Origin of the sequence: Actinokineospora diospyrosa, from assembly GCF_024171925.1 — a bacterium.
GTDB lineage: Bacteria > Actinomycetota > Actinomycetes > Mycobacteriales > Pseudonocardiaceae > Actinokineospora > Actinokineospora diospyrosa.
In genome coordinates this window covers 504,355-562,025 of sequence record NZ_JAMTCO010000002.1, presented here as the reverse complement: position 1 = coordinate 562,025, position 57,671 = coordinate 504,355, and the positions used below count along the sequence as shown (strand labels likewise).

The 57,671-nt window shown below is 71.3% G+C and carries 49 protein-coding genes and 2 riboswitches (1 of these 51 running past the window's edge); of the genes, 24 read left to right on the top strand and 25 right to left on the bottom strand.

Going from position 1 to position 57,671, the window contains the following annotated elements; all coding sequences use genetic code 11:
• Both LV75_RS04990 and LV75_RS04985 read left to right on the top strand, forming a co-directional pair.
• Window positions 1-320 carry the 3' portion of a hypothetical protein gene (locus LV75_RS04990; protein WP_253885412.1) on the top strand. It extends 262 nt beyond the left edge of the window, so the window shows 320 of its 582 coding nt (coding positions 263-582); its start codon lies off the left edge, out of view; the stop codon is at window positions 318-320.
• Complete coding sequence (locus LV75_RS04985; RefSeq protein ID WP_253885411.1) at window positions 317-703, top strand: hypothetical protein; 387 nt, start codon at window positions 317-319, stop codon at window positions 701-703. The genes LV75_RS04990 and LV75_RS04985 overlap by 4 nt, the downstream gene beginning before the upstream one ends.
• Before the next feature lie 841 nt (window positions 704-1,544).
• Here the strand turns inward: LV75_RS04985 and LV75_RS04980 are convergent.
• From LV75_RS04980 to LV75_RS04945, 8 genes are all read right to left on the bottom strand, one after another.
• Window positions 1,545-1,988 carry a response regulator gene (locus LV75_RS04980; RefSeq protein ID WP_253885410.1) on the bottom strand — a complete coding sequence of 148 codons (444 nt, stop codon included), beginning with the start codon at window positions 1,986-1,988 and terminating at the stop codon, window positions 1,545-1,547.
• Complete coding sequence (locus LV75_RS04975) at window positions 1,985-3,595, bottom strand: sensor histidine kinase (RefSeq protein WP_253885409.1); 1,611 nt, start codon at window positions 3,593-3,595, stop codon at window positions 1,985-1,987. The genes LV75_RS04980 and LV75_RS04975 overlap by 4 nt, the downstream gene beginning before the upstream one ends.
• Window positions 3,588-4,760, bottom strand: coding sequence for a PP2C family protein-serine/threonine phosphatase (locus tag LV75_RS04970; protein ID WP_253885408.1), 1,173 nt, complete (start codon window positions 4,758-4,760; stop codon window positions 3,588-3,590). Before LV75_RS04970 ends, LV75_RS04975 begins: the two co-directional genes overlap by 8 nt.
• Window positions 4,761-4,876: 116 nt before the next feature.
• Window positions 4,877-5,872 carry a 1-aminocyclopropane-1-carboxylate deaminase gene (locus LV75_RS04965; protein WP_253885407.1) on the bottom strand — a complete coding sequence of 332 codons (996 nt, stop codon included), beginning with the start codon at window positions 5,870-5,872 and terminating at the stop codon, window positions 4,877-4,879.
• A gap of 808 nt (window positions 5,873-6,680) precedes the next feature.
• The gene (locus LV75_RS04960) at window positions 6,681-6,983 is read right to left on the bottom strand and encodes a hypothetical protein (protein WP_253885406.1); all 303 of its coding nucleotides are present in this window, start codon (window positions 6,981-6,983) and stop codon (window positions 6,681-6,683) included.
• Between the two features lie 215 nt (window positions 6,984-7,198).
• Window positions 7,199-7,672, bottom strand: coding sequence for a hypothetical protein (locus LV75_RS04955; protein ID WP_372504135.1), 474 nt, complete (start codon window positions 7,670-7,672; stop codon window positions 7,199-7,201).
• A gap of 45 nt (window positions 7,673-7,717) precedes the next feature.
• Window positions 7,718-8,023 carry a hypothetical protein gene (locus LV75_RS04950; protein ID WP_253885405.1) on the bottom strand — a complete coding sequence of 102 codons (306 nt, stop codon included), beginning with the start codon at window positions 8,021-8,023 and terminating at the stop codon, window positions 7,718-7,720.
• Between the two features lie 112 nt (window positions 8,024-8,135).
• Entirely contained in the window at window positions 8,136-8,525 is a 390-nt protein-coding gene (locus LV75_RS04945) for a hypothetical protein (RefSeq protein WP_253885404.1), read from the bottom strand.
• Window positions 8,526-8,696: 171 nt separating this feature from the next.
• Between LV75_RS04945 and LV75_RS04940 the strand changes: the two genes are divergently transcribed.
• Both LV75_RS04940 and LV75_RS04935 read left to right on the top strand, forming a co-directional pair.
• Complete coding sequence (locus tag LV75_RS04940) at window positions 8,697-9,296, top strand: alpha-ketoglutarate-dependent dioxygenase AlkB (protein WP_253885403.1); 600 nt, start codon at window positions 8,697-8,699, stop codon at window positions 9,294-9,296.
• Window positions 9,297-9,763: 467 nt separating this feature from the next.
• The gene (locus LV75_RS04935; RefSeq protein WP_253885402.1) at window positions 9,764-10,051 is read left to right on the top strand and encodes a hypothetical protein; all 288 of its coding nucleotides are present in this window, start codon (window positions 9,764-9,766) and stop codon (window positions 10,049-10,051) included.
• A gap of 22 nt (window positions 10,052-10,073) precedes the next feature.
• Here the strand turns inward: LV75_RS04935 and LV75_RS04930 are convergent, their stop codons facing one another.
• On the bottom strand, window positions 10,074-10,685 hold the full coding sequence (locus tag LV75_RS04930) for a hypothetical protein (protein WP_253885401.1): 612 nt from the start codon (window positions 10,683-10,685) through the stop codon (window positions 10,074-10,076).
• Window positions 10,686-10,877: 192 nt separating this feature from the next.
• On the opposite strand from LV75_RS04930, the gene LV75_RS04925 reads away from it, so the two are divergent.
• From LV75_RS04925 to LV75_RS04895, 7 genes are all read left to right on the top strand, one after another.
• Window positions 10,878-11,612: a response regulator transcription factor gene (locus LV75_RS04925; RefSeq protein WP_301318609.1), complete on the top strand. Its 735-nt coding sequence runs from the start codon at window positions 10,878-10,880 to the stop codon at window positions 11,610-11,612.
• A 13-nt stretch (window positions 11,613-11,625) separates the two neighbouring features.
• A complete protein-coding gene (locus LV75_RS04920; RefSeq protein ID WP_301318608.1) occupies window positions 11,626-13,110 on the top strand; it encodes a sensor histidine kinase in 1,485 nt (494 codons plus the stop codon).
• An 86-nt stretch (window positions 13,111-13,196) separates the two neighbouring features.
• Complete coding sequence (locus LV75_RS04915; RefSeq protein ID WP_253885399.1) at window positions 13,197-13,565, top strand: hypothetical protein; 369 nt, start codon at window positions 13,197-13,199, stop codon at window positions 13,563-13,565.
• 251 nt (window positions 13,566-13,816) lie between these two features.
• Window positions 13,817-15,664, top strand: coding sequence for an ArnT family glycosyltransferase (locus tag LV75_RS04910; RefSeq protein WP_253885398.1), 1,848 nt, complete (start codon window positions 13,817-13,819; stop codon window positions 15,662-15,664).
• A gap of 100 nt (window positions 15,665-15,764) precedes the next feature.
• Window positions 15,765-17,039 (top strand): bifunctional glycosyltransferase family 2/GtrA family protein, encoded by a 1,275-nt coding sequence (locus LV75_RS04905; RefSeq protein WP_253885488.1) that lies wholly within the window; start codon window positions 15,765-15,767, stop codon window positions 17,037-17,039.
• Window positions 17,040-17,068: 29 nt separating this feature from the next.
• The gene (locus tag LV75_RS04900; RefSeq protein WP_372504140.1) at window positions 17,069-18,919 is read left to right on the top strand and encodes an ArnT family glycosyltransferase; all 1,851 of its coding nucleotides are present in this window, start codon (window positions 17,069-17,071) and stop codon (window positions 18,917-18,919) included.
• A 133-nt stretch (window positions 18,920-19,052) separates the two neighbouring features.
• Entirely contained in the window at window positions 19,053-19,439 is a 387-nt protein-coding gene (locus tag LV75_RS04895; protein ID WP_253885397.1) for an STAS domain-containing protein, read from the top strand.
• An 18-nt stretch (window positions 19,440-19,457) separates the two neighbouring features.
• Here the strand turns inward: LV75_RS04895 and LV75_RS04890 are convergent, their stop codons facing one another.
• Complete coding sequence (locus tag LV75_RS04890; RefSeq protein ID WP_253885396.1) at window positions 19,458-20,102, bottom strand: phosphoribosyltransferase; 645 nt, start codon at window positions 20,100-20,102, stop codon at window positions 19,458-19,460.
• Between the two features lie 123 nt (window positions 20,103-20,225).
• Between LV75_RS04890 and LV75_RS04885 the strand changes: the two genes are divergently transcribed.
• The gene (locus tag LV75_RS04885) at window positions 20,226-20,501 is read left to right on the top strand and encodes a GlsB/YeaQ/YmgE family stress response membrane protein (protein WP_253885395.1); all 276 of its coding nucleotides are present in this window, start codon (window positions 20,226-20,228) and stop codon (window positions 20,499-20,501) included.
• A 411-nt stretch (window positions 20,502-20,912) separates the two neighbouring features.
• Here LV75_RS04885 and LV75_RS04880 read toward each other — a convergent pair whose 3' ends face one another.
• Together LV75_RS04880 and nudC are read right to left on the bottom strand one after the other, a co-directional pair.
• Window positions 20,913-23,129 (bottom strand): MMPL family transporter, encoded by a 2,217-nt coding sequence (locus LV75_RS04880; protein WP_253885394.1) that lies wholly within the window; start codon window positions 23,127-23,129, stop codon window positions 20,913-20,915.
• Window positions 23,130-23,283: 154 nt separating this feature from the next.
• Window positions 23,284-24,135: an NAD(+) diphosphatase gene (gene nudC / locus LV75_RS04875; RefSeq protein WP_253885393.1), complete on the bottom strand. Its 852-nt coding sequence runs from the start codon at window positions 24,133-24,135 to the stop codon at window positions 23,284-23,286.
• Window positions 24,136-24,354: 219 nt separating this feature from the next.
• On the opposite strand from nudC, the gene LV75_RS04870 reads away from it, so the two are divergent.
• The 4 genes from LV75_RS04870 to LV75_RS04855 are packed head-to-tail and all read left to right on the top strand — an operon-like array spanning window position 24,355 to window position 27,486.
• On the top strand, window positions 24,355-25,101 hold the full coding sequence (locus LV75_RS04870; RefSeq protein WP_253885392.1) for an SDR family oxidoreductase: 747 nt from the start codon (window positions 24,355-24,357) through the stop codon (window positions 25,099-25,101).
• A 2-nt stretch (window positions 25,102-25,103) separates the two neighbouring features.
• Entirely contained in the window at window positions 25,104-26,273 is a 1,170-nt protein-coding gene (locus LV75_RS04865) for an acyl-CoA dehydrogenase family protein (protein ID WP_253885391.1), read from the top strand.
• On the top strand, window positions 26,270-27,319 hold the full coding sequence (locus tag LV75_RS04860) for an acyl-CoA dehydrogenase family protein (RefSeq protein ID WP_253885486.1): 1,050 nt from the start codon (window positions 26,270-26,272) through the stop codon (window positions 27,317-27,319). Before LV75_RS04865 ends, LV75_RS04860 begins: the two co-directional genes overlap by 4 nt.
• Complete coding sequence (locus LV75_RS04855) at window positions 27,316-27,486, top strand: hypothetical protein (RefSeq protein WP_253885390.1); 171 nt, start codon at window positions 27,316-27,318, stop codon at window positions 27,484-27,486. The genes LV75_RS04860 and LV75_RS04855 overlap by 4 nt, the downstream gene beginning before the upstream one ends.
• 1,227 nt (window positions 27,487-28,713) lie before the next feature.
• Here the strand turns inward: LV75_RS04855 and LV75_RS04850 are convergent.
• The 3 genes from LV75_RS04850 to wrbA are packed head-to-tail and all read right to left on the bottom strand — an operon-like array spanning window position 28,714 to window position 30,605.
• Window positions 28,714-29,466, bottom strand: a complete 753-nt coding sequence (locus LV75_RS04850) for a pirin family protein (RefSeq protein ID WP_253885389.1) — start codon at window positions 29,464-29,466, stop codon at window positions 28,714-28,716.
• The gene (locus LV75_RS04845) at window positions 29,463-29,966 is read right to left on the bottom strand and encodes a VOC family protein (protein ID WP_253885388.1); all 504 of its coding nucleotides are present in this window, start codon (window positions 29,964-29,966) and stop codon (window positions 29,463-29,465) included. Before LV75_RS04845 ends, LV75_RS04850 begins: the two co-directional genes overlap by 4 nt.
• Window positions 29,967-29,993: 27 nt before the next feature.
• Window positions 29,994-30,605: an NAD(P)H:quinone oxidoreductase gene (wrbA, locus tag LV75_RS04840; RefSeq protein WP_253885387.1), complete on the bottom strand. Its 612-nt coding sequence runs from the start codon at window positions 30,603-30,605 to the stop codon at window positions 29,994-29,996.
• Window positions 30,606-30,700: 95 nt separating this feature from the next.
• Between wrbA and LV75_RS04835 the strand changes: the two genes are divergently transcribed.
• Window positions 30,701-31,141 carry a MarR family winged helix-turn-helix transcriptional regulator gene (locus LV75_RS04835; protein WP_253885386.1) on the top strand — a complete coding sequence of 147 codons (441 nt, stop codon included), beginning with the start codon at window positions 30,701-30,703 and terminating at the stop codon, window positions 31,139-31,141.
• Between the two features lie 128 nt (window positions 31,142-31,269).
• Here the strand turns inward: LV75_RS04835 and LV75_RS04830 are convergent, their stop codons facing one another.
• Window positions 31,270-32,052, bottom strand: coding sequence for a DeoR/GlpR family DNA-binding transcription regulator (locus LV75_RS04830; RefSeq protein ID WP_253885385.1), 783 nt, complete (start codon window positions 32,050-32,052; stop codon window positions 31,270-31,272).
• A 181-nt stretch (window positions 32,053-32,233) separates the two neighbouring features.
• Here LV75_RS04830 and LV75_RS04825 point away from each other — a divergent pair, with 181 nt between their 5' ends.
• Complete coding sequence (locus LV75_RS04825; protein WP_253885384.1) at window positions 32,234-33,133, top strand: ROK family protein; 900 nt, start codon at window positions 32,234-32,236, stop codon at window positions 33,131-33,133.
• 34 nt (window positions 33,134-33,167) lie between these two features.
• Here the strand turns inward: LV75_RS04825 and LV75_RS04820 are convergent, their stop codons facing one another.
• From LV75_RS04820 to cobN, 5 genes are all read right to left on the bottom strand, one after another.
• Window positions 33,168-36,074, bottom strand: a complete 2,907-nt coding sequence (locus LV75_RS04820) for an NACHT domain-containing protein (RefSeq protein ID WP_253885383.1) — start codon at window positions 36,072-36,074, stop codon at window positions 33,168-33,170.
• A 74-nt stretch (window positions 36,075-36,148) separates the two neighbouring features.
• Complete coding sequence (locus LV75_RS04815) at window positions 36,149-38,722, bottom strand: bifunctional FO biosynthesis protein CofGH (RefSeq protein WP_372504134.1); 2,574 nt, start codon at window positions 38,720-38,722, stop codon at window positions 36,149-36,151.
• Window positions 38,723-38,797: 75 nt separating this feature from the next.
• Window positions 38,798-39,331, bottom strand: coding sequence for a DoxX family protein (locus LV75_RS04810; RefSeq protein WP_253885382.1), 534 nt, complete (start codon window positions 39,329-39,331; stop codon window positions 38,798-38,800).
• Window positions 39,332-39,343: 12 nt separating this feature from the next.
• Window positions 39,344-39,844 carry a hemerythrin domain-containing protein gene (locus tag LV75_RS04805; protein WP_308210857.1) on the bottom strand — a complete coding sequence of 167 codons (501 nt, stop codon included), beginning with the start codon at window positions 39,842-39,844 and terminating at the stop codon, window positions 39,344-39,346.
• Window positions 39,845-40,014: 170 nt separating this feature from the next.
• Window positions 40,015-43,602: a cobaltochelatase subunit CobN gene (cobN, locus tag LV75_RS04800; RefSeq protein ID WP_253885381.1), complete on the bottom strand. Its 3,588-nt coding sequence runs from the start codon at window positions 43,600-43,602 to the stop codon at window positions 40,015-40,017.
• A gap of 36 nt (window positions 43,603-43,638) precedes the next feature.
• Window positions 43,639-43,804: riboswitch (cobalamin riboswitch) on the bottom strand.
• Window positions 43,805-43,809: 5 nt separating this feature from the next.
• On the opposite strand from cobN, the gene LV75_RS04795 reads away from it, so the two are divergent.
• The 3 genes from LV75_RS04795 to cobJ are packed head-to-tail and all read left to right on the top strand — an operon-like array spanning window position 43,810 to window position 47,053.
• Window positions 43,810-44,910 carry a ferredoxin-like domain-containing protein gene (locus tag LV75_RS04795; RefSeq protein ID WP_253885380.1) on the top strand — a complete coding sequence of 367 codons (1,101 nt, stop codon included), beginning with the start codon at window positions 43,810-43,812 and terminating at the stop codon, window positions 44,908-44,910.
• A gap of 2 nt (window positions 44,911-44,912) precedes the next feature.
• A complete protein-coding gene (locus tag LV75_RS04790) occupies window positions 44,913-45,539 on the top strand; it encodes a precorrin-8X methylmutase (protein WP_253885379.1) in 627 nt (208 codons plus the stop codon).
• A complete protein-coding gene (cobJ, locus tag LV75_RS04785) occupies window positions 45,536-47,053 on the top strand; it encodes a precorrin-3B C(17)-methyltransferase (protein ID WP_253885378.1) in 1,518 nt (505 codons plus the stop codon). Before LV75_RS04790 ends, cobJ begins: the two co-directional genes overlap by 4 nt.
• Here cobJ and LV75_RS04780 read toward each other — a convergent pair.
• The 4 genes from LV75_RS04780 to cbiE all read right to left on the bottom strand — a co-directional run bounded on the left by LV75_RS04780 (window position 47,042) and on the right by cbiE (window position 52,194).
• Window positions 47,042-49,477, bottom strand: coding sequence for a DEAD/DEAH box helicase (locus tag LV75_RS04780; protein ID WP_253885377.1), 2,436 nt, complete (start codon window positions 49,475-49,477; stop codon window positions 47,042-47,044). The genes cobJ and LV75_RS04780 overlap by 12 nt on opposite strands.
• A 61-nt stretch (window positions 49,478-49,538) precedes the next feature.
• Window positions 49,539-50,258 carry a cobalt-precorrin-6A reductase gene (locus LV75_RS04775; RefSeq protein ID WP_253885376.1) on the bottom strand — a complete coding sequence of 240 codons (720 nt, stop codon included), beginning with the start codon at window positions 50,256-50,258 and terminating at the stop codon, window positions 49,539-49,541.
• Window positions 50,255-50,998, bottom strand: a complete 744-nt coding sequence (cobM, locus tag LV75_RS04770; RefSeq protein ID WP_253885375.1) for a precorrin-4 C(11)-methyltransferase — start codon at window positions 50,996-50,998, stop codon at window positions 50,255-50,257. Before cobM ends, LV75_RS04775 begins: the two co-directional genes overlap by 4 nt.
• Window positions 50,995-52,194, bottom strand: a complete 1,200-nt coding sequence (gene cbiE / locus LV75_RS04765; RefSeq protein WP_253885374.1) for a precorrin-6y C5,15-methyltransferase (decarboxylating) subunit CbiE — start codon at window positions 52,192-52,194, stop codon at window positions 50,995-50,997. The genes cobM and cbiE overlap by 4 nt, the downstream gene beginning before the upstream one ends.
• A 147-nt stretch (window positions 52,195-52,341) precedes the next feature.
• Window positions 52,342-52,462: riboswitch (cobalamin riboswitch) on the top strand.
• Between the two features lie 50 nt (window positions 52,463-52,512).
• On the opposite strand from cbiE, the gene LV75_RS04760 reads away from it, so the two are divergent.
• From LV75_RS04760 to LV75_RS04750, 3 genes are read left to right on the top strand one after another with little or no spacing between them, the layout of a single operon-like run.
• Complete coding sequence (locus LV75_RS04760) at window positions 52,513-54,537, top strand: putative cobaltochelatase (RefSeq protein ID WP_253885373.1); 2,025 nt, start codon at window positions 52,513-52,515, stop codon at window positions 54,535-54,537.
• A gap of 10 nt (window positions 54,538-54,547) precedes the next feature.
• Window positions 54,548-55,162 carry a cob(I)yrinic acid a,c-diamide adenosyltransferase gene (gene cobO / locus LV75_RS04755; RefSeq protein WP_253885372.1) on the top strand — a complete coding sequence of 205 codons (615 nt, stop codon included), beginning with the start codon at window positions 54,548-54,550 and terminating at the stop codon, window positions 55,160-55,162.
• Window positions 55,156-56,526, top strand: a complete 1,371-nt coding sequence (locus LV75_RS04750) for a cobyrinic acid a,c-diamide synthase CobB (RefSeq protein WP_253885371.1) — start codon at window positions 55,156-55,158, stop codon at window positions 56,524-56,526. The genes cobO and LV75_RS04750 overlap by 7 nt, the downstream gene beginning before the upstream one ends.
• The last annotated feature ends 1,145 nt before the right edge of the window (window positions 56,527-57,671 follow it).

The following is a 57,671-nucleotide window of genomic DNA, read 5'->3' as shown; positions in this document are numbered from 1 at the left end:
CCGCCAAGATCGTCAGCTTCACGGTGGTCAGCAAGCCCGCGTGCCCGGTGCTGGCCAAGCCGGGCGCCCCGTTCTCCTCGCCGGGCGCGCCCGTGGTCATCGCCTGGAAGATCACCGGTGCCGAGGGCGCGGCGATCTCGGTGGACAGCCCCGGCATGTACGGCTCCTACGGCAGCGACTACGCCGCCTCGGGCCAACTGGAGCTGTCGTTCCCGTGCGAGACGACCCCCGGCAAGACCACGCACACCTACACCGTTTGGCCCAAGGGGTTGAAGACGGTCTCCCAGTCGTTGACGGTCAGCGCCACCAACAACACATGAGCACCGTCCAGAGTGGACCGAAAGCCGCACGGGTGAACCGCGGTGGAACGGGTACTTCCCGGGTAAGAGCTACCGAGAGGCCCGTGGTCACCGTGCGCAAGTACTTCCTGGAAGCCTTCCTCGCCGCCGCGGGTGCCACCGCCTGCGCCGCGCTGGCCATCCACTCCGAGTCCACCACCTGGTCGATCATCGCGATGCTCCTCGGCGGCGTGGCCGTCGCCGCTTTCGCCGCGAGCTTGCGCTCACGGCAGGCGGTCACCCCGGCGGCGCCTCGCAAACGGCGGAGGGGACCGCGGAAGCTGGGGGCGCGGCGGCCGTTTGGGAGTAGCCCTACGACGACGGTGGCGCCGGTTCGGCCGCGGATGGGGCATAGGTCGCGTTAGGGGCGTGCTGGGCTGGGGGTCGGCCTCGTCGCCTGGCGGCGAGCTCGGCGAACCGGGATCGGACGCCTCGTTGCCTGGCGGCAACATCGGGCCCGATCCGCGACAATGCGGAAAGCTCGATGGGGCGAACTTGTTTTGCGTGGGGCCCCTACAACACCCGACGCAGAACCGCAAAGCAGGGGCCCAAAAGCAGGCCCTGCCGCTGACGACGCTACGGGTGTTGTCCCCCCACGCAAAACAAGTCCGCCCCATCGAGCCGGCCTGGCACCAGCGACTCCGACTGTCCACGCGCTGGGCTGGCAGGGCAGCCGAGAGCGGGCTGAGATGGCACCGCCAAGTTCCGAGTATCCAGTGGCTGATCAAGTGGGTTGAGGCGGACCTGACGGGGGCTGGGCTGGCACCGCTGGGTCCAAGTAGCCAGTGGCTGGGTGGGCGGAGTAAGGATGCCGGGCCCCGGCTTCCCACCGCCTCGTCCTGCGACACCCACCGCGCATACCGCGTCTCACCTGCGGTTTTCCATTCCGGGGACCCTCCCCTGCGCACCCCAGCCCCCACCACACCACGGGGGGCGTCCCCGGTGCCAGTCTACCCGGTGTGTGCCGCGCGGAAGGGGGTGGCGGAAAGCTGTGGACGGGCGGAGGGGTTGTGGACAACTCCGACCTGGGCGGATTGCGGCGTGGCGGAGAAGTTCACTCTGGAGAGGCGGACCGGAACGCGGGAGGCGTGGGGGCTTGAAGGCGGCGCGCGCGTCGATCAGTACTGGGGGCCGAGCGGAACAGGAGCCCGAGCGGATGAGGGGCGGCCCGGGTGGTCAATGTGCTGACCAGGGCAAACGCCGGGGTTAGCGGGGGAGTTTCACCACGGTCACGAAGAACTCATCGATCTTGCGAATGATCTCGATGAAGCGGTCGAAGTCGACCGGTTTGGTGACGTAGGCGTTGGCGTGGAGTTGGTAGCTGCGCAGGATGTCCTCCTCCGCCTCCGAGGTGGTCAGCACGACCACCGGGATCATGCGGAGTTCGGCGTCGGCCTTGATCTCGGCGAGGACCTGCCTGCCGTCGAAGCGGGGGAGGTTGAGGTCGAGCAGGATCAGGTCCGGGCGGGGGGCGTCGGCGAACTGGCCCTCGCGGCGCAGGAAGCTGACGGCCTGTTCGCCGTCGCGCACGACGTGCAGCTGGTTGCGGATCTTGTAGTGCTCGAACGCCTCCCGGGTCATCAGCACGTCGCCGTCGTCGTCCTCGACCAGCAGGACGTCGATGACCTTGATGTCGGTGGAGTCGTTCATGGGTGCGCCTTCTCCGAGGGGGTTTCGTCGAGGGTACCGACCGCGCCCGCGGCGGTGTCGGCGACCGGGAGGGTGAACCGGAACCGGGTGCCCGGCTCGGTGGACCGCTCGATCCAGATGCGGCCGCCGTGGTATTCGATGATCTTGCGGCACAGCGCGAGGCCGATGCCGGTGCCGGGGTAGGCGTCCTTGCCGTGCAGCCGCTGGAAGATCACGAAGACCCGCTCGGCGAACTCCGGTTCGATGCCGATCCCGTTGTCGCGCACCGAGAACAGCCACTGCTCGCCGTCGCGCTCGGCCTCGACGCGCACCACGGGGGCCGCCTCGCCGCGGAACTTGACGGCGTTGCCGATCAGGTTCTGGAACACCGCGGTGAGCAGCGGCGCCTCGCCCAGGACCGTGGGCAGCTCGCCGACCTCGACGACCGCATCGGCGTCGGCGATGGCCTCGGCGAGGTTCGCGGTGGCCTGGCCGACCAGCTCACCGCAGGCCACCGGGACCCGGTCGCGGGCGTGCCGACCGACCCGGCTGAACGCGAGCAGGTCGTTGATCAGCACCTGCATCCGCTTCGCGCCGTCGACGGCGAACCCGATGTACTGGTCGGCGCGCTCGTCGAGCTGACCCTTGTACCGGCGTTCGAGCAGCTGGCAGAAGCTGGCGACCTTGCGCAGCGGCTCCTGCAGGTCGTGCGAGGCGACGTAGGCGAACTGCTCGAGCTCGGCGTTGGACCGCTTGAGGTCCTCGGTGCGCGAGTCGAGCTCGGCGTTGACCTGCCGCTGCACCGCGACCTCGTCGAGGATCCGCTTGCGCATCGAGTCGACGTCACCGGCCAGTTCGGTGACCTCCTGCGGCCCGCTGACCCGCAGCTCGTGCTGGAAGTCGCCGTCGGCGACCCGGCGCACCCCGCCCGCCAGTTGCGCGAGGGGCCCGGCGACCGCGGCTCGCAGCGCAACGGTGACGAGCAGGAACACCAGCAACAGCACGAATGCGATCGCGACGCACACGGTGACCAACAGGTTGGCCGCGTCGGCAAGTGCGATCCGGCCGCGCTCGCGTGCGGCGTCGAGTTCGCGTTGCAACCCGGTCACCGCGGTGCGCACCGAGTCGAAGCGTTGCTTGCCCTCCTCGGTTTGCGCGTCACCGCCCACCCCGGAGGTCTCGATGCGACCGATGGTGGGCCGGGCGTAGTCGCTGCGCCAGCGCTCCATGTCGCCCTCGATGCCGCGGATGCGGTCGAGCAGGTCGGTGCGCACCACGATGATCTCGCGCAGCCTGCTGATCGCCCTGCGCTGCCGCTCGATCCCGCTGTCGTAGGGCTGCAGGAACTCCGGCTTGGCGGTCAGCGCGTAGCCGCGCAGGCCGGTCTCCTGGTCCACCACGGCGGCGTCGAGCCGCAACGCCTCCTGCACGGCGGGGTCGATGCGGTCGACGATCGTGGTGCGCGCCTCGGTCAGGTTCGCGATCGCCAGCCCGCCCGCGATCACCGCGCCGACGAACACCAGCACCAGCACGCCGATCGCGACGCTGAGCCAGCGCCGCAACGGCCACTTGGCCCGGCCCCGGCGGTCGCGCGACCAGCGCGGGGCAAGCTGCGCGGACTCAGGCACCGGCGTCACCGGCGACCCGGGTCAGCAGCATCGCGGCCACGTCGTCGACCAGGTCGCCCTCGTTGAGCACGCACACCTCGTGGATCAGGTCGTCGAGCACGCCCACCCGCCACCCGGGGCCGCGGCTGGCGAGCGCGCCGACGAGGTCGGCCAGCCTGCTGACGCCGAGCCGCTCGGCCGTGTCGCCGGTGCGCCCCTCCACCAGGCCGTCGGTGTACATCAGGACCGACCACCGCTCGCCCAACTCGACGGCCGCCGACGGCCACGCCGCCTTCTCCAGCACACCGAGCGGAACGCCGACCGGCGCCCGCAACAGGCTCACCGCGCCGTCGGCGACCAGCACCGGCGGCGGGTGACCGGCCAGCCGCAGCCGCGCGCCGCGCCGGTCCGGGTCGACCGAGAGCATGCACACGGTCGCGAACAGGCCGTCGAGGTGGCGCTCGTGCACCAGGACCCGCTGCATGGTGCCGAGGACCTCGTCCACCGGTCTGCCCGCCAGGACCAGCGCGCGCCAGGCGACCCGCAGGTACACCCCGAGCGCGGCCTCGTCCGGGCCGTGGCCGCAGACGTCGCCGATCACCGCGTGCACGGTGCCGTCGTCGGTCTGGACCAGGTCGTAGAAGTCGCCGCCGAGCAGCATCCGCTGGCGGCCGGGCTGGTAGGTGAAGTCGCGGTCGAGCCGCGGGTCCGAGAGCACCGGGGTGGGCAGCAGGCCGCGCTCGAGGCGGGCCTTCTCCTTGGCGTAGAGGCGTTCCTCGCGCAGTTGGCGCTGGATCTCCTCGCTGCGCACGCGTTCCACCGCGTAGCGGATGACCCGGCTCAGCAGGTCGCCGTCGACCTGCCCCTTCACCAGGTAGTCCTGGGCGCCCGCGGCCACCGCCGCGACCCCCTGCTGCTCGTCGGCCAGGCCGGTGAGCACGACGACGGCCACGCCGCCGCCCGCTTCCTCGAGCTTGCGCAGGGCCTGCAGCCCGGAGGCGTCGGGCAGGCCGAGGTCGAGCAGGACGCAGTCCTGGCCAGCCAGCAGCGGCTGGGCCTCGGCCAGGGAGTGCGCCCTGGTCAGCCGGATGGGGGCGTTGACGTCGGCGAGCAACTCCTCGACCAGCAGCGCGTCACCCGCGTCGTCCTCCACGAGCAGGACGCGGACCACATCCCGCGACGCCACCACAGCATCCATACACACCGGCTCCAGGCACTGGGCGTCAGATCAGTCGCCAGATCGTAGCCGTGGATCGGTCCAGTGACCGCCAGGCGCGTTCTAAACGTGAAACTCGCGACTGCCTAGATCACCGCGCTGTAGCCGTTGATCGCGGGTTGGCCGCCGAGGTGGGCGAACAGCACGGTGTCGGCGCGGGCGATCTCACCGGTGGCGACGAGGTCGATCAGGGCGGCCATCGACTTGCCCTCGTACACCGGGTCGGTGATCATCGCCTCGGTGCGGGCGGCGAGCCGCATCGCCGAGAGGGTCTCCTCGTCCGGGATGCCGTAGGTGCCGCCGTGGTAGCGCTCGTCGAGGATGACCTCGTCGGTGAACTCGGTGTCCAGCAACACCGCCGTGCGCCGCGCGATGCGCTCGACGGCCGCCCGGGTCTCGGCGGGCTTGGCGGTGATGTCGACGCCGATCACCCGCCGCCGCTCCCCCAGCGCGGCGAACCCGGCGAGCATGCCCGCCTGGGTGCTGCCCGTCCCGGACGCGACGACGATCGTGTCGAACCGGACGCCCGCCGCGCGCTCCTGCTCGAGCAGTTCCACCGCCCAGCGCGCGAACCCGAGCCCGCCGAGCGGGTGGTCGGAGGCCCCGGCCGGGATCGCGTACGGCTTGCCGCCGCGCAGGTCGACCTCGGTGAGCACCTGCTGGTAGCTCTCCTTGATCCCGATCCCGAACCCGGCCCCGACGAACCGCGACGTGGCCCCGAGCAACCGGCTGAGCTGGACGTTGCCGACCTTGTCGTAGACCGAGTCCGGCCAGTCCACCCAGGACTCCTGCACCAGCTGGCAGTTGAGCCCGAGGTAGGCGGCGACGGCGGCGACCGCGCGGGTGTGGTTGGACTGCACCCCGCCGATCGAGACCAGCGTGTCGCACCCGCTGGCCACCGCGTCGGCCGCGAGGTACTCGAGCTTGCGGACCTTGTTGCCCCCGAAGGCGAGGCCGCTGTTGCAGTCCTCCCGCTTGGCCCAGATCCGCGCCCCACCGAGGTGGTCGGTCAGCCGCGTCAACGGGTGCAGCGGGGACGGACCGAAGGTGAGCGGGATGCGATCGTGATCTGCCAGCGCCATACCCGCGACCGTACCCCCGCCCCGGCCTTATTTCCCGGCCAAGACGCCCCCTTCGCCGACTCCTCCACGACCTCCTTGCCGCTCCGCGCACCCGACTTGTCCACAACCTCCCCCACCATCCACAGCCAACCCAACTCCCCCTTGACAAGCCCCCCAACCCGATATCCTCGAACGTGGGACCCCGAACCCCGGGTGGGCGGGCCCCCGGCGTCGAGTTGATCATGAACGGCGGCGGGTGGAGGTGGGGTGGGGACGGCGGGAACGGGGCGGGTTCGCGAAGGGCGAACAAGGGGCGAAGAGGAGGAAGCGGGTGCGGGCTGGGGATGTGGGGGGCAGGCGGGGACGAGGGCTACTGGGAGCAGCTCGTGCAGGGAGACGCCGCAGTCGTCGATGGCGTGAGCGGGCTGAGCGGCGTCAAACCGCAGGATCCCGAACGTAGTTGGGAGTCGGGCGCAGATGCGGCGAACCTGGGGCGAGATCGGGGGACCCGGGGAGCGCGCGATCCGGGCGGGGGCAAGGTGTGTGAACCCGCCCCGGCGATGGCTAACAGGTCGGGTGTGAGCGAGGCCCAGGCATCAGCGCGACGGTGTAGTGAGTGGCGCGCCCAAGGTGCGGCGGATTAAGCGTGAGCACAACAGGCTGAATGCGTGCCGGGCAGTGGCGAAGGAGTCCGGCGCATGCCAGACGGCGGCACGTTAAAAGCGGCAACCAAAGACATTGCGAGTGGTCGCGATCAGAATCGGGAATGCGGTTCCCCACGAATCGGAACGACGCCCAGCGGTATCCGAAACCGATACCGAAAAGAGGGCTAGTCGTTATTGCCCGCGCGGCGGTAGATGTCGGTGATGAGTTCGGCCAGGCCCGCGGGGAGCTGGTTCACGGCGTCGGTGACGCCCGGGAGGCGGATGCTCTCCCCGGCGTTGACGACCCGGTCGCGTTCGGCGGCGGGGTAGCGCCAGGACTCCGCGTGGCCCGCGGGGCAGGGCAGCTCCATGACCGCCAGCTCGGTCCCGCCCTGGCCGTCGGGGCGGGGCTGCTGCCAGCGGATCATGCCGTCCGGTTCGCAGTGGTGCGGGCAGGTCCGCTCGTCGTCCGGGGGGTCAGGCGGCACGTGGGACCTGGCCTATTCCCCCGCAGCGCGGGCAGAAGTCCTTGCGGTTGGGGGCCAGGCCGGAGCCGAGGCACTCGGGGCACTCACCCGTGCGCACCTGCGGGTGGGGGTGACCGTGCATCGTCGTGTGTTGCCGCGCGTGAGTCCGCATGGTCACCAGGATCCCGTACTCCGTCCGGTCATGCCAGCACCCCCCGCCGCCCGAATGGCCGGGCTCACGGGCGGGCCTCGTGGCCCTCGGCGCCCCGGGTGCGCCTGGCCTCCTTCAGCTCCGACTCGTACACGTGCCGCCTGCCCCGCAGCAGCTCGTCGCGCACGGACTTCTCGGCGGCGCGGAAGTGGGCGACGTAGTCGTCGTCGTACTCCTCGACGATCTGGAAGGTCCAGCGGCCCGGGAGGACGTTGCGGCCGACCAGGTCGGTGCGCAACCGCTCGGCGATCTCGGCGTGGCCCGCCTTCTCGAGCAGGTCGGCCGCGGTGCCGAGTTCCAGGTCGGCGGAGCCGGTGAGCTGGTGGAACGAGTACAGGTGACCGCGGGCCCGCTCGACGGTCTCCAGCGCCTCGGTGAGCTTGCCGACCGCTTCGACGGTGGCGTCATCGACACCATCGGGGCGGCGGGCGGGATCGAGATCGGAGCAGCGGCGGGCGGGATCGGGGCGGTCGTCGGGGGGAGGTTTTTGCTGGTGCACGGTGTGGTCAGTACCCGTTCCGCCGCGCGGGTATGCGCGCGCCGGTCACGGGGCGCGGCGGTCGAGCAGGCCACGGGCGCGCACCAGGGCGGCGCGGGCCTCGATCTCGCGGCCTGCCATCAGGTGCCCCCGCGCCAGGCCGACGGCCTCGGCCGCGGCGAGCACCAGGCAGGTGTCGCCGGTGGCTGCGGTCCGCGCGAGCGCGCCGAGCAGGTCGTCGGCGAGCGCCCTGGCCGCGGCGGCCGTCGGCGGGGTGATCATCGCGGCGAGGGCGGTGTCGACCGCGCGGCGCAGGTCGAGACCGGGGGATGGGGTACCGGGGAAGGGCAGCGCGTCCAGTTGCCGTGTCATCGAGTTCTCCCAGGGGTCCGGCGCTTCGTTGAGCCAGTCAGCTGAGATTGCCCGCTGGAGCGCCACGGGCTGAACTCGGAGCGGCAGGGTCCACTCGTCCGGGTTAAGGACGTTAGATCGAACGGCGCTCGAAACCGGGTGCCGGGCGCGGCACCGGGAGCACCGGCGCGTCCTGCAGACCGGCGAGGGCGTGCTCGAGCGCGACCCGGGCGGCGGCCGGGTCGGCGGCGGCGATGGCGGTCCGGACATCTTCCACCGGACGGGTGATGAGGCAGGTCTCCCCCGCCGCGGCGGTCCAGGCGAGCCCGGCCATCAGCTCGGCGCTCGCGGCCGGGCCGGTGGGGTCGGTCAGCACCCGCTCGATGGCGGCGCGCAGGTGGGTGCCGAGTCTGGTCGGGGCCACCGGTGCGGCGACCGGGCGGGCGGCGCGCTCGCGCAGCGGGCCGCGGCCGGTGGCGACGCGCGCGGCGGGTGAGTGCGGTGCGGTGACGGGTGTGGCCATGGAGGTACCTCGATCTGGTGGGCGAACGCGGATGGGCGACGAGGTATACCCCGATCGCGGCGGTGCGAAACCCGCGCGCGCGGCGAAACGCACGACGTCGCCGCGTGCCAGTCTGCCAGACCAGCACAAATCCGGCGGGAAATGAACACGTGTTCGATTAGGGTGGTGGGCATGTTCCAGACCTCGCTGCTGGAGCCCACTCCCGGCGTGGGCCCATTGACCCTGGCGCACCGCACACAACTCGGCGATGGTGCTTGGGTCGACGTGCTGCCGGGGTGGTTGCACGGCGCGGACGGGCTGTTCACCGCGTTGGCCGACGGGGTGCCGTGGGTGGCGGAGCGCCGCGAGATGTACGACTCGGTCGTCGACGTGCCGCGCCTGCTCGCCTTCTACCGGGAGGGGATGGCGCTGCCGGACCCGTTGCTGGACGAGGCAAGGGGAGCGCTGTCCGTCCACTATGAAACCCGGTTCACAACCGCGGGCCTGTGCCTCTACCGCGACGGCCGCGACAGCGTCGCGTGGCACGGCGACCGCGTCGGCCGGGGGTCCCATGAGGACACTCACGTCGCGGTAGTCTCGCTCGGCGCCACCCGCCCGCTGCTGCTGCGCCCGCGCTCCGGCGGCCCGTCCCGGCGATTCCCACTGGCGCACGGCGATTTGCTGGTGATGGGTGGTTCGTGCCAGCGGACCTGGGACCACGCCATCCCGAAAACCACCCGACCGACGGGACCGCGGATCAGCATTCAATTCCGACCACGCGGCGTTCGCTGACGCTATTTCGGGACTGGTTCGATCCACGTGGCGTTCGTTGCCCCAATTCGGGGCTGGTTCAATGGCGATACCTGCCATTCACGGGACAATTTCTGCGTCGATCCCGATCTGAGCAGCCCTCAAAACACAGCTTACCGGCGGGCACCGACAGAACGGGTGGATCGACTGCCAGGCCTGTGGACAACTCGTGCGCAGCCTGCCGAGGTGGTGCGCATCGACGGTTCACGCGATGGCCCGATGGCACCACCTTGAGGATCGCCGCCGCGAACACCGCCAACGGCAACGCCTGCCCCGCGGCAACTTCCAGCCCGCAGCGAAAGCGGGCACTGCCGCACAGAACCGCGCCGAGCACCGCGGCCCCGCACGGCCCACCCGAACACCGCCCGCGACGACCTCGACACCGGGTGCTCACGGCCGGTATCTTGATAGCGGATACTGGCTACGACTGACCTAGGAGCGCGCGGGGCATGGACGCTGGTGACGTCGGGCGGTTGTTGTTCGGGCGGCCGAGCAGGTTGCGGTTGGCGCTGTGGATCCACACGCACGCCGGGCCCCGGTTCTTCCAGTCGGAGCCGCCGAAGACGGTGATCGCGCAGAGCGCGTGCGGGGTCGAGCTGACCCGGTTGGTGGACCTGGGGATGTTGACCGAGCACCGGGAGCCGGCGAACCGGCGGGTGTACTACGAGCGCACCCGCAGTCCACTGTGGGCGATCATCACCGCGGCGGCGAAAGTGGTGGACCCGGTGGACAAGTAGCGCGGGTCCACCACGGCGGCCGTCACTCGGTGGGCGGGACACCGCCGTCGGGCGGGGTGCCGTCGGTGCCGTCCTCACGGCGGGGCGGGACGCCCTGTTGGCCGTCGGTCCCGCCTTGGCCCATGCCGGGGCCGCCCGCGCCGCGTTCGGTGATCGTGGTCGCGGTGGCCGTGTCGCCGGACTCGGTGGCGATGATGGTGACCGTGTCGCCCTGCTCGATGGCCTGGCGGACGGTGTTGGCGTCGATCGTGTAAGTCTTGGTGTAGCCGTCGACGCTCTTGGCGGTGACCGAGGTGTCGTTGATGGCCGTGACCTCCCCGGTCTGCAGCAGCCGGGTGCCGTACTTGCCGTCGCTCTCGGACACGGTGAACTCGCCGTGCAGGGCACCGGCCACGCCACCGGCGCCGCCGCGGCCACCGCCGCCGCCCATGCCCATGCCGCCCGCGCCCCGACCGCCACCGGTGGCGTTGTCCGCGGTGGCCCCGCTGGCGGCGTACACGGCGAACCCGCCAGCGGTGGCGATACCGACGGCGACGACACCCGCGGCGGCGGTCTTCTTCCACGACCAACGCGGTTGTGCGCGCTCCGCGACCGGGGCGCCCCAGGTCTGCTCCGGGGTCGGCTGCTCCGTCATGCTTCCTCCTGGATCCCTCCGCGGCCTGCTGACCGGCGGTAGCACCAACGATCGCGATCGACCCTGTGCGCGCGCTGTGCGGCAGGTGGGCATGGCCTATGACCCGCCCCGCCCACCGAGAGGGAATCGGACACAGCTGGTACACAGGTTGGGCACAGCGACCGCCCAACCCCAGCACGCACGATCGGGGGCATGACCGTGAACACCTCGTCCCGCCCGGAACTGCGCAGGCCAGACGGACAGCCCGTGCGGGTGCTCGTCGTGGACGACGAGCCGACGCTGGCCGAGCTGGTGACGCTCGCGCTGCGCTACGAGGGCTGGGACGTGCGCAGCGCGCTCGACGGCTCCAGCGCGGTGCGGGTGGCCCGGGAGTTCAAGCCGGACGCGGTGGTGCTCGACGTGATGCTGCCCGACTTCGACGGCCTCGAGGTGCTGCGCCGGATGCGCGCCGAGGTCGACTCGCTGCCGGTGCTGTTCCTCACCGCCAAGGACTCGGTGGAGGACCGCATCGCCGGGCTCACCGCGGGCGGCGACGACTACGTGACCAAGCCGTTCAGCGTCGAGGAGGTCGTGCTGCGGTTGCGCGCGCTGATGCGCCGCACCGGGGTGACCGAGGGCGGCGGCGGCTCGGCGCTGGTGGTGGGCGACCTGACCCTGGACGAGGACACCCGCGAGGTGTTCCGCGGCGGGGAGGCGGTGCTGCTGACCGCGACCGAGTTCGAGCTGCTGCGGTTCCTGATGCGCAACCCGCGCCGGGTGCTGAGCAAGACGCAGATCCTCGACCGGGTGTGGAACTACGACTTCGGCGGCCAGGCCAACATCGTCGAGCTCTACATCTCCTACCTGCGCAAGAAGATCGACGCGGGCCGGGAGCCGATGATCCACACGATGCGGGGCGCCGGGTATGTCCTCAAGCCAGCCGGATAGCCCGGGCCGGGCGATGTCCCTGCGCGCCAGGCTGATCGCCGAGCAGCTCGTGCTGCTCGGCCTGGTGCTGTTGGTGACCGGGGTGGTCACCGTGCTCGGCCTGCGCGCGTTCCTCATCGGCCAGGTCGACTCGCAGCTGGCCGGGTTCAGCGACCGCGCCGTCGAGTTCCTGACCCGCGGTGGACCACCGCCCAACCAGGGCGGCAACAACCCGGGCGGCGACCAGGGTGACGGGCAGGGCAAGCGGCCCGGCGAGGGGCCGTTCCAGGACGCGGGCACCATCAACGCCGCGATCGTCGACGGCGTCGTCGTGTTCGCCCAGCGGCAGACCACGACCGGCGACCGCGAGGAGATCCCGACCGAGCTCGACGACACGCTGACCGCGCTGCCGGTCGACGGCACCGCGCGCAGCCGGGACCTGGGCGCGCTCGGCCGGTACCGGCTGATGGCGGTGGCCACCCCGAACGGCACGGTGGCGCTGACCGGGCTGCCGATCGGCACCCTGGAGGAGACGCTGTGGACCACCGGGCTGGTGCTCGGCGGGGTGTCGTTGCTCGGGCTGACCATCGCCGGGGTCGCCGGTGTGCTGATTGTGCGCAGGACGCTGCGGCCGCTGGACCGGATGGCGGCGACCGCGCGCCGGGTCGCCGAACTGCCGCTGGACCGCGGCGAGGTGGCGCTGTCGGTGCGCGTGCCCGCCGCGGACACCGATCCGCGCACCGAGGTCGGCCAGGTCGGGTCGGCGCTCAACCGGATGCTCGGGCACATCGGGGCCGCGCTGAGCGCCCGGCACGCCAGCGAGACCAGGGTGCGCCAGTTCGTCGCCGACGCCAGCCACGAGTTGCGCACGCCGCTGGCGGCGATCCGCGGCTACGCGGAGCTGGCCCGCCGCCGCGGCGACGAGGTGCCGCCGGACGTGGCGCACGCGGTGTCGCGGGTGGAGTCCGAGGCGCGCCGGATGACGACGCTGGTGGAGGACCTGCTGTTGTTGGCCCGCTTGGACTCCGGCCGTCCGTTGCTGTATGAGACGGTCGACCTGTCCCGGCTGGTGCTCGACACCGTCGGCGACAACAAGGTCGCCGGGCCGCGGCACAACTGGCGGCTGGAACTGCCCGCGGAGCCGGTGCTCGCGGTGGGCGACCAGGCGCGGCTGCACCAGGTCCTGGCGAACCTGCTGGCCAACGGCCGCACGCACACCCCGGCAGGCACGACGATCACGGTGGCGCTGCGGGTGGACGGGCCGGACGCGGTGCTGTCGGTGCTCGACGACGGCCCCGGGATCCCGGCGGAGTTGCTGCCGGAGGTGTTCGAGCGGTTCGCCCGCGGCGACGAGTCGCGCTCGCGCGCGCAGGGCAGCACCGGGCTGGGACTGGCCATCGTGTCGGCGGTGGTGGCCGCGCACCACGGGTCGGTCGAGGTGACCAGCGCGCCGGGTCGGACCGCGTTCACCGTGAAGATCCCGGCGGCGCGCGGCGCCGAGCCGACCGACCACGGGTGATCAACCCCGATCGGGTGCCTTTCCGCCGATCACGCCGCCGCGCCGTCGACAATTCCGAGGGGTTGTTCTCGGCGAAAGGAGTGGTAGTGAAGGGTTTTCACCATATGGCGGCGGCCGCGTTGGTCGCCGGGATCGCGCTGACCTCGGTGGCTCCCGAGGCCGCGGCGGCGACCGGGCTCTTCGTGTACTACGAGCCCGACGGTGGTCTGGGAATCGTGGACCCCGACGACGACTGGTGCTATTCGCTCGGGTTCACCGTGCGGCACCTGGACAACGACACCAACCGCACGGCACTGCTGTTCGACAACAACGATTGCCTCGGCCTGCCGACGGCGACCATGCGCCCGCGCACGACGCGGGACTCCCCCGGGTACGTGTCGGTGGTCTTCCACCGCACGTCGAACCCGCGCTGCGTCACGGTGAAGGACCCGGGCGCCCGGCACTGCAACACCTGACGCGCGGTGGCGAAGGCCCGGTTGCGGCCCACCGGTTGGGAAATCTCGCACACCCCACGGGCACAGCGCTGACTCGGCACAGTGCGGACTCGGCCACAGTGCGAACTCGGCACCGCGCAGGCACAAACACAGTGCGGGCACGGCACAGTGCGAGTACGGCACAGTGCGAGTACGGCACAGTGCGAGTACGGCACAGCTGACGCACAGGGAACGCACATGGTGGGCCCAGTGCGGTCCCCGACCGTGGGGGCATGACTCTCGTCGCTGACCGACCGGTGGCCGTCGCCGCCCCGGACGCCGCGGGCACACCGTGGCCGCGCCGGATCTCCGTCACCGCCCTGCTCCTCGGCACGGCCGTGCTCTACCTGTGGGACCTGGGCGCGTCCGGCTGGGCGAACGCCTACTACTCGGCGGCCGCCCAGGCGGGTGGGCAGAGCTGGTCGGCGTGGTTCTTCGCGGCGACCGACAGCGCGGGCGGGATCACCGTCGACAAGACCCCGGCCGCGGTGTGGGTGATGGGCCTGTCGGTGCGGGTGTTCGGGCTGAGCCCGTGGAGCGTGCTGGTCCCGCAAGCGTTGGCCGGGGTGGGGTCGGTCTGGCTGCTGTACGCGGCGGTGAAGCGGTGGTCGGGCCACCACGCGGGCCTGATCTCCGGGGCGGCGTTGGCGCTGACTCCCGTGGCCGCCTTGATGTTCCGGTTCAACAACCCGGACGCGCTGCTCGTCCTCCTGCTCACCGCCGCCGCGTACGCCACGGTCCGCGCGATCGAGAAGGCCAGCGTCCGGTGGCTGGTGCTCGCGGGCGCGCTGGTGGGTTTCGGCTTCCTCACCAAGATGCTGCAAGCGTTCCTGGTCCTTCCCGCGTTCGGCTTGGCCTACCTGATCGCCGCACCGACTTCGGTGAAACGGCGGGTAGCCCACCTTTTCGCCGCTGTCGGCGCGGTGATCCTGGCGGGTGGTTGGTGGGTCGCGGTGGTCGAGCTGATCCCGTCCGGCAGCAGGCCCTACATCGGCGGTTCGCAGAACGACAGCGTCCTCGAACTCACGTTGGGCTACAACGGTTTGGGCAGGCTCACCGGCGACGAGGTGGGCAGCGTCGGCGGTGGCGCCGGGTGGGGCTCGTCGGGCTGGTCGCGGTTGTTCGGCAGCGAGATGGGCAGTGAGGTGGCGTGGTTGTTGCCCGCCGCGGTGCTGGCCTTGGTCGGCGTCATCTGGTTGACCCGCCGTGCCGATCGGACCGACCGCACCAGGGCGGCGGTGCTCGTGTGGGGGCTGTGGCTCGTCGTCACGGGTGTGGTGTTCAGCCTGATGGACGGGATCATCCACCCGTATTACGCCGTCGCGCTCGCCCCGGCGGTGGGCGCGCTGTTCGGGATCGGTGCCGTCACCGCGTGGCGGAACAGGGCAGATCCGGCGGCGATAGGCCTGTTGGCATCGGGGATAGCGGTAACAGCGGTGGAAGCGTGGCTGTTGTTGTCGCGTGAGAGCGACTGGCTGCCGTGGTTGCGCCCCCTGGTGCTTGTCGGCGGCCTTACCGCTGCCGTGGCGGTGTTGTTCGTACCCGCGCTGCCCAAGCTGGCTGGCCGCGCGATAGCCGTGTTCGCACTGGCGATAACCCTGATCGCGCCTGGCATGTACTCAGTGGCAACAGCTGCGCAATCCCATTCTGGCGCTTTGCCTTCTGTAGGCCCATCAACGCAAGGCGGACCTGGTGGCGGCGGTGGGCGCGGGGGCGGCGGCATGGGCGGGCTGCTCGGCGCGCCCACGCCGAGCGCGGAACTGTCCGCCTTGCTGGCCGCCGACGCGGAGAACTACACCTGGGCGGCGGCGGTCGTGGGATCCAACAACGCCGCGGGCTACCAGTTGGGTTCCGGGGTACCGGTCTTCGCCGTGGGTGGCTTCAACGGCACCGATCCCGCGCCCACCCTCGCCGAGTTCCAGCGGTTGGTCGCCGCGGGTGAAATCCACTGGTTCATCGGCGCGACGCTGATGCGCGGTGAGTCCGGCAGCGATGACGCCCACCGGATCGCCGAGTGGGTTGCACAGAACTACGCGGCCACGACCGTCGGCGGCGTCACCCTCTACGACGTGAGCCGCTGAGATGCCGACCACTCCCGCCGTTCGCACAGGCGCCGCACAGGGTCGGCACACCGCCCACCCAGCAGCGGGCCCGATCGTCAACGGCATGACCCCCACTGAGATGGCGGCCCGCGACCTCGAGGTCGACTCGGCCATTCCCCAGCAGGCAGGCCGCGGCCCGGTGCGCACCTCGGGACCGGCCCCGGTGCTCGACGTCGTGGTCCCGGTGCACAACGAGGAGCGCGACCTGGAGCCGTGCGTGCGCAGGCTGCACGCGCATCTGCGCGCGCACTTCCCGTACCGGTTCCGGATCACCGTGGCCGACAACGCCAGCACCGACGGGACCTGGGCGGTGGCCGAGTCGCTCGCCGGGGCGCTGCCCGGGGTGCGCGCGGTGCGACTGGAGCAGAAGGGCCGCGGCCGGGCGCTGCACACCACCTGGCTGGGGTCGGACGCCGAGGTGCTCGCCTACATGGACGTGGACCTGTCGACCGACCTCAACGCGCTCTCGCCGCTGGTGGCCCCGCTCATCTCCGGGCACTCCGACGTGGCGATCGGCTCCCGGCTGGCCCGGGGCGCGCGGGTGGTGCGCGGCCCGAAGCGGGAGCTGATCTCGCGGGCCTACAACCTGCTGCTGCGCGGCACCCTGGCGGTGCGCTTCTCCGACGCGCAGTGCGGGTTCAAGGCGATCCGCGCGGACGTGGCCAGGGCTGTGCTGCCGCACGTGGCCGACACCGGCTGGTTCTTCGACACCGAGCTGCTGGTGCTCGCGCAGCGGGCCGGGCTGCGCATCCACGAGGTCCCGGTCGACTGGGTGGACGACCCGGACAGCCGCGTCGACATCGTGCGCACGGCGCTGGCCGACCTGCGCGGCATCGCCCGGCTCGGCCGCGGTCTGGCCACCGGGAGCCTGCCGGTGGCCCGGCTGCGCGCGCAACTGGGCCGGGGCGCGATCGCCACCGACCCGCCGGGTGTCCCCCGTGGACTGTTGCGGCAGGTGGTGCGGTTCGCGGCCGTCGGGGTGGTGAGCACGCTGGCCTACCTGGTGCTGTTCCTGCTGCTGCGCGGGCAGGTCGGCCCGCAGGCGGCGAACCTGGTGGCGCTGCTGGCGACCGCGGTCGGCAACACCGCGGCCAACCGGCGGCTCACCTTCGGGGTGCGCGGGTCCAGCGGGGTGGCCCGGCACCAGTTCCAGGGCCTGGTCGTGTTCGCGCTCGGCCTTGGCCTCACCAGCGGCGCGTTGGCGCTGCTGCACGGGTTGACCGCGCCGAGCAGGCTCACCGAGGTGAGCGTGCTGGTCGCGGCGAACCTGCTCGCCACCGTCCTGCGGTTCCTGTTGTTGCGCGGCTGGGTTTTCCGCCGTCCCACCGAGCCCGTCCTGGAAGGCACCCTGTGAGCACCGCGACCGCCGCCACGGCCACCGACATCTCGACCACACCGAGCGAGACAACCCTGACCGGGACAACACCGGTCACCAAAAGGCGCCCCAGGTGGGAACTTCCTTCCTCGATCGCACTTCTTGTCGCCACCGCGGTGCTGTACCTGTGGGACCTCAGCGCCTCCGGTATGGGGAACCAGTTCTACGCGGCCGCGGCGCAAGCGGGAACCCAGGACTGGAAGGCGTTGTTCTTCGGGTCCCTCGACGCGGGTAACGCCATCACGGTCGACAAGCCTCCCGCCGCCCTGTGGCTGATGGGGCTCTCTGGAAGGCTTTTCGGGTTCTCCTCGTTCAGCATGCTCCTGCCGCAGGCATTGGCGGGCATCGCGTCCGTGTGGTTGCTCTACCGGGCGGTGCGCCGCTGGTCCGGGCCCGGCGCGGGGTTGCTGGCAGGCGCTGGCCTCGCGCTGACCCCGGTCGCGGCACTGATGTTCAAGTTCAACAACCCGGACGCGCTGCTGGTCCTGCTACTCGTCGCGGGCGCCTACTGCACCGTGCGCGCGGTCGAGAAGGCCGGTGTGACGTGGCTGGTGTTGGCCGGTTCCGCGATCGGCTTCGGCTTCCTCACCAAGATGCTGCAGGCGTTCCTCGTCCTGCCCGCGTTCGCCCTCGTCTACTTGGTCGCCGCGCCGACCAGCCCGCTGCGCCGGTGGCTGCACGTGCTGGCCGCCGGTGTGGCCGTGGTGGTCTCCGCCGGGTGGTACGTGCTCGTCGCCGACCTGTGGCCCGCGCTGTCGCGGCCCTACATCGGCGGATCCACCGACAACACCGTGCTGGACTTGGCACTGGGCTACAACGGTCTCGGCCGGATCTTCGGCGGTGACGGCAACGGGGGTGGCGGCGGCGGGGGCGGCGGGAACACCGGCTTCGGCGGCGAGACCGGACTGTCGCGGATGTTCGGCGCCGCGTTCGGCCCCGAGGTGTCCTGGCTGCTGCCCGCCGCCCTGGTCGGTCTGGTCGCCGGGCTGTGGTTCACCCGCCGCGCGCCGCGCACCGACCGGACCCGGGCCGGGTTGCTGCTGTGGGGCGGCTGGATGGTGGTGACCGCGCTGGTGTTCAGCTACATGCAGGGCACCGTCCACCCCTACTACGCGATCGCCCTGGCCCCCGGCATCGTCGGCACCGCCGCGATCGCGGCGCGCGAGTTGTGGCGCGGCAAGGGTTACCCGCCCGCGCGCGTCGTCCTCGCGTCCATGGTCGCCCTCACCGCGGGCTGGTCGTTCGTGCTGTTGAGTTGGGACGGCTCGTGGTTGCCGTGGCTGCGCTGGGTCGTGGCGATCACCGGTGTGCTGGCGGCGGCCGCCATCGCGATGGGGGCGCACGTGTTCAGCAAGGCCGCCGTGCCGGTGGCGATCCTCGCCCTGGTGGCGAGTCTGGGTGCGACGGCGATGTACACCGTGGCGACCGCCGCGACCGCGCACTCCGGTTCCATCCCGCTGTCGGGTCCGTCCTCGCAGAGCAGCGGCATGGGCGGCGGTATGGGTGGCGGCATGGGCGGTGGCACCGTGAGCGATGAGCTGGTCGCCGCGCTCCAGGCCACTTCCGGGCGTTGGGCCGCGGCGAGCACGGGATCGCAGGGCGCGGCGCGGCTGCAGTTGGCCAGCGGTCGGCCGGTGATGGCGATCGGCGGGTTCACCGGCAGCGACCCGGCGCCCACGCTCGCGCAGTTCCAGGCGTACGTCGAGTCCGGACAGGTCCGGTACTACATCGGCGGCGAGGGCGGCGGAATGGGCGGCGGCCGCGGCGGTGGCGAGATCGCGACTTGGGTACAGGAGAACTTCACCCAGGTCACGATCGGTGGTCAGACGGTGTACGACCTCACCGCGCCGCTGGGCTGAGCCCGGCTGGGGTCTTTGGACCTGAGACAGCGGCGACGAGCCCGCGTAGGCTCGGCGTCCACTCGGTTCCGACGCCACGGGGAGGGGTTTGCCGTGCTCGCGCAGAGCAGCCCCGCCCCGCACCGGCGAGGCGGTGGCGGCCATCACTGACCACGCCGTGCCACCGCGCACCGACCGGCAGGCCACCCGAGACGGGGTGCTGCCCCGCCAGGGCGGGTCCACCCGGCTGAGCGGGCACGCGGACCTGCGCAGCCGCCCGGACTTCGAGCAGCTGCTGGTGGCGCTGTGCAGGCAGGCGACCGGGGATGTCCACTTGGACCTGGCCGAGCTGGACTTCATCGACGTGTCCGGTGTGATCACCCTGCTGCGGGTGGCCGACACGCTGCCCGGGTCGAGCAGGCTGGTGCTGCGCAACCCGCCGGAGTCGATGCGCCGGATCCTGGAGTTGCTGGGTCCGGCGGTCGCCGCGGCTGGCGTGGTCGTCGAGCGCACCGGCCTGGTCGAGCCGGGACCGGTGTAGCCGCCCGAGCACCGGCCCTCACGGCCTGGCGAGCAGTCCCCGGACCTCGGCGTCGTCGACCTGGGTGAAGTCGGCGTACCAGCGGCCGACCGAGGACAGGTCGGCTGGCGCCAACGGGCACACCACGTCGTCGGCGATCTCGGTGAGCCGGTCGAGCACGGCGGCGGGGGCGACCGGCACGGCGAGCACGACCTGCTCGGCGCCCAGGTCGCGGACCACCCGCACGGCGGCTTCGACGGTCGAGCCGGTGGCGACCCCGTCGTCGACGACCACCGCGGTGCGCCCGCGCAGCGAGCGGGGTTCGGTGCCGCCGCGCAGCCGCCGGGACCGGTCGGCCAGTTCGGCCTTGACCTCGGCGACGGTGTCGGCGACGTCCGACCAGGACAGTTCCAACAGGGCGAGCACCGGCTCCGCGCGGACCTCCACCCAGTCCGCGCCGTGCCTGCCCTCCCCCACCGCCCCGACGGCCAGTTCGGTCGCGCCGGGCGCGCCCACCTTGCCCACCAGGACCACGTCGAGTTCGGCGCCCAGCAACGCGGCGACCTCGGCGGCCACCGGCACCCCGCCGCGGGGCAGGCCCAGGACGACGGGGTCGCGGTCGCGCAGGTGTTCGAGTTGCGCGCCGAGCACCTGCCCGGCGTGCGCGCGGTCGGCGTAGTGCATACGACCAGTGTGCGACAGCCCCGGTCGGCCCGCCGGGTGACATCCCGGCCCGGAACGTGAATGACTCGGGCCACGAGCGGGTACGTCGTGGGTGAGACCCCACCGAGAGTCAAGGGAGCGGACATGACGGTCACCGGCATCTTCACCGCGCTGATCATCGGTTTGATCATCGGCGCACTGGGGCGCTTGGTGGTCCCCGGCAAGCAGTCGATCCCGATCTGGCTGACCATCGTCGTCGGTATCGTCGCGGCCTTCCTGGGCACCGCACTGGCGAACGCGGTCGGCGTCGGCACGACCGCTGGCGTGGACTGGATCGAGATCATCTTCCAGATCGGCCTCGCCGCCATCGGGGTCGCGCTGGTCGCCGGGTTCTACGGGCGTAGGCACGTCCACCGCTAAACCCGGTGCGCCGTTGGGTTGACGGGCACTGACGGGCGCTGATGGGCAGGGACGCACACAGGGGAAGGCCCCGACCGGTTCGCCGGTCGGGGCCTTCGTGTTCTCGTGCTGTCGTGTTCGCGTCGGAGCTGGTGGTGCGGTTGGCTCGATGGGGCGGGTGTCCCGTGTGGCTGTGGGGGGTTGGTAGTGCGGTTGGCTCGATGGGGCGAACTTGTTTTGCGCGGGGCCCCTACAACACCCGTGACAGGTCCGCACAGCAGGGGCCGAAAAGACTGGCCCTGCCGCGAGGAAACGCTACGGGTGCCGTCCCCCCACGCAAAACAAGTCCGCCCCATCGAGCAAGAACAGGAGGTGGGGTTGGTGGGGGGTGGGGGTGTTGGGGGTGAGGGCGACGTCTTGGGGTGAGCGCGCTCAGCCGACCGGGTCGAGCTGGCGGGTCTGCTCGGCGTCGGTCTCGGCGGGCACCGGGCGGCGCGAGCGCAGCAGCCGCGGCACCCACCAGTTCTTCTCACCGAGCACGCCCATCAGCGCGGGCAGCACGACGGCCCGGATGAGGGTGGCGTCGAGCAGGATGGCGGTGGCCAGGCCGACGCCCATCTGCTTCATGTCGATCGTGCTCAGCGTGGCGAAGATGGAGAACACGCCGACCATGACCGCCGCGGCGCTGGTGACCACGCCCGCCGAGGACGTGATGCCCTTGGCGATCGCCGCCCGGGTGTCCAAACCGGACTCCCGCGCCTCGCGGATGCGGCTGACGACGAACACGTGGTAGTCCATCGACAGTCCGAAGAGGACGACGAACAGCATCAGCGGCAGCCAGGCGACGATGCCGCCGGTGGAGGTGAAGCCGAGCAGGCCCTCGGCCCAGGTGCTCTGGAACACCAGGACCAGCACGCCGTAGGCGGCGCCCGCGGAGAGCATGTTCAGCGCGATGGACGACAGCGCGATGAGCGGGGCGCGGAACGTCCAGGTCATGATGATGAACGTCAGCAGCAGCACGATCGCGATGACCCAGGGCAGCGACTCGTTCATCGAGTCGACGAAGTCGTTCTCCCCCGCGGTCTGGCCGCTGACGGCGAACTCGGCACCGGCCACGGAGCCGACCGTCTGCGGCAGGGCGACCGTGCGCAGCCAGTTGAGCGAGGCGTCGGCTTCCGGGCTGGCCGCCGCCGAGGAGATCGGGGCGTTGAGCAGGAACACCCGGCCGTCCTGGGAGCGGGTGACCTCGATGTCGCGGTCGTGGGCGAACCCGGCGTCGGCCTTGATCCGCTCGGTGAGCGAGGTGACCGCGGCCGCGGTCTGGTCGAGCTTGTCGGCCGGGGCCCGCACGCCGACCGCGTGGGTGGCGCCGGTGCTGGGGAACGCGGCGGTCATCCGGTCGTAGGACTGCATGATCGGGATGCTGCGCGGCAGGTCGGCGTCGGACGGGGAGTTCAGCTTCATGCTCAGCGCCGGGATGGCCAGGGCGACCAGGGCGAGACCGGCGACGGTGAGCGTGATGGCCGGGCGGCGCAGCGACGGGCGCAGGATGGCCTTCCAGACCCGGGGCTCGCCGCCGCGGGCGGAGAGCCGCCACACGAACGGGACGCGGGGCTTGTCGACCCAGCGGCCGAGCTTGGCCAGCATCGCGGGCAGCACCGTGATGGAGCCGATCACCGCGGCCAGCACGACCAGGATCGAGCCGATGGCCATGGAGGTGAAGATCGCGTCGTTGGCGACGAACATGCCCGCCATGGCGACGACGACGGCGAAGCCGGAGACCACGATGGCGTGCCCGGAGGTGGCGGCGGCCATCTCCACGGCGTCGAGGTGGGTGCGGCCCTTGGCGCGTTCCTCGCGTTCGCGCCGGACGTAGAACAGCGAGTAGTCGACGCCGACGGCCATGCCGATCAGCAGGATCATGCTGGAGGTGTTGTCCGAGGCGGGGATCAGCTGCGAGGCGAGCGCGGAGAGGCCCATCGCGGCGGCGACCGCCGAGAGCGCGAGCAGCACCGGGATGCCAGCGGCGATGACGGCGCCGAAGGCCACCAGCATGATGATCAGGGTCACCGGGATGCTGATCAGCTCGGCCTTGGCGAAGTCGTCGCCGAGCGCGGTGGACAGCGCCTTGTTCAGCGACTCGCCGCCGACCTGCTCGACCCGCAGGTCGGGGTGCGCGGCCTGCACGGCGGCGGTGGCGTCGAGCAGCGGCTGCAGGCGCTCGTCGGCGGTCTTGCGGTCACCGGCGATGTCGACGCTGACCAGGACCGCGTCCCCCTTGGGCGACGGGAGCGGCTCGGCGACGTCGGCGACCTCCTTGAGCCCGGACATCCTGGTCCGCACCTCGTCGGCGACACGGGTGGCCGCGGCCTGGTCGAGGCTGCCGGAGCGGGCGGTGATGAGCACGTTCTCGCTCGCCGGTCGGGTGAAGCCCGCGTCGTCGACCATCTTCTGGTAGACCGCGAGCTCGCCCTTGGCGTTGTCGTCGAAGTCGGTGGTCTTGGTGCCGACGATGTTGCCGACCCCGATGCACACCGCGACGAACACCAGCCACGCGGTGATCGCCCGCCACGGGTGCTCCGCGCTCCACCGCGCGATCCGCACCGTCGCCATTGGTCTTGCCTGCTTGTCTGTCCCCGTGCTGGCCATGCTGGAGATCCCCCCGCGTACCGGAATGGAGTTCTGCTTCGTTGGGCAGAACAGTGTCAGCGCGGGGGGCGCGGCGAATCAGGACTCGTCCCCGATCTTGTCCCCCGGATGCACCCCTAGGGGTGACCGGGGTCACCGGGAAGCGTTGCGCCGGTTAGGAACCGACCAGCCAGCGGTCCACAAGGTACGACTCGACCGAATCCGGCCTGCGCGCGCCGAGCGCGGCGACCTCGGCCCGGGTGAACCAGCGCGCCTCGTCCAGTTCATCGCGGTCGACGGCGATGTCCGGTGACACCGCGACGGCGCGGAAACCGAGCATCAGTCCGGATGGGAACGGCCAGGCCTGCGAGGCGAGGTAGTGCACGGCGCCGACGGCGACCCCGGACTCCTCGGCGACCTCGCGGCGCACGGCGTCCTCCAGGCTCTCGCCGATCTCGACGAACCCGGCCAGGGTGGAGAAGCCGGTCGCGCCGCGGTGGCGGCCGAGCAGGCACCGGTCGCCGTGCTCGACCAGGACGATGATCGCCGGTTCGATGCGCGGGAACAGCAGTTTGCCGCACCCGGTGCACTCGCGGACGTGGCCGCCGTTGGTGTCACGCGCGGGTGCGCCGCAGGCGCCGCAGAAGCGCTGGTTGCGGCGCCAGTGCAGCAGTCCGCGGGCGTAGGCGAGTCGGGCGGCGTCTTCTGGACCGAGGTCCGCGAACAGCGCCCGGGTGTCGGCGGTGCCGTCGGCCGCGACTGCGGCGATAGCGGCAGGCTCGTCCATTTCGGACAAATCGCGGGCGAAGACCCCGGTGTCGCCGTCCAGGCCGAGGAAGACGGCATCGGCGGTCGCGCTGGTGTGCAGCGGCGCCCCGGCGCGCACCAGGATCCGGTCGCGCCAGAACGCCAGGGTGTCGCCTGCGGGCCGCAAGCTCTCGAGCCAGGCGGTGTCGCCGCGGCGGGCACCGGCCCGGTCCAGCGCCAGGCCGCTGTAGGGCAGGATCGTGCCCACTTCTCCCACCACACACCCCCTTCTTCCCCACCCGGCATCGTCCCCGGCTTGACGAGCGATCCGCCAGCGCCGACCCGCGAACACCTGGTGCTCCACGCTGAGCCTCCATGGGTGGTTCTCCCCTCAGCCTGTCACGACCGCGCGGCGCGGGCCAGGGCGGTGGTGGACACCCCGGCCGACTCACGGGTAACTTCCGGTTCGGCGCTTTCCCACCGACCGGCGGAGGACCCAGTGACCCAGCGGATCGCGATCGTGACCGGGGCGGCGCGCGGCATCGGCGCCGCGATCGCCACCCGGCTCGGCCGGGACGGGTTCGCGGTGGGGGCGCTCGACGTCGTCGCCTGCGACGAGACCGTCGCGGCGATCACCGCGGCGGGCGGGACCGCGCTGGCGGTGCTGGCGGACGTGACGGTGACCGAGCAGGTCGAGGCGGCGGTGACCGAGGTCGCCACGGCGCTCGGGCCGCCGACGGTGCTGGTCAACAACGCGGGCATCCTGCGCGACAACCTGCTGTTCAAGATGGGCGACGACGACTGGGACGCGGTCATCGGGGTGCACCTGCGGGGCGCGTTCCTGATGACCAGGGCGGTGCAGCGCTACCAGACCGAGCACCGGTACGGCCGGATCGTGAACCTGTCGAGCACCTCGGCGCTGGGCAACCGGGGGCAGGCGAACTACGCGACGGCGAAGGCCGGGCTGCAGGGGTTCACCAAGACGCTCGCGCTCGAGTTGGGCAAGTTCGGGGTGACCGCGAACGCGATCGCGCCGGGGTTCATCGAGACCGACATGACGGCGGCGACCGCGGCCCGGCTCGGGATGTCGTTCGAGGACTTCAAGAACGGTGTGGCGCAAGCGATCCCGGTGGGGCGGATCGGGCAGCCGGAGGACATCGCCGCGACGGCGGCGTTCCTGGTCAGCGCGGAGGCCGGGTTCGTGTCGGGTCAAGTGATCTACGTGGCGGGCGGACCGAAGGACTGAGCATGAGCCAGGCACGGGAGTTGGTCGCGGCACTGCTGGCCGCGCACGACCCGGCGACGAGCGAGCGGCTGGAGTTCCTGCGGGCGCGCTTCGACGCGGGGTTGGCGTGGGTGCACTTCCCGGTGGGGCTGGGCGGTTTGGGCGCCGCGCGGGCCGTGCAGCAGGAGGTCGACGAAGCGCTGGCCGCGGCGGGGGCGCCGGACAACAACCCGCGCCGGATCGGGATCGGCCTGGGCATGGCCGCACCGACGATCCTGGCCTACGGCAGCGCGGAGCAGCACCGGCTGTTGCGTCCACTGTGGACCGGCGAAGAGGTGTGGTGCCAGCTGTTCAGCGAGCCGGGGGCGGGGTCGGACCTGGCCGCGCTGGCGACCCGGGCGCGGCGCGACGGCGACGACTGGGTGGTGACCGGGCAGAAGGTGTGGACCTCCAGCGCGCACAACGCGCGGTGGGCGATCCTGGTGGCCCGCACGGACCCGGACGTGCCGAAGCACGCCGGGTTGACCTACTTCGTGTGCGACATGACCGCGCCGGGGGTGGATGTCCGACCGCTGCGGCAGATCACCGGCGAGGCGGAGTTCAACGAGGTGTTCCTGACCGACGTGCGCATCCCGGATTCGTACCGGCTGGGCGAGGTCGGCGACGGGTGGCGGGTCGCGCAGACGACGCTGATGAACGAGCGGGTCGCCATCGGCGGGCGTGCTGTGGCGCGCGAGGCCGGGATGATCGGGGTGGTCGCGGAGACCTGGCGAGCACACCCGGACCGCCGGACCGCGGCGGCGCACGACCGGTTGTTGGCGCTGTGGGTCGAGGCTGAGGCATTGCGACTGGCTGGGGTGCGGTTGCGCCAACAGTTGGCGGCGGGCTCACCGGGGCCGGAGGGGTCTGCAATGAAGCTCGGCTTCGCGCAACTTTCCCAGGCGTTGTCCGGGTTTGAGGTCGAGTTCTTGGCCGAAGACGGCTTGCGATACGACGACTGGACCATGCGCCGCCCGGAACTTGTTGACTTCACGGGCCGTGGCGCGGGCTACCGGTACCTGCGGGCCAAGGGCAACTCGATCGAGGGCGGCACTTCCGAGGTGTTGCGCAACATCATCGCCGAGCGGGTGTTGGGCCTACCCGCGGAGCCCAGGGTCGACAAGGACGTCCCGTGGAAGGACCTCCCCCGATGAACCTGCTTTATAGCGACGTCGAGACAGACCTACGCGCGAGCGTCGCGGATCTGCTGGGCGACCACTCGACGGACTTGTGGCCGCGGTTGGTGCAGGTGGGTGCGCACGCGCTGCACGTGCCGGAGGAGCTGGGCGGCCAGGGCGCGAGCTACCGGGAGACGGCGGTGGTCGCCGAGGAACTGGGCCGCTTCGTGTCGCCGGTGCCGTTCCTGACCAGCGCGGTGATGGCCACGGCGGCGTTGACGCACCTGGTCGACGACCCGCGTGCACGTGACCTGCTGCAGCGGCTCGCGAGCGGCTCGGCCACCGCGGCCCTGGTGGTCCCGCTGTCGTCGTGGGACTCGTGGCCCGACGGGTCCGGCCTGGTCCAGAGCGTGGCGGGCGCGCTCACCGCGGACGTGCTGCTGGTGCCGATCGAGGGCAGGCTGCACTTGGTCCCCAGTGCGGACGCCACCGTGACCCCGGTGGTCTCCTTCGACAACTCCCGCCCCCTCGCCGACGTCGACGTGTCCGGCTCCCCCACCACCGCGCTGTCCGGCCCCGGCGATGCCGCCGTGCGCGCCGCCTTGGTCGCAGGTGCCGGTGTGCTGGCCTCCGAACAGGTCGGCATCGCCACCTGGTGCCTCGACACCACCGTCGCCCACCTCAAGGACCGCCACCAGTTCGGCCGCCCCCTCGGCTCCTTCCAAGCCCTCAAACACCGGGTCGCCGACCTGTGGCAGTCCCTGGTCCTGGCCCGAGCCACCGCCCGCCACGCCGCCACCGCCCTGACCACCGGCGACGACACCCCCATCGCGGTCTCCGTCGCCCAGTCCTTCTGCTCCCCGGTCGCCGTCCGCGCAGCCGAAGAATCCCTCCAACTCCACGGCGGCATCGGCATGACCTGGGAACACCCCCTCCACCACTACCTCAAGCGCGCCAAGGCGAACGAGATCGCCCTGGGCACCCCAGCTAGGCACCGCGCCACCCTGGCACCGCTGGTAGACCTGCCAGGCCCTGTCGGAGCCTTCTCGGGTGCCCCACCCAGCCCTACAGTGGTGCCATGACGTCCTTCGGCGAACTCTTCCCCGGAGCCAAGCTCCGCAAAGAATCCCCAGACGACGCGGGCAACGGCCAAGACCCGGCGATCAACCTCACCGAGGGCCCGATCGACCTGGACGCGGGAGTGATCTACATCCGCAGGCCCGCCCCCAAACCCGAAGCGGACCAGTAACCCCCACTCCCCCTCGGCAGCCCTACCCCACCCCGCCGCCACCTCTTCACGCGCGCGCACCGAGTCGAGCCCGGCCCCCACCCTCTCCGGGGGGCGTCCCTGGGCCAGTCTACTAGGCCCCACCGACAGTGGATCTTGAAAGCCCCCGGCGAAGATCGACATGTGGATAACTTCTGTCGCTGAACCGGGTGAACAAAGGCCGCAGGATCGCCCCGTCCGTGCAGCAGGGCTTGGCCTCGCGAGTTCGGCGCCCAGGCTTGGGATGACCTCGGTAGTTGGCGGGAGACGACCTCTCGGAAGTTGTGGGCGAGGCGTTCGTTCCGGTTCCCCGGGAGGGTGTTGAGGCCACATCATTCGCTGGTCGCGCGAAGCAGCCCGCATTGGCGGCGACTCGACAATGCAGGGAAGCACCTAAGACGCGGCGGGCGCGAGCGAAATCTCGCAAGTTGTAGCGGCCAGGACAGGCGCGGTGGTCGCCGCAGCGGATCGCGATCAGGGGAGATGGAGTTCCCCGCGGATCTCAAGATGCGCGTGCCCGACAAGGCCGGACCTTGTTCCTGCAACGCGAAAGCGAGTTGCGGGCCTTGACGCACATGGTGTTGCGGCCCAGGCGGGCGAACGTGCACCGCCACCACACGGAGCTGCCCTGATCAAGCCGAGACTCTCGGGAACGGGAGTTCTGACGTTGCTGGAGCGGCAGACCCGGTTCGTGGTACCGACCCGGGTCACGCACGGTCCGCAGACCGGGGCGCGTTGCTGTTGCAGGCCAACAAGATGAAAAAGCAACCCTCGACCCGGTACGTGAGCGGGCGTTCACGGGTGATCAAGTTGGCCCAAATCCGCCGCAGCAATACATCCCACACCCAAACCAGCCCGGCGCCCCCTCGCAGCCGCCATCAGCGACCGCCCAAACCCTTGCGGCAACCTAAGACCCCACCCACCCCGCTGCCCCGCGCGCGGGTCCGGGGCGCAGCCCCCACCCTCTCCGGGGGGCGGCCCCAGGGCCAGTCTACTAGGCCCCACCAATAAAGGATCTTGAAAGCACACCAGCGAAGATCGACATGTGGATAACTTCTGTCGCTGAACCGGGTGAACAAAGGCCTCAGGATCAAGCTGGCAAGGGGCGACGCCCCGCAGCAAGGCGAGCGGACGGCGGCTTGGCCTCGACCAGCAAAGGCCAACGCCCCGCCCGCACACCAGCGCGGACGGGGCGTCGAATACGAGCGATCAGCCCATGCGGACGGTCGCGTGCATTTCCCACACCAGGATCTCCGCGCCCTCCGGGCCCGCAGTCACCCGCTGGCCACCCGAGGTGATGCGCGCAGCATCGCCAGTGGCCAAATCACCGGACTGCTCGAGCGTCACCGAACCGATTGGCACGAAGAGGTGTACGAACGGCGCTTCCGGCAAGGTCACTGTGGCGCCTGGGGCCATTCGCGCCGCGTAGAGGGCGGCGTGTTCCTGGCCGATCCGGATCGCTGCGGCGCCGGTGTGTTCGGGGCGGCCGGAGGCGACGGGGACGAGGCCGCCTGCTAGGAGGTCGTTGTCGATCTCCAGTTGCTCGTAGCCTGGCGCCTTGCCCGACTCGTCCGGCAGGACCCACATCTGCACGAAGTGGACCGGGTCGGCGTGCTCGGCGCCGCCGGAGAGGCGCCAGGAGTCGTTCTTCTCCGAGTGCAGGATCCCGCGACCGGCGCTCATCCGCTGGGCCAGGCCCGGGTAGATGATGCCGCTGTGGCCCTCGGAGTCCTGGTGCACCAGCGCACCGCGCAGTACCCAGGTGACGATCTCCATGTCCCGGTGCGGGTGCGTGTCGAACCCCGACCCCGGGGTGACGATGTCGTCGTTGTTGACCAGCAGCAGGCCGAAGTGGGTGTTGCGCGGGTCGTGGTGGTGGCCGAAGGAGAACGAGTGCTTCGAGTCCAGCCAGCCGATGTTGGTCTTGAACCGGTCGTTGGCGCGCCGGATGTCCACGGTCATACGACAACCTCCCCGTACATCTCGCCGAGCGGGTCGGCGATGAGTTCGACGCGGGCGCCGTCGGGGTCGGTGAGGTAGACCGACGTGCCGCTTTCCTCTACATAGGACACTCCGGCGGCGTCGAGGCGCGAGCGCGCCGCGCGCCACTGGTCCGGCGCCATGGAGATCGCCAGGTGGTGCAGCCCGCCGAGCACCTCGGCGTACGGGCCGAGGTCGAGGCCGGGCAGGTCGAAGAACGCGACCGCGTTGCCGTTGCCCACGTCGAAGAAGAAGTGGGTCGAGCCGGGGTAGTCGCGGTTCTCGAACACCTCGGTCAGCGGGAACCCGAGCACGTCCTGGTAGAACTCGACCGTGCGGCGCACGTCACCGGAGATGAGCGCGGTGTGGTGGATGCCGCGGGCGCTGCTGGCGGGCCGCTGCGCGCGCTCGCGCAGCAACTCGGCGCGCAGCCGGTCGCGCTCGGCGGCCAGTTCGGCCACCCGGGTCTCAGGAAGTGACATCGGGTCCTCCGCTCCTCATCAGCAGTGTCAGGCGCCGCGCTTCAACCGGCCCGCGACCTGGACCGCGCGGCGCGCCTGGAAGGCGACCGAGGCGAGCTCGACGTCCCCGGGCGGGGTCGCGCCGTTGTTGGAGATGTGGCTGGCGCCGTAGGGGTTGCCCGCCTGGAACTGGATCGGGTCGGCGTAGCCGGGGGCCACGATGATCGCGCCCCAGTGGTAGAAGGTGTTGTTGATCGCGGTGATCGTCGTCTCCTGGCCGCCGTGCGCGGTGCCGGTGGAGGTGAACGACGAGGCGACCTTGTCCACCAGCTTGCCCTGGCCCCACAGCGGGCCGGTCTGGTCGATGAACTGCTTGATCTGCGCGGCGGGCAGGCCGAACCGGGTGGGGCTGCCGATCAGCACGACGTCGGCCCAGTCCAGGTCGTCCAGGGTGGCCTCGGGCACCGACTGGGTCTCGGCGGCGTGCGCGGCCCAGCCCTCGTTGGCCGCGATCGCCTCGGCCGGGGCGAGCTCCTTGGCCTTGACCAGGCGGACCTCGGCGCCCTCCTTCTGCGCCGCCTCGGCGGCGGCCTGCGCCAGCGCGTACACGCTGCCGGTCGCCGAGTAGTACACGACCGCGACCTTGACCTGCTCGGTCACCGTATCCTCCATGTAGTTAATGGCTTAACTACTGCGACAGTAGACCGGTGTAGTTGTCATGTCAACAAGTGGCGCCGGGTGCCTAGACTGGACCGGTGACGCCCTGGTTGGACGCCGCCCAGCAGCGGTCCTGGCGCGCCCTGGTCGAGGGCGCGGGTTCACTGCTGGCCCGCCTCGACAAGCACCTGCGCGACAGCCACGGGCTCACCCTCGCCGAGTACGAGATCCTCGTGCACCTCTCGGAGAGCCACCTGCACATGTCGGAGCTGGCCGCCCAGGTCAGCCACTCCCGGGCCAGGGTCACCCAGACCGTCGACCGGCTGGTGCGCGCGGGCCTGGTCGAGCGCTCCCCCTGCCCGCAGGACCGGCGCGGCGTGCACGCGGCGCTGACCGGGACCGGCCGGGTCAGGTTGGAGGCGGCCGCGCGCGACCACGTGCTGGAGGTGCGCAGGCTGGCGGTGGACGTGCTCGACCCCGACGAGCTCACCGCGGTCGGGACGGCCATGGCCAAGATCCGTACGGTCGCGCAGGACTAGTGCCGCCCGCCGCCCGCGTCCCCGCCCGCCACCGGCGCCGACCCGGCAGCGGCACCGCGCGGGAGCACTCCCCCGCACGACGGCGTCCCCAGCTCGGCACCGCACCCGCACCGGTGCTCGGCGGACAGCTACACCGTGTGCACTTCCACACCCGCGTCCTGGAAGGCCGCGACCGAGTCCGCTGCCGCGGCGGAGTCGGTGATCAGCAGGCGCATGGCCGACACCGGGCAGATCTGGGCGAAGGCGTGCCTGCCCAGCTTGGAGCTGTCGGCGATCACCACGACCTTGCGGGCGCGCTCGGCCATCAGCCGGTTGATGCTGGCCTCGCCCTCGTGGTGGGCGTAGGCGCCGTGCACCGGGTCGACCGCGTCCACGCCGAGGAACACCACGTCCAGGGTGATCTCGTCGAGGATGCGGGTGGCCAGCGGGCCGCTGAGCTCGAAGGACTGCGGCCGGGCGACCCCGCCGGTGACCACGATCTTGACGTGCGGGCGGACCGCGAGCTCGTTGGCGATGTTGAGCGCGTTGGTGACCACGGTCAGCGCCGGTTCGTCGCTCTGGCTGAAGTCCGGGCGGATGGCCAGCGCGCGGGCGATCTCGGTGGTCGTGGTCCCGCCGTTGAGGCCGACGACGGTGCCGCGGCCGACCATCGCGGCGGCGGCCTTGCCGATGCGCTCCTTCTCGGAGGCGTGCCGGGCGGTCTTGTAGCGCAGCGGCAGGTCGTAGGCGACGTTGTTGGCGACCGCGCCGCCGCGGGTGCGGGTGAGCAGTTGCTGCTCGGCCAAGTGGTCGAGGTCACGGCGGATGGTGGCCGCGCTCACGGCCAGCTCGTCGGCGAGGTCGTCGACGTCGACCTTGCCGCGCTGACCGAGCATGTCCAGCAGCGTGCTGAGCCGCTCGTACCGGTCCACCGCCACCCACCTCCCTGCACCGCCGCGCGCACTCGCGGCGTTGCAAAGTATCGCCCCGTGAACCCACATTCAACGACCGAAACGCTTGGCATCGGCTGACCGATCACGCAGTATTCGTGGCGCGTGCGAGCAGATTCGAGCGCTCGTCGCGGGTGGACTGAAGCCGAGGGGAAGGAAGCGCATGGCAGCGGACCAGCACGTGGTCGCCGTGGACGTCGGGGGTACCTCGATCAAGGCAGCCTTGGTCGACCGGGACCTGCGCGCCGTGGCGACCCTGCGCGAGCCGACCAGGCGGAACGGCGAGGTGGCCGATGTGGGCCAGATCGCCGAGCTGGTCAACCGGCTCGCCGCTGGGCACGACGTGGTGGGCGCGGGGGTGGCGGTGCCCGGGATCGTCGACGACGGGGTGGGCCTGGTCCGGGCCGCGGTGAACCTCGGCTGGGTGGACGTGCCGCTGCGCGACGAGATCGCCGCGGGGACCGATGTGCCGCTGCTGGTGCGCCACGACGTGCGCACGGGCGGGCTGGCGGAGTTCACCGTCGGCGCGGGCAAGGGTGCCGACGACGCGCTGTTCATCTCGGTGGGCACGGGGATCGCCGCGGCGGTCCACGTGGACGGTCGGACGCTGGGCGCGTCGGGCTACGCGGGCGAGATCGGTCACGTCGTGGTCGACCCGGGCGGCGCGGTGTGCGGCTGCGGGACCCGGGGCTGCCTGGAGACGCTGGCCGCCGCCCCGGCCTTCGCCCGGCGCTACCAGGAGCGCACCGGCCGCACCATCTCCGACGCGGCCGGGGTCGCTGGCCTGCTCGCCACCGACGCCGACGCCCGTGCGGTGTGGCAGGACGCGGTCAACGCCCTGGCCACCGCCCTGCTCGACGCGGTGACCCTGTTCGGCCCGGCCATCATCATCATCGGCGGCGGCGTCGCCGAGGCGGGCGAGACCCTGGTCGGGCCGGTCCGCGAGGAGCTCTACAGCAGACTGCGCTTCCAACGCCGCCCCGAGGTCGTCCGCGCCGCCCTGGGCCAGGACGCGGGCCGCGTCGGCGCCGCCCTGCTGGGCTGGCAAGCCGCGAAGAGCTGATCCCCCACCGCGCCGCCCTCGTCCAGCGGCGCGGTCAGCCCGCGATGACCGAAGCCGGGTTCTCCACCCGGTTCGCCTCGGCCTCGTAGCACCGCCGGAACGGGTTGTCCCGAACCCGGTCCCAAGCCCGCGCGACCAGCGCGCACACGGCGCCAACCACCAAGATCGCCGCGAGAACACCCACCCCGACGAGCCCAATGCCCGCGTGAATGGTGACGACACCCGCGATCGTGATTGGCACAAGTGCGCACCCGGCGAGAATCGCCAAGATCCCGACGAGGGTGTCGGAGAGGTCTCCTCGGTGCGCGGGGAGCTTGACCGCCACCAAGTACATCAGGGGAGCCACGACGGTCGCCGCCAGAACGGCGATGCTCAGCCATAGCGCGCCGAACGGCTCCGTACCGGTGACGACGAGGACGTGCAGGCCGAGGCCGATGAGCACCACCCCGATACCGAGCGGCAGCAGCAGTACCCCACAGAGCAGCCAGAGGTGCTTGGTCTGGCGTTGAGCTGCCTCGATGGTGGCCCAGTCCTCACGCCGGACCCGCCTCGCCTGCGAATACCCCTCCTCCAGCAGGAGGCTGTGGAACACCACCCGGACCGGCGAGCTCAGCAGGCCGATCAGCCGCTGCTGCGCCGCACTGAGCTTGGATCGCCGGAGGATCTCCGCCCTGGCGCGCCACATACGGGGATCGCCCGTGTTCTGGGTGACCACCTGCTTGATCGCATGCCGGGTACTCGCCCCCCGCTCACCGATCTGTTGCCGGACCAAGACGAGGTCAACCTCGTCCAGCGGCTGCGCGTCGCGGATGCCGCGCACCGCGAGGGGGATGGCGAGCCGGGGATCGATCGTCTTGACGTCTTTCGGCGGGCTCACCCCGTAGATCAGCTCCGCGACCCGGCCGCAGATCGCTCGCAGCGGGTCGTCCTTGCCCTCGGCGAACGGTCCCCACACCCAGTCGAAGTCGTGGATCCCTTCGTCAGCAGGCGCTACTCGGCGAATCTGTTCCAGGACACCGGGTCTGGGTAAGAGTTCCGCAAGCCGCCAAGCCGCGCGGGTGGCGACCCGCGCCGATCTCCAGAGCAGTCCGGCCAGGGCTTCGGCGGCGGCGGGTGTGCCCACGAGGGCGATGTCATCGATGGCCCACAGCGTTTGGGGTTTGGCTTGGCTGACCAGCGCGGGTAGCGCCAACTCCCCCATGTTGCTCAGCGCGGTGCGCGCGGACGCGTCCCCAGCGAGCTTGACCAATACGTGTGCGGCCTCAGCCCGGCCGGACGCCGAGAGGGCGAGCATGGCGTCCGCCGCGGCATCGCCCGCGCCCCGGGCGATCTCGGTCAGGGCGGCGAACAGGCGAGCGCCGCGTGGTCGGGTGTCGGAGGCGACGGTTCCCAGGGCCGTGACAATGGCCTCGATGACGGGGGCGTCGGTGCCGAGTCGGTCGAGGAAGTGGGCGATGATCACGTCGGCAAACTCGTTGTCCACGCGGGTGGCCTCGGCGAGGCATTCCAGGGCGAGCACGCGGTGGTGGTCGGGTGCGCTGAAGACCTCGGCGATGACCGAGGTGCAGTCCCGGGTCGTGGCGCCGCACCAGAGCTTGACGGTTTCGCGCCAGGCTGCGCGGTCGGCGTGGTAGCGGTCCAGCAGGCCCTCGGGGTCGTCGGCCAACTCGACCGCGGTTAGGTATTCCTGCAACGTCAAGTGGCGGAAGGTGAAGCCGGTGCGGGCCTTGTCGGTGGCGACCAGGAGTTGGCTGCGGTCGATGATCTCGTCGAGGAGGTCCTTGACCTTGGACTGGTCGAGGTTGAGGTCCGGCAGCAGATCCTTGGTGGTCGACTCCAGGGCGCGCCGCGACAGGGTGAGGCGGTCGTCGCCGGTGGATTCCATGGAGCGCAGCGCGACCTGTTGCAGGACAGCTAGTTTCTCGCCCGCCTGGTACACCGACCTGGCCCGGCCGAGGTCGGGGTCGCGGTTGAGCAGGTGCGTGATCGCCTCGCGGTAGAAGGCGGTGCGCGAGGTCGGGAGGCGCCTGCCGGACCGGGTCAGGACCTCGGTGTGCAGGTAGGCGATCATCGTGAGCAGCAGCGGGCTGCGGGCCAACCGCATGAGCGCGGGGGTGTCGCGCAGTCCCACGAACAGCTCCGCGGCATCGGTGAGCCCGGGCCAGTGGCTGAGGAACCGCACCACCGCGGCGTCGTCGAACTCGGCCACCCGCACGACGTGGGCGAAGGCGGACCCCAGCGGTTGCCCCTGGTAGACCACGTCGCGGCAGGTGACGATGTATTGGCACTCGGGGTACTCGCGGGCCAGGTCGCGCAGTGCCTCGAAGACGCGCTGCTGGTCGTCGCGCCCCACCTCGTCGAGGCCGTCGAGCAGCAGGGTGAAAGCGCCGTCGCGCAGGCCGCGCAGGGTCAGGTCCCGGATGCGGCCGTCGCGGTCGAGGCGGGAACGGCCCAGTTCGGCCACGATCAGGTCGATCAGGGTCGCGGTGGAGCCGTTGCAGCGGTGCAGTTCGATGAACACCGGAACGCGGGTCGAGCTCGGCTGCTTGGCCCACAGGAGCATGGAGTTCTTGAGCAGCATCGACTTGCCCGCCCCCGCGGGGCCGATGACGACCGTGCGGGACTGGGCGCGGACGTTGTCGTAGATGTCCTCGCGCCTGCCGCCGCGTTCGTACTGCAGCGGGACGTACACCTTGGTGATGTCGATGGTGCCGTCGGTGACGAACCCCATGGCGTGCGTGGAGAAGTCCTCCCGGACCGCCTCGGCGTAGCGGCGGACCAGACGGCGCCCGAACTTCGCCCGCCGCGAGTACCACCGCGCGGTGCGGTCGAACGCGGTGGCGCCGGAGCGCTTGAGGTACTCGCCGAAGAACTGCTTGGCGACGAACCCGCCCAACACCACGAGTACGGCGAGCACGCCTCCCAGCACAGCGACGGTCATGGATCCATGATCGCGCGCGGGCCGTACAGCGTTCCACGCCGGTCCCGCGACCGTGGCCGCGGGACCGGCGTGGGTCAGGCCAGGGGCAGCAGGTTGGGGCGCCAGACGCCGTCGGCGGTGAGGGCGGTGGTGCGGCGTTCGGCGGAGACCTCGCCGTAGGTGGTGGTGCGTTGGCGGGCGGGGCGGCCCGCGGCGGCGGCCAGGGCTTCCAGGTCGGCGATGGTCTTGTAGCTGCCGTTGTCGCTGCCCGCCATGCGGCTGATGGTCTCCTCCATGAGCGTGCCGCCGAGGTCGTTGACGCCGCCGCGCAGGACGTCGACGACGCCCTCGTCGCCCAGTTTCACCCAGCTGGTCTGGATGTTGGCGATGCGGCCGTGCAGCAGGATCCTGGCGAGGGCGTGCACGGCGCGGTTCTCCAGGTGCGTGGGACCCGGCCGCGCGATGCCCGCGAGGTAGAGCGGGGCGTTGGTGTGCACGAACGGCAGCAGCACGAACTCGCTGAACCCCCCGGTCTCGCTCTGGGTGGCGGCGATCAGCTTCAGGTGCGCGACCCAGTGCTTGGGGGTGTCGACGTGGCCGTACATCATCGTCGAGGTGGTGGGGATGCCGAGGCGGTGGGCGGTGGTGACGACCTCGATCCAGTTGGCGGTGGGGAGTTTGCCCTTGGTGAGCACCCAGCGCACGTCGTCGTCGAGGATCTCCGCCGCCGTGCCCGGCAATGAGTCCACACCGGACTCGCGAGCCGCCGTCAGCCAGTCCTCAATGGACAGGTTGGACCTGGTGGCGCCGTTGACGACCTCCATCGGGGAGAACGCGTGCACGTGCAGCCCCGGCGCGCGCTTGCGCACCTCGGCGGCGATGTCGAAGTACGCGGTGCCGGGCAGGTCCGGGTGGATGCCGCCCTGCATGCACACCTCCGTCGCGCCGACCCCCCACGCCTGCTCCGCCCGGAGCCCGACCTGCTCCAGCGACAGGGTGTAGGCGTCGGCGTCGGTGCGGCGCTGGGCGAACGCGCAGAAGCGGCACCCGGTGTAGCAGACGTTGGTGAAGTTGATGTTCCGGGTGACCACGTAGGTCACCTCGTCGCCGACCGCCTCTTTGCGCAGCGCGTCGGCGAAGGCCGCCAGGGCCTCGATCTCGGCACCCGGACCCGCGGAGAGCAGCACCAGAGCGTCCGAATCGGACAGTCCGGCCGGGTCGCGCTCCGCGTGGCGCAGGGCGGTGGCGAACTCGGGTCGGACCGCTCCCCCGCCGCCGACCAGGCGCTGCGCGTGCACCACCTGTTCGCGCAGGGAGTCCCAGTCGCCGTAGACGGAGTCGAAGTCGTCGCGGCGGTCGCCGGTGCGGCCGGTGGTGTCGATGGTGGCGTTCAGGTCGGTGCGGCCGGAGTCGACCAGCGCGACCTCCGGTTCCTGCCACGGCCTGCCGACCAGCGGCGCGCCCTCGACGGCGAGCCCGGTGTCCGGGTCGGCCAGCGCGGCGACGTGCGCGGCCAGCCGCGGGTCCAGCCAGGGTTCGCCGCGCTTGAGGTACTCCGGGTAGATGGTGAGCCGCTCGGCAAGGCGGAACCCGGCGGCCGCGGTGCGCGCGGCCAGGGTGTCGATCTGCGGCCAGGGGCGTTCCGGGTTGACGTGGTCGGGGGTCAGCGGTGAGACGCCGCCCCAGTCGTCGATCCCGGCGCGCAGCAGCAGTTCGAACTCCTCGCCGATGAGGTTCGGCGGGGCCTGGATGCGCGCCTTCGGCCCCAGCACGACCCGGGCGACGGCGACCGTGGCGGCCAACTCCTCGGCCTCGGCGTCGGGCATTCCACGCATAGCGGTGTCGGGCTTGGCCCGGAAGTTCTGGATGATGACCTCTTGGACGCCCCCGTAGCGGCGGGCGACGCGGCGGATCGCGAACAGCGACTCGACCCGGTCGGCGAGGGTCTCGCCGATGCCGATGAGCACGCCGGTGGTGAACGGCACCGCGGAGCGGCCAGCGTCTTCCAGCACCCGCAGCCGCACCGCCGGTTCCTTGTCCGGCGACCCGTAGTGCGGGCCACCCGGCTCCGCCCACAGCTGCTCGGCGGTCGTCTCCAGCATCATCCCCATCGACGGGGCGACCGGCTTGAGCCGCTGGAAGTCCGCCCACCCCAGCACGCCGGGGTTGAGGTGCGGCAGCAGCCCGGTCTCCTCCAGCACCCGGATCGCCATGGCCCGCACGTAGGACAGGGTGTCGGGGTACCCGGCCGCCTCCAGCCACTCGGCCGCGGCGGTCCACCGGTCCTCGGGGCGGTCGCCGAGGGTGAACAGGGCTTCCTTGCAGCCCATGGCCGCGCCCTGCCTGGCGATGTCGAGGACCTCGTCCGGGCTCAGGAACGGGGCCGGGAGTCGCCCGGGGACGGTCGCGAAGGTGCAGTAGTGACACCGGTCACGGCAGAGCCGGGTGAGCGGGATGAACACCTTGCGCGAGTAGGTGATCACCCCGGCCCTGCCCACCTCGGCCAGCCCGGCGTCGCGCACCCGGGAGGCCGTGTCGAACAGGTCGACCAGGTGGTCACCGCGGGCGTGCAGCAGGATCTCGGCCTCGGTCTGGTCCACCGCCACGCCGTCACGTGCGCGGCGCAGGGCGCGGCGGAGTGCGGAGTCGGTGGGCACGGGCAGGGTCACGGACACCTCCAGGAAGCGGCTTCGTCCAACCTATCCACCGTTATGGACGAAATCGCGGCCCTGGTGATTCCGGACTCAGCCCGGCAAGACCCCCGAAACAGCCTTCTTGGCCTTCCGCGGCGCGCTCGCGACAGCACTACCGACGCTGTCGCTGGTGTCGGAGATCCAGTCACCCAGGTCGTGCGTGGCGCGCTTGGCCCGCCACGCGACGGAGGGCTTACCGTGTGTGTCCACTGCCGCCAGCAGCAGCCCACCGAGCAGGCCGACGTTCTTGAGGAAGTGGGTCAGCTGCTGCTTGCGCTCGGCGGGATCCTTCTCCTCCCAGAACGGGTGCGCCGCGACGGTCGTCGGCACCACGCTGGCCGAGAGCAGCAACGCGGCCAGGCGCGGCACCTTCCCGAAGGCCAGTGCCAGCCCGGCGGCGACCTTGACGGCCCCGTCGACGCGGACCAGCGTCACCGGGTCGGCGTTGTCCGGCAGCTTGTCGCCCGCCTTGGCGAGCAGGGGTTTCGCGGCCTCCGCGTGCGCCTCGGGGGCGCGCAGCGCGTTGATCCCGCCGCTGATGAACACGGCGGCGAGCATCGGTCGAGCCAGCCTGCGCAGGATCATGGTCTCTCCTTCTCAGTCCACCCGGTCCTTGGTCTGCTCGACCAGGTCACGCACGTGCGAGATGTCCCCGCACCCGGCGGACACCCTGGCCGCCCGCGCCTCGACGAACTTGTCGCCCAACTCGTCGCGCCGCTGCTGCGGCACCGCCTCGCGGGCGGAGTTGAGGATGGTGCGCTCCTCCTCGTCGAGGTGGTGGTTGATCGCCTTGACGAGGTCCTCGAGCTTCTCGTCCCACTCCTGGGCCTCGGGGTCACCCACCTCCATCAGCGCCAACAGCGCCTGGTGCCCCTCGGCGTGCTCCTCGGCTCCGTGCTCCACCTCGTGGTCGTCGACGTCGCCGAACCGGCGCAGGGCGGGGTAGATCTCGCCCTCCTCGGCCTCCGCGTGCGCGACCAACAACTCGGCGAGGTCCTTGAGCACCGCCAGCCGGTCGTTCGAGTTGTCCCGCAACTGCCGGAACAGGTCCTCGAACCGCCGGTGATCGGCGAGGATCAACTCGATCACGTCTGCCACGCGCCGCCTCCCTACCTGGTCGTCCCACCCGGTCAATACCCACGACGGCGGTAGGTCAACCCCTCAGGCCACGGTAGGGCCGTACTCGGTACCGAGCGCTCCCCGCCACACGATCAGGGGACGCCACAGCCGGGGTGCGGTGGATTCCACACCCCGGCCAGGACACCTGCCTACTCCGAGCCTGCCTCGATGTCGCCCTCGACCTGCAGGTATAGCTCCCGCAAGGCCGCCAAGGTCGCCGGGTCGGGTTCGGCCCACATCTTGCGTTCGGCGGCTTCCAGCAAGCGTTCGGCGATGCCGTGCAGGGCCCAGGGGTTGGACTCGGTGAGGAACTTGCGGTTCTCCGGGTCCAGCGCGTACGTCTGGGCGAGTTTGTCGTACATCCAGTCCGCGACGACGCCGGTGGTGGCGTCGTAGCCGAACAGGTAGTCCACAGTGGCGGCCAGTTCGAACGCGCCCTTGTAGCCGTGGCGGCGCATGGCCTCGATCCAGCGGGGGTTCACCACGCGGGACCGGAAGACCCGGCTGGTCTCCTCCGACAGCGTGCGGGTGCGGACCGCTTCCGGGCGGGTGCTGTCGCCGATGTAGGCCGCGGGGGCGCGGCCGGTCAGCGCGCGGACGGTCGCGATCATGCCGCCGTGGTACTGGAAGTAGTCGTCGGAGTCGGCGATGTCGTGTTCGCGGGTGTCGACGTTCTTGGCGGCCACGGCGATGCGGCGGTAGGCGGCTTCCATGGCGGGGCGGGCGGCGACGCCGTCGAGGTCGCGGCCGTAGGCGAAGCCGCCCCAGACGGCGTAGACCTCGGCGAGGTCGGAGTCGTCGCGCCAGTTGTGGCTGTCGATCAGCGGGAGCAGGCCCGCGCCGTAGGCACCCGGCTTCGAACCGAAGATGCGGGTGGTGGCAATGCGGGCGTCCGAGTCGGCGTCGGCGCGCACGTGGGCGCGGACGTAGTTGTCCTCATCGGACTCGTCCAGGTCGGCTACTAGGCGCACTGCGTCGTCGAGCATGTAGACCACGTGCGGGAAGGCGTCGCGGAAGAAGCCGGAGATGCGAACGGTGACGTCTACGCGGGGACGGCCGAGCTCGGTAAGAGGGATGGCCTCGAGCGAGCTGACGCGGCGGGATGCTTCATCCCAGACCGGGCGCACACCTAGGAGCGCCAAGACCTCGGCGATGTCATCACCCGAGGTGCGCATGGCAGAGGTGCCCCACACAGATAGGCCTACCGAGCGCGGCCACTCGCCGGTGTCCTTGCGGTAGCGGGCGAGCAGCGAGTCGGCCATGGCCGAGCCGGTCTCCCACGCTAGGCGGCTGGGGATGGCCTTCGGGTCGACCGAGTAGAAGTTGCGGCCGGTCGGCAGGACGTTCACCAGTCCGCGCAGCGGCGACCCGCTCGGCCCAGCTGGCACGTAGCCGCCGTCGAGGGCGTGCAGGATGTGGCCGATCTCGTCGGTGGTGCGCGCCAGCCGGGGGACGATCTCCTCGGCGGCGAAGGTCAGCACGTCGACCACGGCCGGGTGTTCCGCGCCCAGGACGTCGAGGACCACCGGCTGCGCGTCGCCCCAGCCCGCGTCCTCCATGGCCTGGACCAGCGACAACGCGATGGCATCGATCTCGTCGACCCGGGTTCGGCTCTCCGAACCGTCCTCGCTCAACCCCAGCGCCTCGCGCAGGCCGGGCAGCGCCGCCGCCTGGCCGCCCCACATCTGGCGGGCGCGCAGCATCGAGTTGACCAGGTTGACCCGGGCGGGGCCGACCGGGGCGTCGCCGAGGGTGTGCAGGCCGTCGCGGATCTGGACGTCCTTGATCTCGCAGAGCCAGCCGTCGACGTGCAGCAGGAAGTCGTCGAACTCGGCGTCGTGCGGGCGGTCGTCCAGGCCCAGGTCGTGGTCGAGTTTCGCGGCCTGGATGAGGGTCCAGATCTGGGCGCGGATGGCGGGCAGCTTCGCCGGGTCCATCGCGGCGATGTTGGAGTGCTCGTCGAGCAGCTGCTCCAGCCGGGCGATGTCGCCGTAGCTCTCGGCGCGGGCCATCGGCGGGACGAGGTGGTCGACCAGGGTGGCGTGCGCGCGGCGCTTGGCCTGGGTGCCCTCGCCGGGGTCGTTGACCAGGAACGGGTAGATCAGCGGCAGGTCGCCCAGCGCGGCGTCGGGCCCGCAGGACGCGGAGAGCCCCAGGTTCTTGCCGGGCAGCCACTCCAGGTTGCCGTGCTTGCCGAGGTGGACCATGGCGTGCGCGCCGAAGCTGGTGGCGACCCACCGGTACGCGGCCAGGTAGTGGTGGCTGGGCGGGAGGTCGGGGTCGTGGTAGATCGCGACCGGGTTCTCGCCGAACCCGCGCGGCGGCTGGACCATCAGCACAAGGTTCCCGGCCTGCAGCGCGGCGAGGACGATCTCGCCCTCGGAGTCGCGCGACCGGTCGACGAACAGCTCGCCCGGCGCCGGGCCCCAGTGCTCCTCCATCGAGGTGCGCAGATCTTCGGGCAAGGTGTCGAAATAGGCGCGGTAGTCGGCGGCGGAGATGCGCACCGGGTTGCCGGTGAGCTGCTTCTCGGTGAGCCAGTTCGGGTCTTGCCCACCGGCCTCGATCAGCGCGTGGATGAGCGCGTCACCATCGCCGTTCGCCAAGCCGGGCAAGGCGTCGTCGGGGCCGAGTTCGTAGCCGGCATCCCGCAGAGCGTTGAGCAGCCGGATAGCGCTAACGGGCGAGTCCAGGCCGACTGCGTTGCCGATGCGCGAGTGCTTGGTCGGGTAAGCGGACAGCATCAACGCGATGCGGCGCTCGGCGGGCGGGGTGTGGCGAAGAACGGCGTGCCTATAGGCGATTCCCGCGACCCGGGCGGCGCGTTCGGGGTCGGCCACGTAGACCGACAGTCCGTCGCGGTCCTGCTCCTTGAACGAGAACGGCACCGTGATCAGGCGGCCGTCGAACTCCGGTACGGCTACCTGGGTCGCGGTGTCCAAAGGCGACAGGCCGTCGTCGCTCTCCTCCCAGGTGGTCCGGTCGGAGGTCAGCGCAAGCCCTTGCAGGATCGGGATGTCCAGGTCGGCGAGCGCGCCGACGTCCCATGCGCCGTCGTCCCCGCCAGCGCCCGCAGCGGCGGGCAACGTGCCACCAGCGGCGAGCACGGTCACGATCAACGCGTCAAGGGTCCCCAGAACCTCTAGCAGCTCCCCCGGCGCGGTACGCAACGAGGCGCAGTACACCGGTACAGCTACCGCTCCAGCATCTTCGACGGCGTCAGCAAGCGTGGCAATGAACGCCGTGTTCCCCGCGAGGTGGTGGGCGCGGTAGTACAAGACACCAACGCGCGGTCCCTCGGTCCGGCGAACCTGCCGCTCCAGGTGGCCCCAAGGCGCCAACTCGACCGGTGCGGCGAACCCGGTGCCGGTGAGCAAGATCGTGTCCGACAGGAAGTGAACAAGCTCACGCAGGTTGTCCGCGCCACCGAAGGCCAGGTAGCGGTGTGCCTCGGCGACAACCCCGCCGGGCACCGTGGACAGCTCCATGAGCTCCGCGTCGGGCGCCTGCTCGCCGCCGAGGACGACCACCGGTCGCGGGCCCGCGAGCAGCGCGTCCAGGCCCTGTTCCCACGCCCGTCGCCCGCCCAGGAGCCGGACGACGACGATGTCGGTGCCCTCCAGCAGGCCGGGCAGGTCGTCGAGGAGCAGCCGGGCGGGGTTGGCCAGCCGGTACTCGGCGCCGCTGGCGCGCGCGGAGAGCAGATCGGTGTCCGAGGTCGACAAGAGCAGGATCATGAGGCCCTTCCTGGGGTCCTCGCCCCGGGTCGTGGGTAGCGACGGCCGGAGTGTCCTGGCTCCCGGATCAGGGCTCGACCTGGCCTTCCGGCGGGTGCCGTGGCGTGCTCAGGTGTCGCTCCCCGGTGACAGTGGCGGGACCGCGCCGGATTCCCACCGGCTTCCTCCATTGCCATCGCTGCTTCGGACTAACCCTATATTCGGCGGGTGCCTTCCTCCCAGCGCCGAACGGGCGCCGATGCCTGCCCAGGTGCGCTTGACGTGCACCGGGCGGCCGACGGCGGGTTGGCGCGGGTCCGGATCCCGGGTGGACGGCTGCGCGCCGAGCAGCTGCACCGGCTGGCCGATCTGGCCGTCGAGCTGGGTGATGGCGCGCTGGAGTTGACCTCGCGGGGCAACCTGCAGCTGCGTGGGCTGGCTGACGGCGCCGAGGTCCACTTGGGCGCGGCGTTGGCCGAGGTCGGCCTGCTGCCCTCGCGCAGCCACGAAAAGGTGCGCAACATCATGGCCTCACCGCTGGGCCCGGGTGACCTGGTCGCCGAGTTGGACGCGGCGCTGTGCGCGGAGCGTGACCTGGCTGACCTGCCGGGGCGGTTCCTGTTCGCCCTGGACAGCGGTGCCGGTGACGTGGCGTGGCTGCGGCCGGACCTGGCGGCGCTCCCGGTCGGTGAGCGCGTCGCGGTGCTGGTGGGCGGCGCCGACCACGGCATCCGGGTGGCTCCTGACGAGGTCGTGGCGACCTTGGTCGCCTGCGCGCTGGCGTTCCTGCGGGTGCGCGACGGGCAGTGGCGGGTCGCCGAGTTGCCGGATGTGGGCCCGGTCGTGGGAACCCGGGCGGGCCCCGAGCGGGTGACGCCGGGCACACCACCCACCGGCGGGCCGGTGGGGCCGGTCGTGTTCGCTGACGGCGGTCGCGGTGTCGGCGCCGCGGTGCCGCTGGGGCGGTTGGCGGCGGATCAGGCGCGGGCGCTGGGCGATGTGGTGATCACGCCGTGGCGCGGGGTCGTGGTGCGCGGTGCGCTACCCGACATCGGGCTGATCACCGACCCGTCGGCCCCCGGGATCGGCGTGACGTCGTGCGCCGGCCGGCCGCACTGCCACAAGGCGCTGGCCGATGTGCGGGCGGCGGCGCTGGCCACGGCGGTGCCCGGTCGCGCGGTGCACTGGGCGGGGTGTGGGCGCCGGTGTGGGCGTCCGGCGGGAGACGTGCTCGACGTGGTGGCCACCGAGGACGGCTACCTCGTCGATGGCCGGGCTGTGCCCGGCGAGCGGGTGGCTGAGGCGGTCGCCCGGGGAAGGCAGGACTAACGGTGACCGATTACATCAAGGACGGCGCGGAGATCTACCGCCGCTCGTTCGCCACAATCCGGGCCGAGGCCGATCTGACTGGGCTCCCGGAGGACGTGGCGCGCGTGGTGGTGCGCATGATTCATGCCTGCGGGATGGTCGATCTGGTCGGCGATGTCTCTTACTCCCCCGATGTCGTCACCTCGGCCCGTGCCGCGTTGTTAGCGGGTGCTCCGGTGTTGTGCGACGCGCAGATGGTGGCGTCTGGGATCACCCGCAAGCGCCTGCCTGTCGACAACGAGGTCATCTGCACGTTAGGCGACCCTCGAGTGCCTGGGCTGGCCCAGGAGCTGGGCAACACTCGCAGCGCGGCAGCGCTAGAGCTGTGGCGGGATCGGCTAGAGGGCGCGGTTGTGGCCATTGGCAACGCCCCGACTGCCTTGTTCTACCTCCTCGACATGATTGACGCTGGCGCTGGTCGTCCGGCCGCGATCCTTGGTCTGCCGGTGGGTTTCATCGGCGCGGCCGAGTCGAAGGACGCTCTTGCCGCACACGGCGGCGGTATCCCCTACCTGGTTGTTCGCGGTCGTCGTGGCGGTAGCGCCATGGCGGTGGCCGCGGTCAACGCGATCGCTAGCGAGGCAGAGTGACCGGCACTCTTTACGGCGTCGGGCTCGGCCCCGGCGACCCCGATCTTGTCACGGTCAAGGCAGCCCGCCTGATCAGTGCCGCCGATGTGGTCGCGTACCACAGCGCACGTCACGGTCGATCTATCGCGCGTGGCGTCGCAGCGCCTTACTTGCGTGAGGGGCAGATCGAGGAGCAGTTGGTCTACCCGTTGACGGTAGAGACAACGGACCACCCCGGTGGGTACGCGGGTGCGATGGCGGAGTTCTACGAGCATGCCGCCGCGAGGTTGGCCGCGCACTTGGACGCTGGTCGCGATGTAGTTGTTCTCGCCGAGGGTGATCCTCTTTTCTACGGCTCTTACATGCACATGCACAAGCGCCTCGCTGACCGCTACCCGTGGGAGGTAGTGCCTGGTGTGACTTCTGTTAGCGCTGCCGCTGCGGTCTCGGGTCGCCCGTTGGTTGAAGGCGAAGAGGTTCTTACGGTCCTGCCGGGCACATTGCCTGGTGAAGAACTCGCTGCACACCTTGCACGAACCGACTCCGCAGCGGTGCTCAAGCTGGGGCGCACGTTTGGCAAGGTGCGGGATGCGTTCGCGGCGGCGGGCAAGTTGGATCAGGCTCTATACGTGGAGCGGGCAACGTGGTCGGAGGGGCGCAGCCTTCCGTTGTCTGAAGTGGATCCCGAGACTGTCCCGTACTTCTCGTTGGCGCTACTTCCCAGTCCCCTCAACGACGGTGTTAGGCCTGCTGGTCCCGCAGCCGACCTCGCGCCTGCCGTAGGTGAGGTGGTCGTGGTCGGCACGGGTCCTGCGGGTCGTCCTTGGTTGACCCCGGAAGCGCAAGAAGCGCTATCAGCCGCTGATGACCTTGTCGGCTACAAGACGTACTTGGATCGGGTGCCGGTCAATCCACGGCAGCAGCGACACGCTTCGGACAATCAGGTCGAGGCTGAACGCGCGGCCTTCGCTCTAGACCTCGCTAAGCGCGGCCGCAGGGTCGCTGTGGTCTCGTCCGGAGACCCTGGTGTGTTTGCAATGGCGGCTGCTGTGCTGGAGGTCGCGACCGACCCGCAGTGGAAGGACGTCCCGGTCCGGGTCCTGCCAGGTCTGACCGCTGCCCAAGCGGTCGCGAGCCGTGTGGGGGCACCGCTGGGGCACGACTTCTGCGTGATCTCCCTGTCCGACCGCCTTAAGCCGTGGACGGTCATCACTGAGCGCTTGACCGCCGTCGCCCAGGCGGACCTGGTGATCGCCATCTACAACCCGGCGTCCAAGACCCGCACCTGGCAACTCGGGGAGGCCCGCGACCTGTTGCTGCGGCATCGATCCCCGGACACCCCGGTCGTGATCGGCCGTGACGTCGGCGGCCCTGAGGAGTCGGTCCGGGTTGTGCGGCTGGAAGACCTCGACCCGACGACGGTGGACATGCGCTGCCTGCTGCTAGTCGGCTCGTCCCAGACTCAGTACTTCGTTAAAGACGACGGCACGCAGGTGGTGTTCACTCCGCGCCATTACCCTGCCTCACCTGCGTAGCTCTACCAGGGAGGCCAGTTCGTCATCGCCGAGCTCGGTGATGGCGCTGTCGCCGCCTGCCAGCACGGAGTCGGCAAGGTCGCGCTTGGACCGCAGCAGCTCGGCGATCCTGTCTTCGACCGTTCCCTCTGTTATGAACCGGTGGACCTGGACGGGCCTCGTTTGCCCTATGCGGTACGCGCGGTCGGTGGCCTGGTCTTCCACTGCCGGGTTCCACCACCGGTCGTAGTGGAGGACATGGTCGGCGCGGGTCAGGTTCAGCCCTGTTCCTGCCGCCTTCAGCGACAGCAAGAACACGCCGAACTCCCCCGAGGAGAAGTCGGCGACTAGGCGTTCCCGTTGCGGCACAGGCGTACCTCCGTGCAAGAGGCCGCACTCGATGCGACGTTCCCGTAGGTGCCGCTCCAACAGGCGCGCCATGGACACGTATTGCGTGAAGATGAGCACCGCCGAACCTTCGGCCAGGATCGTGTCTAGTAGCTCATCCAACAGCCCGAGCTTGCCGGACCGTCCCGTCAGTCGCCCTTCGCGTTCTCGCAGGAACTGGGCGGGGTGGTTGCAGATCTGCTTAAGCGATGTCAGCAGCCGCAGCACATGTCCACGGCGAGCCATGCCCTCTGCGGACCGGATCTCCACCATGGCCTCACGCACGGCCGCCGTATAGAGGCCTGTCTGTTCCCGGGTCAGCGGCACCGGGTGGTCGGTTTCGGTCTTCGGCGGCAACTCCGGGACGATCCCCGGGTCGGATTTGCGCCTGCGCAGGAGGAACGGGCGGATCAGGCGGGCGAACTTGGCGGCGGCGTCAGAGTCCTCCGCAACGGGTTCAGCCCACCGCTTCCGGAATGCGGCACGCGTGCCGAGCAGTCCCGGGGTGGTCCAGTCGAGTAGCGCCCACAGGTCGGTGAGGGTGTTCTCCACAGGTGTGCCCGTTAGCGCTACCCGCGCGGCGCAAGGGATTGCGCGCAGGGCTTTGGCGGTAGCCGAGTCGGGGTTTTTCGCGTGTTGCGCCTCGTCAGCGACTACTAGGCCCCACCGCTGGCCGGACAACCTCTTAGTGTCACGGCGCAGGACCGCGTAGGTCGTCAACACGATGCCAGTGGTTGCCACCGTGCGCCCTTGGCCGTGGAAGCGCGTCACTGGAATCGACGGCGCGAACTTGGCGACTTCGCGTGCCCAGTTCCCCAACAGCGAGGCAGGGCAGACAACCAGCGTTGGCTCTGCCGAGGCTCGGTGCAGGTGCAGCGCGATGAGCGTGATCGTCTTACCCAGACCCATGTCGTCAGCCAGACACGCGCCCAAGCCCAGCCGCGTCATTCGTGCCAACCACCGCAGGCCGTGCAACTGGTAGTCCCGCAGCACTCCCGCGAGGCCCTCGGGTTGGCCTATAGGCTCGCCATCAGGCTCCTCCACCCGCGCGCGCAGATCGTCGAGCCAGCCGGTCGCGACCACTTCCACTTCGCGGCCATCGACCTCCGCGCTGCCGGTCAGGGATGCCGCCAACGCCTCCGCAACCGTGAACGGCTTAATAGCGCGCGGTATGACCGCCGCGTCCAGCAGCACCCAACGGTCCCGCAGCCGCACCGCTTGAGCGTGCGTGTTCGCGAGGCGGTCGACCTCGTCCTTGGTCAACGCCGTGCCGTCGAGCACGAGCTCCCAGTCGGCGGCCAGCAGCCCGTGGGTGGCCTCGACCCGGCCCACGGTCACCCGCCGGGTGAGGGTGCCGACCATGTGCCGCGGCCAGTGCACGTCCACCCCGACGCGGGTCGCGTTGACCAGCAGGTCAGCGACCTCGGCCGTGGTCAGCGCCACCCGGTCGGGGACATCTTGGTCGAGCAGCCCGCGCAACGGCGGCCACCGCCGCGCGACCCGGTGCAGAGCGTCGAGCAAGCTCGCCCGCGCCTGCTCATCGCCACGCTTGGCAACCTCAACCGCGTCCACCACAACCCCGGCGAGGTGAACCTGCGGCACGCACGTCCCGTCGGGGTCCAGCCGCAGCGACAGCCGCAACACCCCGCGAAGCACCTCCTCCGGCGGCGGACCGGCGATGGTCTCCACGAACATCCGCACCACGGCGAGCGGCTCGGCCCCGGTCACGTGCGCGTCCGCGGGCATCCGCCCCGCCAACTCCGCCAGGCGGTCGCGATCGTCCTGGCTCAGCGCCCCCCGAGCGACCTGCCGCAAAGCAACAACAACCACAGCTCCCCAGAACGCCGCGGTCGGATGACACGCAGCCGACCGGCGGGCACGGGTGAGCACCGGCACAGCTTCCGCAACCGGCAACCGCACCGCCGCGACCGCCCGCCCCGGCAGCGCCAACTCGCCCAGTTCAACCCCATCCGGCAGCGCATCCCCGTGAAAAGCCACCCGATCAGCCGATTCCACAGTCGCCGCACAGCGGTCGAGGCCAGGGATCACCACAGCCATCCCCGAAACCCACGGCCCCCAGCCAGCTCAACGGCGACAACGCCGCGCCGCGCGTTGGGGGTCACCGGAGCCAGGCCATGACCTGCTCGGCCGTCTCCACGACCGGTACGGCGGCTGGCGGTGGGGGGCGGCGGACGACCACCACGGGTAGGGCCAGTTCGCGGGCGGCGTCGAGTTTGGCGGCGGTGAGGGGGCCGCCGCTGTCCTTGGTGACGAGGACGTCGATCCGGTGGTCGCAGAGCAGGGCCAGTTCACCGTCCACTGTGTACGGGCCGCGGTCGAGCAGGAGTTTGGCGCTGGCGGGCATCGGGGCGTCCGGTGGATCGACGCAGCGGACCAGGTACCAGCGGTCGGAGGTGGCGAACGCGGCGAGGCCCTGCCTGCCCGTGGTCAGGAAGATGCGGTCACCCAGGCGTTCGGCGACGAGGCGGGCCTCCGCGAGGGAGTCGACCCAGTGCCAGCCGGGGCGGGGTGGCCAGCCGGGGCGGCGCAGGACGAGCAGGGGGACACCGGCCAGCAGGGCGGCCTCGGCGGCGGAGGCGCTGATCCGCTCGGCGAACGGGTGGGTGGCGTCGACGACCGCGTGCACGCCGTGCTCCAGGATCCACTCGGCCAGCAGCCGCGGGCCGCCGAACCCGCCGACCCGGACGTCGCCGACCGGCAGCCGGGGGTCGCGCACGCGGCCCGCCAGCGAGGACACGACCGTGTGGTCCTGGCTGTCGACCAGGGCCGCCGCGAGCGCCCGCGCCTCACCTGTACCGCCAAGGACCAGGACTTTCACCGACGGTCCCGCTCGGCCGAGTACAGGTGGCTCTCCCGGAACCCGCCCGGGTCGAGCACCCGGCCGACGATGATCACCGCCGTGCGCTTGATCCCGGCCCCGTGCACCTTCGCAGCGATGTCGGCCAACGTCCCGCGCAGCACGACTTCCTCCGCGCGGGAGGCGTGCGCGACCACAGCGACCGGACAGCACTCGCCGTAGTTTGGGATCAGCTCGGCGACGACCTCGTCGATGCGTTGGACGGCCAAGTGCAGCACCATCGTCGCGTGGGAGCGGCCTAGCGTGTCGAGGTCTTCACCCGGCGGCATAGGCGTTGCCCGGGCGGCGGTACGCGTGAGCACAACCGTCTGCCCCAGCGCCGGTACGGTCAACTCCTGTCGGAGGGATGCGGCGGCAGCAGCGAAGGCAGGAACACCTGGGGTGACGTCGTAGGGGACGTCGGCAGCGTCAAGTCTGCGCATCTGCTCGGCCATCGCGCTGAACACCGACGGATCCCCCGAGTGCAGGCGCGCCACATGGTGTCCGGCGGAGTGCGCAGTGACCATCTCGGCGATGATCTCGTCCAGCGTCAGGTTGGCGGTATCGACCTTGCGCGCGCCAGGCGGGCATACCGCCAGAAGCTCCTCGGGCACCAGTGCACCGGCATAGAGGCACACCGGCGCCGCAGCGATCAGGTCGCGCCCGCGCACGGTGATCAGGTCGGCGGCCCCAGGACCCGCCCCGATGAAGTGCACCGTCACGTTCGCTCCTTGCTAGCCACCCACTGGGTCACCGGCATCGCCTGCCGCCAACCGGTAAACCCGCCGACCGGTGCGGCCCGACCTACCGACAGCCGGGTAAGAGTCCCACCGACCTCTGCGTGCCATCGAGCAACCAGCATCTCGGACTCGACCGTCACCGCGTTCACCACAATCCGCCCACCCGGCCGCAGCGCCGCCCAACACCCCGGCAGCACGCCCTCGACCGTCACTCCCCCGCCGACGAACACCGCGTCCGGCGGCTCAAGCCCGGCCAACGCGCCGGGCGCCGCCCCGCGAACCAAGTCCAGACCAGGCACTCCGAGCGCGGCGGCGTTGCGCGCGACCCGGTCGGCCCGGTCCTCGCGCGGCTCGATGGCGATCACCCGGCACGCCGGGTGCGTCCGCGCCCACTCGATCCCGACGCTGCCCGATCCGGCACCCACATCCCACAACAGCTGCCCGGGTTCCGGCGCCAGGGACGAGACCGTCACCGCCCGGACCTCACGCTTGGTGATCTGCCCGTCGTGCTCGTAGACGTCGTCGGGCAGCCCCGGCACGCGCGGCAACCGGCGCGCACCGGGCTCGGCCGCGCACTCGATCGCGACCACGTTCAACGGCGCGAGCCCGACCAGATCGTCGTCAGCCAGCACGGTGGTGACCCGCTCCTGCGGCCCACCCAGCGCCTCCAGCACCGTCACCGAGCTAGCCCCGAACCCGCGATCCCTCAACAGCGCGACGACAGCGGCCGGGGTCGAGCCGTTGGCGCTGAGCACGAGCACGCGCCGTCCCGGGTGCAGCACGGCGTGCAACCGCTCCACCGGCCTGGCGACGGCGCTGACCACCGCCACCTCCTCGACCGCCCAGCCCAGCCGCGCGCACGCCAGCGACACCGACGACGGGTGCGGCCACACGCGGACCTCGGCGACCCGCGCGAGCGTGGTGCCGATGCCGTGGAACATGGGGTCGCCGCTGGCCAACACGCACAGCACGCGGTCGCGGTGGCGCTCGAGCAACCCGGGGATGGCGGGCACCAACGGCGACGGCCACGCGACCCGCTCGGCGGTGACCTCGGCGGGCAGCAGGTCCAGTTGGCGGGCCGACCCCACGACGACCTGGGCGCGGTCCAGCTCGGCGCGGGCCGCGGGCGAGAGCCCGACCACACCGTCCGCGCCAATTCCGATAATCGAGACCGCCACGGGCCCAGACCCTAACCGACCCGAGATCCCCGCCACGTGCCTTGGCCGCCGGGCCCGGCGGATGCGACGATGCCCGACAGCCAGACGATGCCCATCCGCCAGAAGACGCCCGACCGCCAACTGAAGAGCAGAACAGCAGGGTGTGCGAGGAAACCGGTGCGAGTCCGGTGCGGTCCCGCCACTGTCACCGGGGAGTGCCGTCCCACGCTCGCCACCAGGACCACCTGGGAAGGCCGGGGCGGCGCGGCGATCCGGGAGCCAGGACACTCCGCCCAGCTGACCACCCGACCCGGGCGCGGACCCGGAGTGAGGAACGACGTGTCCCGTCCAGCCCTGCCCGGCTACCCGTTCTCGGCGGTCGTCGGCCACGCCGACCTGCGGCTGTCCCTGCTGCTCAACGCGGTGCACCCCGGGATCGGCGGGGTGCTGGTGCGCGGCGAGAAGGGCACCGCGAAGTCGACCGTGGTGCGCGCGCTCGCCGCGCTGCTCCCGGCCGCCGCGGTGGTCGCCGACTGCCGGTTCTCCTGCGACCCGGGCGCCCCCGACCCGGCGTGCCCCGACGGTCCGCACGCCGCGCCGGACACCGACACCCGGCCCGCGCGGCTGGTCGAACTCCCGGTCGGCGCCACCGAGGACCGGGTCATCGGCTCGCTGGACCTCGAACGTGCGCTGACCGAGGGCGTGCGCGCCTACCAGCCCGGCCTGCTCGCGGCCGCGCACCGCGGCGTGCTCTACGTCGACGAGGTCAACCTGCTGCACGACCACCTGGTCGACCTGCTGCTCGACGCCGCGGCGATGGGCCGCGCGCACGTCGAGCGCGAGGGCGTGTCGATCTCGCACGCCGCGTCGTTCCTGCTGGTCGGGACCATGAACCCGGAGGAGGGCGAGCTGCGGCCGCAGCTGCTGGACCGGTTCGGGCTCACCGTGGAGGTCCGGGCCGCGCGCGACGTGGACACCCGCACCGAGGTCATCCGGCGGCGGCTGGCGTTCGAGGCCGACCCGGCCGGGTTCGCCGACACCTGGTCCACTTCGGACGCGGAGCTGGCGGCGCGGATCGTGGCCGCCCGCAAGGCGCTGCCGGAGGTCGTGCTGCCCGACCCGCAGCTGCGCCGGATCGCGGCGGTGTGCGCGGCGTTCGACGTCGACGGCATGCGGGCGGACCTGGTGCTCGCCCGGACGTCGGTGGCGCACGCGGCGTGGCGCGGGGCGGGCGCGGTCGAGGAGATCGACGTCGAGGTGGCGGCCCGGTTGGCGCTGCCGCACCGCCGCAGGCGCGACCCGTTCGACGAGCCCGGTCTGGACCAGGAGCAGCTGTCGCAGGCGCTGCGCGACGCGGCGGAGGAAGCCGACCGCGATCCCGACCCGGACGACAGCGGTCCCGGTGGCGGCGCCCCCGAACCCGGTGATCACCAGCCGGGTGAGTCCGAGCCTGGTGAATCCGAGACGCCGCGGGGCGAACCGGGCAAGCAGGACACCGAGGCACCCCAGGGCGGGGACCGGTCGCAGGCGGCTTCGCGGCCGGACGAGGCGTTCCGGGCCAGGGTGTTGCAGCTCGACGGCGTCGGCGAGGGCGCGCCCGGCAGGCGGTCGCGGTCGCGCGCTGGTGCCGGTCGAGCGCTGCGGGCGGCGCAGAACCAGGGCACGGGCATCCACCTGGTCGGCACGCTCACGGCGGCGGCGCCGTTCCAGCAGACCCGCGGTCGCAGCGGTCCGGGGATCGTGGTGCGGTCCGGTGATGTCCGGCGCGCGGTGCGGGAAGGCCGGGAGTCGAACCTGGTGCTGTTCGCGGTGGACGCGTCGGGGTCGATGGCGGCCCGCAAGCGCATGTCCGCGGTGACCGGTGCCGTGATTTCCCTGCTGCGCGACGCCTACCAGCGCCGCGACAAGGTGGGCCTGGTGACCTTCCGCGGCGGTGACGCCGAGCTGTCGCTGCCGCCGACGTCGTCGGTCGAGGCCGCCGTCGCCCGGTTGCGCGATCTGCGCACCGGTGGTCGCACGCCGTTGGCGGATGGGCTACTGCGGGCGCGCAAAACCCTTGCCATCGAACGGATGCGTGACCCGCGCAGGCGGGCGCTGCTGGTGGTCGTGACCGACGGCCGCGCCACGGTCGCCGTGACCCGCGACGGGCGCAGCTCGGGCGACGCCGTCGGTGACGCCATGCGCGCGGCCGCCGCGCTCGCCGCCGACGGGGTGGCCAGCGTGGTCGTCGACTGCGAGAGCGGCCCGGTTCGCCTGGGGTTGGCCGACAAGCTCACGGCCGCGCTCGGCGGGACCGGTCTACGGCTGGAGGAATTGTCCGCCGACGCGGTCGCCGGTGTGGTCCGCGCGGCCCGGGCAGCCTGAGGGAGTCGTTATGCCACAAGGGAAACCAGAGGTCGTCCCGCAGGACGGGCTCACCACCCGGCAACGGCGCAACCGGCCGCTCGTCGTGGTGCACACCGGGGAGATGAAGGGGAAGTCCACCGCCGCGTTCGGGTTGGCGCTGCGCGGGTGGAACCAGGGTTGGTCGATCGGGGTGTTCCAGTTCGTCAAGTCCGCGAAGTGGCGGGTGGGCGAGGAATCGGCGTTCCTGGCGTTGGGCAAGCTGCACGAGCAGACCGGCGAGGGCGGGCCGGTCGAGTGGCACAAGATGGGCGCGGGGTGGTCGTGGTCGCGCAAGGCGGGCACCGAGGACGACCACGCCGCGGCCGCGCGCGAGGGCTGGGCGGAGATCACCCGCAGACTCGCCGCACAGCAGCACGACCTCTATGTGCTCGATGAGTTCACCTATCCGCTCAAGTGGGGTTGGATCGACACCGACGAGGTCGTCGCGACCCTGACTTCCCGTCCTGGCCACCAGCACGTCGTGATCACCGGGCGGGACGCTCCACAGCCCCTTGTGGACGCCGCGGATCTGGTGACGCACATGACGAAGGTCAAGCATCCGATGGACGCAGGCCACAAAGGACAGAAGGGCATCGAGTGGTAGCCCGGATCGTCATCGCCGCCCCGGGTTCCGGCAACGGGAAGACCACGGTGGCGACGGGGCTCATCGCGGCGTTGCGCGCGCGGGGGCACGTGGTGGCGCCGTTCAAGGTCGGCCCGGACTACATCGACCCCGGCTACCACACGCTCGCCGCGGGGCGCCCCGGCCGCAACCTGGACCCGGTTCTCGTTGGCACGCAACGGATCGGTCCGCTGTTCCGACACGGTGCGACCGGAGCTGACATCGCCGTCGTCGAGGGCGTGATGGGCCTGTTCGACGGCCGGGTCGGGCACCACGTGGAGGAGGGCGGGCTCGGGTCGACCGCGCACGTGGCCGGTCTGCTGTCCGCGCCGGTGCTGCTGGTGGTCGACGCGCGGGGGCAGAGCACGAGCCTCGCCGCGCTGTTGCACGGGTTCCGCTCGTTCCGGCCGGGGGTGCGCATCGCCGGGGTGGTGCTCAACCAGGTCGGGTCGGACCGGCACGAACAGGTGCTGCGCGAGGCCTGCGGCGAGGTCGGGCTTCCGGTGATCGGGGCGGTGCGCCGCGCGGGCGAGGTCGATGTGCCGTCGCGACACCTGGGTCTGGTGCCCGCCGCCGAGCACGGGGCGCCCGCGGTGCGCGCGGTCGAGGCGATGGCGGCACTGATCGAGTCCTCTGTGGACCTTGAGGCGGTGGTGCGGCTGGCGCGCTCGGCCGGGCCGCTCGACGGACCGGTGTGGGTCGCCGCGGACGAGGTCGTGCCGGTGTCCGGCCGACCGGTGGTGGCAGTGGCCGGAGGCCCGGCGTTCACGTTCGGCTACGCGGAGCACGCCGAGCTGTTGCGTGCGGCAGGCGCCGAGGTCGCCATCGTCGACCCGTTGCGGGACTCGCGGTTGCCCGTCGACACAGCGGGTTTGGTGCTGCCCGGCGGTTTTCCCGAGGCGCACGCGGAAGCCTTGTCCGCCAACACATCCCTGCGCGACGAGGTAGCCGCGTTCGCCCGCGCCGGACACCCCATCCACGCGGAATGCGGCGGCCTCCTCTACCTGGCAAAACACCTGGACGGCCACCCCATGTCCGGCGTGATCGACGCCGAAGCCACCATGACCCCCCGGCTCCTACTGGGCTACCGCGACGCCGTGGCGACCGCGGGTTCGGTCCTGCACACCGAAGGCAGCCGAGTGACCGGCCACGAGTTCCACCGCACGCGCCTGACCCCCGCCCACCCGGGCACCCCGGCCTGGACGTGGCGCGACCACGAGGGCAAGCCGCACCAAGAAGGCTTCACCACCGGCCCCCTGCACGCCTCATACCTACACACGCACCCAGCAGGCAACCCAACCCCCATCGCCCGCTTCGTCCGCGCCGCAGCCCAGGTCCAGCTTTAGCGCTTCCACCGGATTTCTCCGCTGACCTGGTGCACTCTTGGAGGCGCCCCAACCGGATGAACCTTCTTTCGCCCATCCACCTCCACCTGCGGATCTCAGTTATCCACAACCCCCTCCCCCATCCACCACTTTCCGCCGACCCCCTTTCCAGGCTTGACTCCGGATAGACTGGCACCGGGGACGCCCCCCGTGGTGTGGTGGGGGCTGGGGCTACACGGGGACGGCCTCCGATTTGACGGAATGGTCGACTGACCTGGGGACTCAAGCTCTTTGAGCATCGACAGCCGCCGTCGAGCGGGCTGGGCCACGCGCTCGCAACCTCACTCGACCCGAATACCCGGCCACGGGCCTACCCCTCCGCCGCACCGTCGAAGTCGACAACTGCCCCCCGCGGCCCCGCCACCCAACTGGCTGAATCTTCCTCTGCCTATCCATCTCCACCTGCGGATCCCAGTTATCCACAACCCCCTCGGCCATCCACCACTTTCCGCAGGCCCCCTTTCCGGGCTTGACTCCGGATAGACTGGCACCGGGGACGCCCCCCGTGGCGTGGTGGGGGCTGGGGCCACACGGGGACGGCCTCCGATTTGACGGAATGATCGGCTGACCTGGGGATTCAGGTTCGCGCGGCATCGGAGCCATCGCCGGGCGGGCCGAGTTGCGCACTCGCAACCTCGTTCGACTCGACCGCCCGGCGAGCTTTCCGTCCGACTGAATCTCCTTGCAGGCCATCTACTCGCATTTGCGGATTCCGGCTACCCACAACGCTTTCGCAAGTCCCACGCCCGATAAACCGGCACCAGGGACGCCCCCGGTGCGCGATGGCGCTGGGGCACGCCGGGATGGTCCCCCGCCTCGGGGGTGGTTGGCCGATCTGGGGCCTCAAGCATCCCGGCATCGCCATCAGGCGGACCGAGTCACGCACTCACGACCTCGCCGGATCCGACGCCCAATGAGACCCATCCGGCTGAACCTTTCTCTGCCCATCCGCCCCCACCTGCGGATTCCAGTTATCCACAACCCCCTCAGCCATCCACCACTTTCCGCCGACCCCCCCCCCCCCCCCCCCCCCCCCCCCCCCCCCCCCCCCCCCCCCCCCCCCCCCCCCCCCCCCCCCCCCCCCCCCCCCCCCCCCCCCCCCCCCC

What these genes read in the sequence shown, in the direction of transcription:
- LV75_RS04965 (WP_253885407.1), bottom strand. Translation starts at nt 5,872, where the DNA reads ATGGCGCTGGCAGATCACGATCGCATCCCGCTCACCTTCGGTCCGTCC.
- LV75_RS04810 (WP_253885382.1), bottom strand. Translation starts at nt 39,331, where the DNA reads ATGATCCTGCGCAGGCTGGCTCGACCGATGCTCGCCGCCGTGTTCATC.
- LV75_RS04880 (WP_253885394.1), bottom strand. Translation starts at nt 23,129, where the DNA reads ATGGCCAGCACGGGGACAGACAAGCAGGCAAGACCAATGGCGACGGTG.
- LV75_RS04855 (WP_253885390.1), top strand. Translation starts at nt 27,316, where the DNA reads ATGACGTCCTTCGGCGAACTCTTCCCCGGAGCCAAGCTCCGCAAAGAA.
- LV75_RS04845 (WP_253885388.1), bottom strand. Translation starts at nt 29,966, where the DNA reads ATGTCACTTCCTGAGACCCGGGTGGCCGAACTGGCCGCCGAGCGCGAC.
- LV75_RS04780 (WP_253885377.1), bottom strand. Translation starts at nt 49,477, where the DNA reads ATGGCTGTGGTGATCCCTGGCCTCGACCGCTGTGCGGCGACTGTGGAA.
- LV75_RS04935 (WP_253885402.1), top strand. Translation starts at nt 9,764, where the DNA reads ATGGACGCTGGTGACGTCGGGCGGTTGTTGTTCGGGCGGCCGAGCAGG.
- LV75_RS04985 (WP_253885411.1), top strand. Translation starts at nt 317, where the DNA reads ATGAGCACCGTCCAGAGTGGACCGAAAGCCGCACGGGTGAACCGCGGT.
- LV75_RS04925 (WP_301318609.1), top strand. Translation starts at nt 10,878, where the DNA reads ATGACCGTGAACACCTCGTCCCGCCCGGAACTGCGCAGGCCAGACGGA.
- LV75_RS04885 (WP_253885395.1), top strand. Translation starts at nt 20,226, where the DNA reads ATGACGGTCACCGGCATCTTCACCGCGCTGATCATCGGTTTGATCATC.
- LV75_RS04940 (WP_253885403.1), top strand. Translation starts at nt 8,697, where the DNA reads ATGTTCCAGACCTCGCTGCTGGAGCCCACTCCCGGCGTGGGCCCATTG.
- LV75_RS04825 (WP_253885384.1), top strand. Translation starts at nt 32,234, where the DNA reads ATGGCAGCGGACCAGCACGTGGTCGCCGTGGACGTCGGGGGTACCTCG.
- LV75_RS04950 (WP_253885405.1), bottom strand. Translation starts at nt 8,023, where the DNA reads ATGACACGGCAACTGGACGCGCTGCCCTTCCCCGGTACCCCATCCCCC.
- LV75_RS04980 (WP_253885410.1), bottom strand. Translation starts at nt 1,988, where the DNA reads ATGAACGACTCCACCGACATCAAGGTCATCGACGTCCTGCTGGTCGAG.
- LV75_RS04905 (WP_253885488.1), top strand. Translation starts at nt 15,765, where the DNA reads ATGGCGGCCCGCGACCTCGAGGTCGACTCGGCCATTCCCCAGCAGGCA.
- LV75_RS04860 (WP_253885486.1), top strand. Translation starts at nt 26,270, where the DNA reads ATGAACCTGCTTTATAGCGACGTCGAGACAGACCTACGCGCGAGCGTC.
- LV75_RS04865 (WP_253885391.1), top strand. Translation starts at nt 25,104, where the DNA reads ATGAGCCAGGCACGGGAGTTGGTCGCGGCACTGCTGGCCGCGCACGAC.
- LV75_RS04910 (WP_253885398.1), top strand. Translation starts at nt 13,817, where the DNA reads ATGACTCTCGTCGCTGACCGACCGGTGGCCGTCGCCGCCCCGGACGCC.
- LV75_RS04945 (WP_253885404.1), bottom strand. Translation starts at nt 8,525, where the DNA reads ATGGCCACACCCGTCACCGCACCGCACTCACCCGCCGCGCGCGTCGCC.
- LV75_RS04850 (WP_253885389.1), bottom strand. Translation starts at nt 29,466, where the DNA reads ATGACCGTGGACATCCGGCGCGCCAACGACCGGTTCAAGACCAACATC.
- cobO (WP_253885372.1), top strand. Translation starts at nt 54,548, where the DNA reads ATGCCACAAGGGAAACCAGAGGTCGTCCCGCAGGACGGGCTCACCACC.
- LV75_RS04890 (WP_253885396.1), bottom strand. Translation starts at nt 20,102, where the DNA reads ATGCACTACGCCGACCGCGCGCACGCCGGGCAGGTGCTCGGCGCGCAA.
- LV75_RS04820 (WP_253885383.1), bottom strand. Translation starts at nt 36,074, where the DNA reads ATGACCGTCGCTGTGCTGGGAGGCGTGCTCGCCGTACTCGTGGTGTTG.
- cobN (WP_253885381.1), bottom strand. Translation starts at nt 43,602, where the DNA reads ATGATCCTGCTCTTGTCGACCTCGGACACCGATCTGCTCTCCGCGCGC.
- LV75_RS04920 (WP_301318608.1), top strand. Translation starts at nt 11,626, where the DNA reads ATGTCCCTGCGCGCCAGGCTGATCGCCGAGCAGCTCGTGCTGCTCGGC.
- LV75_RS04930 (WP_253885401.1), bottom strand. Translation starts at nt 10,685, where the DNA reads ATGACGGAGCAGCCGACCCCGGAGCAGACCTGGGGCGCCCCGGTCGCG.